Here is a 45,160-nt window from a genome sequence, read left to right as displayed (position 1 = left end):
GGGCAGCAAGGGGGGACGGGGAGCCCACCTCATCACCCCGGGCGACTCGGCGAGGAGCCCGGCCCGTGCTCGGAGATGATCGGCGGGCGCCCGGGGTCAAGAGAATGGGCAGCAGGGGCACGGGGAGCCAACCCCTCACCCCGGCCAACGCCTGGGCCCCCCGGCGCACTGATCCACCCGACCGGGTGTCGGTGGCTGCGGATAGCCTCACTCGCATGTCCGCGACCGAATCGTCTCGCCGCACCGGGCCCTTCCGGGTGGGCGACCAAGTGCAGCTCACCGATCCCAAGGGGCGCCACCACACCATCACCCTCGAGGAGGGCAAGGAGTTCCACACCCACAAGGGATCGTTCAACCACGACCAGCTGATCGGCGCGCCCGAGGGGTCGGTCGTGGTGTCGACCGGCTCGACGGCGTACCTCGCGCTGCGGCCGCTGCTGTCGGACTACGTGCTGTCCATGCCGCGCGGCGCGGCGGTCGTGTACCCCAAGGACGCGGCCCAGATCGTGGCCATGGCCGACATCTTCCCGGGCGCGCGGGTGGTCGAGGCCGGCGTCGGCTCCGGCGCGCTGTCGATGTCGCTGCTGCGGGCCGTCGGCGAGCACGGCATGGTGCACTCGTACGAGCGGCGGGCCGACTTCGCGAAGATCGCCGCTGAGAACGTCGAGCGGTTCTTCGGCGGTGCCCACCCGGCCTGGCGGGTGACCGTCGGCGACCTCGTGGCAGAGCTCGACGACACCGAGGTCGACCGCGTCGTGCTCGACATGCTGGCCCCCTGGGAGTGCGTCGACGCCGCCGGCAAGGTGCTGGTGCCCGGCGGGGTGCTGTGCTGCTACGTCGCCACCACCACCCAGCTGTCGCGCACGGTCGAGACCATCCGCGAGAGCCACCAGTTCACCGAGCCGGTGTCCTGGGAGTCCATGGTGCGCACCTGGCACGTCGAGGGCCTCGCGGTGCGCCCCGACCACCGGATGATCGGCCACACCGGGTTCCTGGTGACGGCGCGCCGCATGGCCCCGGGGGTCACCCCGCCGCTGCGCCGCCGTCGCCCCGCGCCGGGTGCCACCGCCGATGCCACCGCCGATGCCGCTGCCGGCACGGCTCGCGACGCGGGTGGAACCGAGGGTGGAGCGGGAGAGTTGGGGTAAGCAGAAATCCACGCGCGGCGGCACCGGAAGTCAACATCTGGTCACTAGCTGATCTCCTGCATGGCGTTCCGGCCCGGCGACTGTAAGGTCTGGCTATAGACGACCCCCTTACGAGGAGGTGCGAGATGGCGTCGTATGACGATGGTTTCGATCATGGCCGTCGCGGCCCCGGACGCGAGCCGTCCGACATGGCCGGCGAAGTGGCCTTCCTCGAAGCCCGACTGGCATCGGTGAACGCCCAGAACGAGCGGCTGGCGGCCACCCTTCGAGAAGCACGCGACCAGATCGTGGCGCTCAAGGAGGAGATCGACCGGCTGGCGCAGCCGCCGTCCGGTTTCGGCACGTACCTCTCCAAGTACGACGACGGCACCGTCGACGTCTTCACCGGCGGGCGCAAGCTCCGCGTCGCGGTCAGCCCCGACGTCGATTTCGACGAGCTCCGCCCGGGCCAGGAGGTCATGCTCAACGAGGCCCTCAACGTCGTGCGGGCGCTCGAGTACGAGCAGGTCGGCGAGGTCGTCATGCTCAAGGAGCTGCTCGCCGACGGCGAGCGCGCCCTGGTCATCGGCCACACCGACGAAGAGCGCGTGGTGCGCATCGCGTCGCCGCTGCAGGACGCCGGCATGCGGGTCGGCGACTCCCTGCTGCTCGAGCCGCGCGCCGGGTTCGTCTACGAGCGCGTCCCGAAGTCCGAGGTCGAGGAGCTCATCCTCGAAGAGGTTCCGGACATCGACTACTCCGACATCGGCGGCCTGTCCCGGCAGATCGACCAGATCCGCGACGCCGTCGAGCTGCCGTTCCTGCACGCCGACCTGTTCCGCGAGCACGAGCTGCGCCCGCCCAAGGGTGTCCTGCTCTACGGCCCGCCCGGGTGCGGCAAGACGCTCATCGCCAAGGCCGTCGCCAACTCGCTGGCCAAGCAGATCGCGAAGCTCAAGGGCATCTCCGAGCACAAGTCCTACTTCCTCAACATCAAGGGTCCCGAGCTGCTGAACAAGTACGTCGGCGAGACCGAGCGGCACATCCGCCTGGTCTTCCAGCGGGCCCGCGAGAAGGCCAGCGAGGGCACGCCGGTCATCGTGTTCTTCGACGAGATGGACTCCCTGTTCCGCACCCGCGGGTCGGGCGTCTCGTCCGACGTCGAGAACACCATCGTCCCGCAGCTGCTGAGCGAGATCGACGGCGTCGAGAGCCTCGAGAACGTCATCGTCATCGGCGCCTCGAACCGCGAGGACATGATCGACCCGGCCATCCTGCGGCCCGGCCGCCTGGACGTGAAGATCAAGATCGAGCGGCCCGACGCCGAGGCGGCCCGCGACATCTTCAGCAAGTACCTCACGACCACCCTGCCGCTGCACGCCGACGACCTCGCCGAGCACGGCGGCGACGCCGCGGCCACCACCTCGGCCATGATCCAGCGGTCGGTCGAGAAGATGTACTCCGAGACCGAGGAGAACCGCTTCCTCGAGGTCACCTACGCCAACGGCGACAAAGAGGTCCTGTACTTCCGCGACTTCAACTCCGGCGCGATGATCCAGAACATCGTCGACCGCGCGAAGAAGATGGCGATCAAGGACCTCCTCGAGACCGGCTCCAAGGGCCTGCGCGTGCAGCACCTGCTCACCGCGTGCTTCGACGAGTTCAAGGAGAACGAAGACCTCCCCAACACCACCAACCCCGACGACTGGGCCCGCATCTCCGGCAAGAAGGGCGAGCGCATCGTCTACATCCGCACGCTCATCTCCGGCAAGCAGGGCACCGAGGCCGGCCGCTCCATCGACACCGTGGCCAACACCGGCCAGTACCTCTGATCTCAGAGGCCGCCGAGGCGCCGTTCCGCGATCGCGCGGGGCGGCGCCTCCGCCGTTCCGGGCGACTCCGGGCCCACGTAGGGTTCCAGGCATGACCGAGCGGACCATCGGCTGGGGCGTCGTCGCCACCGGCGCCATCGCCCACAACGTCGCCGGCGACCTCCGGCAGCTCGAGAACAGCCGGCTCGCCGCGGTGAGCTCACGCCTGCTGGACCGCGCCGGGACGTTCGCCCGCGAGTTCGGCGACGCCGCCACGACCGCCTACGACGACGTCCGCGCCCTGGTCGACGACCCCGCCGTCGACGTCGTCTACGTCGCCACCCCGCACGCCCAGCACGCCCCCGTCGTCGAGCAGGCCCTCGACGCGGGCAAGGCGGTGCTGTGCGAGAAGGCGTTCACGACGTCGCTGGCCGACACGGCGCGGCTGGCCGAGCTGGCCCGCGAGCGCGGCGTGTTCTGCATGGAGGCCATGTGGACGCGGTTCAACCCGCTCATCGTCCGGCTGCGGCAGCTGGTGGCCGACGGCGCCATCGGCGACGTCCGCGCGGTGACGGCCGACCTGGGCTTCGTCGCTCCTGCCGACCGCACCGACCGGCTCTGGGACCCCGCGCTGGGCGGCGGCGTGCTGCTCGACGTCGGCATCTACCCGGTGGCGTTCGCGCAGATGCTCCTGGGCGCGCCCACGGCGCTCACCGTCACCGGCACCCTCAACGAGCAGGGCGTCGACAGCGAGGCAGGGCTCTTCCTCACCTGGCCCGACGGCGTCCGCGCGCACCTCGACGTCTCGCTGATCTCGCCGATCCCCGGATCCGCGCTGGTCATGGGCACCACGGGGCGCATCGAGGTGCCGCCGCGGTTCCACGCCGCCACCACCATGCGGCTCGTGCACGCCCCGGGGCGCGGCATCGAGGAGTCGCAGACGTTCGAGTGGGAGAAGGAGGGCCGCGGCTACGTGCCCATGCTGCGCGCCGTCGCTCAGGCCGTCCGCGACGGACGCACCGAGTGCCCGGAGATGCCGCTCGCCCACACCGTCGAGATCGCCGACATCCTCGACCAGGCGCTGGCCGGGCTGGGTGTCCGGTATCCGGAGCCGGCGCCGGTCGTGTCGCTGCGCTGAGCCATGGCCGGGTTGCGGGTCGAGCCGCTCACCGAGGCGCTGTGGCCGGCGTTCGAGGACCTCATCGCAGGCGGCGGGGGACCGGCGGCCCGGTGCTGGTGCATGGCCTGGCGGATCGGGCCCGCGTACCGCGGCCGTGAGCCCGCGGCGAACCACGACGACTTCCGGGCGGTGGTCACGGCCGGTCCGCCGCCGGGGTTGCTGGCCCTGACGGGGGACCGGGCGGTCGGCTGGTGCCAGGTGACGCCGCGCGGCGCCGTCCCGGCGCTGGACGGCCCGTGGCGGCTGCGGCGGGTCGACGACGTCCCCGTCTGGGCCATCAGCTGCTTCTACGTCCGCAAGAGCCACCGCCGTCAGGGCGTGGCGTCGGCGCTGGTCGCGGCCGCCGTCGGCCACGCCCGCGCCGCTGGGGCGCCCGCCGTCGAGGCCTACCCGCTCGACGGCGCCGTCTCGCCCAGCTCGACCAGCACCGGCTACGACTCCGCGTTCCGGCGGGCCGGGTTCACCGAGGTCGCGCGGCGCTCGCCCGAACGCCCGATCATGCGGCTGGTGCTGGCCTGACGGTCCGCCGGGCGTGGTCCGCGACGGTTGCTGCCGTAGGCTCGATGCATGAGTGCCCGGCGCATCATGGGAATCGAGACCGAATACGGCATCTCGGTGCCCAGCAACCCTGCCGCCAACTCCATGCTGGCGTCGTCGCAGGTGGTCAACGGCTACGCCGCGCAGCGCGCCCACGCGCGCCGGGCCCGCTGGGACTTCGAAGAGGAGAACCCGCTGCGCGACGCCCGCGGGTTCGAGCTCTCGCGCGGCGGCGCCGACCCCAGCCAGCTCACCGACGAGGAGATCGGGCTGGCCAACCTCATCCTCACCAACGGCGCCCGGCTCTACGTCGACCACGCCCACCCCGAGTACTCCTCGCCCGAGGTCACCTCGCCGCGCGACGCCGTCATCTGGGACAAGGCCGGCGAGGCCATCATGGGCGTCGCGGCCACCTGGGCCGGCCGGCTGCCCGGCGCGCAGCCCATCCAGCTGTACAAGAACAACACCGACAACAAGGGCGCCTCCTACGGCTGCCACGAGAACTACCTGATGAACCGCAGCACGCCGTTCGCCGACATCGTCCGCCACCTCATCCCGTTCTTCGTGTCGCGGCAGGTCGTCTGCGGCGCCGGCCGGGTCGGCATCGGCCAGGACGGCAGCGGGCACGGGTTCCAGCTCTCGCAGCGCGCCGACTACTTCGAGGTCGAGGTCGGCCTCGAGACCACCCTCAAGCGGCCCATCATCAACACCCGCGACGAGCCGCACGCCGACCCCGAGCGCTACCGCCGGCTGCACGTCATCATCGGCGACGCCAACCTCTCCGAGATCTCGACCTATCTCAAGCTCGGCACCACGGCGCTGGTCCTGGCCATGATCGAGGACGGCTTCCTCGGCGGCGACCTCGCGGTGTCGCGGCCGGTCGGCGCGCTGCACGAGGTCTCGCACGACCCCACGCTGTCGCACCTGGTCGAGCTCGCCGACGGCCGCAAGCTGACGGCCGTCCAGCTCCAGACCGAGTACGCCGAGCAGGCCCGCAAGTTCGTCGAGGACCGCTACGGCGCCGACGTCGACCCCGTCACGGCCGACGTCCTGGCCCGGTGGGAGGCCACGCTGCACGCGCTGGCCACCGACCCGATGTCGCTGTCGGACCAGCTGGACTGGGTGGCCAAGCTGTCGCTGCTGCAGCAGTACCGCGACCGCGACGGCATGGACTGGTCGCACCCGAAGCTGCACCTCATCGACCTGCAGTACGCCGACATCCGGCCCGAGCGCGGCCTGTACCGGCGGCTGGTCGCGAAGGGTCGCATGCAGCGCGTCGTCACCGACCAGCAGGTCGACGACGCCGTGCACTACCCGCCCGAGGACACCCGGGCCTACTTCCGCGGCCGCTGCCTCGACAAGTACGCCGAGTCCATCGCGGCGGCCTCGTGGGACTCCGTGATCTTCGACCTGCCCGGCCGCGAGGCGCTGCAGCGGGTGCCCACCCTCGACCCCACCCGCGGCACGAAGGCCCACGTCGGCGACCTGCTCGACCAGTGCGAGACCGCCGGCGACCTGGTCAGCCGCCTCACCTCCCGCTGACGTTCCGGCCCCTTCAATCCCATGATCATGGTCCCTGGCGGCGCCTGAGCGACCGCGGGCGACCATGATCAGCTCGTTCGGCCGGACCGCCGGCGGGGGTTGCGCTGTCGGCGTAAGTGGAAAATCTCTGCCCCGATCCGGTGTCCCCGGGCGGCACGATGTCACCACTCCTGGATAGGGTCGTTCTCAAGGCGACCAGGTGGAGGTTGGCGACATGGCGCGTGAGACAACCGGCGGTCACAAGCAGCCGCGGAAGAACGAGGACGTCGAGGACACCGCGGCGACCGAGTCGAGCGAAGAGCTCAAGGAGCGGCAGGACAAGATCGACGACGACGTCGACTCCATCCTCGACGAGATCGACGAGGTGCTGGAGGAGAACGCCGAGGACTTCGTCCGGTCGTTCGTGCAGAAGGGTGGAGAGTAAGTGGATGTGTCGCGCATCGGCAGCCTGCCGGCGGAGTTCCTGAACCCGGGGACGTCGTCGTTCACCGAGTTCCTGCGGCAGTACTCGCCCGAGCTGCTGCCGGGGAACCGCCTGCCGGCGGGCGCCGAGCTCGGCGGCCTCACGCCGCACGCCACCACACTGGTGGCCACGACATTCCCGGGCGGCGTGGTCATGGCCGGCGACCGGCGGGCCACCATGGGCAACATGATCGCCCAGCGCGACATCCAGAAGGTCTTCCAGGCCGACGAGTTCTCCGCGGTCGGCATGGCCGGCGCGGCCGGCCTGGGCCTCGAGCTGATCCGGTTGTTCCAGCTCGAGCTGGAACATTACGAGAAGATCGAGGGCACCGTGCTCTCCCTCGAGGGCAAGGCGAACCGGCTCTCGCACATGATCCGCGGCAACCTCGGCATGGCCATGCAGGGCCTGGCGGTGGTGCCGCTGTTCGCCGGCTACGACCAGGGCACAGGCCAGGGTCGCATCTTCTCCTACGACGTCACCGGCGGGCGGTACGAGGAGCACCAGTTCTTCTCCGTCGGCTCCGGCTCGATCTTCGCCCGCGGGGCGCTGAAGAAGCTGTACCGCGACGACCTCGTGGTCGACGACGCCATCGCGGTCACCGTCCAGGCGCTGTACGACGCCGCCGACGACGACTCCGCGACCGGCGGGCCCGACCTGCAGCGGCGCATCTACCCCATCGTGGCGGTGGTCGACGAGGCCGGCTACCGGCAGCGCGACGAGCAGGCGGTCGCCCAGATCGTCGAAGAGGTCGTCGCCGGCCGCAACACCCGGCCCGACGGCCCGGTCGCCCCGGTGCGCTGACCCGCAGCCCCCACTCACCACCACAGCCCGCAGGAGAGGACCAGTCGGTGTCGATGCAGTTCGGATACGTCTCGCCCGAGCAGATCATGAAGGACCGGGCCGACTACGCCCGCAAGGGCATCGCCCGCGGCCGGTCGGTCATCGTGATCCAGTACGCGGGTGGCATCCTGTTCGCCGCCGAGAGCCCGTCACCGTCGCTGCACAAGATCAGTGAGATCTACGACCGCATCGCGTTCGCCGCAGTCGGCAAGTACAACGAGTTCGAGAACCTGCGCCAGGCCGGCGTCCGGCTGGCCGACCTGCGCGGCTACTCCTACGACCGCGTCGATGTGTCCGGGCGGGCCCTGGCCAACGTCTACGCGCAGACCCTGGGCACCATCTTCACCCAGGACCCGAAGCCGTACGAGGTCGAGCTGGTGGTGGCCGAGGTCGGCCAGACGCTCGAGAACGACCAGATCTACCGCATCACCTACGACGGCTCGGTGGCCGCCGACAGCGGCTACTCCGTCATGGGCGGGGCCGCCGAGCAGGTCGGCCGCTACGTGGGCGAGCACTTCACGGCCGGTGCGTCGCTCGAGGGCTCGCTGCGGCTGGCCGTCGACGCCCTGGGCCGCGACACCGACGAGCCCCGGCAGCTGGCGCCGTCGTCGCTCGAGGTCGCCGTGCTCGATCGCGAGCGGCCCCGGCGCACGTTCCGGCGGCTCAGCGGGCCGGTCCTGGACTCGTTGCTCGACCGTGGCGGTTCCGAGACCTCCGCACCGGCCGGTCCCGAGGGTTCGGGCGACTAGGCTCGAAGCATGGACCGCCGCATCTTCGGACTCGAGAACGAGTACGGCGTCACGTGCACGTTCCGCGGGCAGCGGCGCCTGTCGCCCGACGAGGTCGCCCGCTACCTGTTCCGCCGGGTCGTCACCTGGGGCCGCAGCAGCAACGTGTTCCTGTCCAACGGGGCGCGCCTGTACCTCGACGTCGGCAGCCATCCCGAGTACGCCACGCCCGAGTGCGACAGCATCATCGACCTCGTCACGCACGACAAGGCGGGCGAGCGCGTCCTCGAAGGGCTGCTGGTCGACGCCGAGAAGCGGCTGGCCGAAGAGGGCATCGCCGGCGACGTCTACCTGTTCAAGAACAACACCGACTCCGCCGGCAACTCCTACGGCTGCCACGAGAACTACCTGGTCGGGCGGCACGGCGAGTTCTCCCGGCTGGCCGACGTCCTCATCCCGTTCCTGGTCACGCGGCAGATCATCTGCGGCGCCGGAAAGGTGCTGCAGACCCCGCGGGGCGCGGTGTTCGCCGTCAGCCAGCGGGCCGAGCACATCTGGGAGGGCGTCTCCAGCGCCACCACGCGCAGCCGCCCCATCATCAACACCCGCGACGAGCCGCACGCCGACGCCGAGCGCTACCGCCGGCTGCACGTCATCGTCGGCGACTCCAACATGAACGAGTGCACCACGCTGCTCAAGGTCGGCGCCACCGACCTGGTGCTGCGCATGATCGAGGCCGGCGTGGGGCTGCGCGACATGACGCTCGAGAACCCCATCCGGGCCATCCGCGAGATCAGCCACGACCTCACCGGCCGCCGCAAGGTCCGGCTGGCCGGGGGGCGCGAGGCGTCGGCGCTGGAGATCCAGGAGGAGTACTTCACCAAGGCCCGCGACTTCGTCGAGCGCCGCGAGCTGGCCACCCCGGCCATCCAGCGGGTGCTCGAGCTGTGGGAGCGGACCATCAAGGCCATCGACTCCGCCGACCTCTCGCTGGTCGAGGGCGAGATCGACTGGGTCACGAAGTACCGGCTCATCGAGCGCTACCGCGCCAAGCACAACATGACGCTCACGCACCCGCGGGTGGCCCAGCTCGACCTCGCCTACCACGACATCCACCGCGGCCGCGGCCTGTACTACCTGCTCGAGAAGCGCGGGCAGGTGCGGCGCGTGGCCCGCGACGTCGAGATCTTCGAGGCCAAGTCCGTGCCGCCGCAGACCACGCGGGCGAAGCTGCGCGGCGAGTTCATCAAGCGAGCCCAGGAGCGCCGCCGCGACTTCACCGTCGACTGGGTGCATCTCAAGCTCAACGACCAGGCGCAGCGGACGGTGCTGTGCAAGGACCCGTTCCGCTCGGTGGACGAGAGGGTGGCCCGGCTCATCGAGGGCATGTGAGCGTAAGCTTCCTGCCGCAGCCCGTTCAGGTACTTCTCAGGTGCAGCGCCTAGGCTTGCCGTTTCGAACGGAACTCCAGACAGCCCGCGAAGAGATGAAGGACTAGTTCACCGTGCGCAGAAGACAGGCTCTGGCCGCTCTGATCGTGTCGTCCGCACTGGCGCTCTCCGCTTGCGGCGGCGACGACGGCGACACCACCGCGTCGACCGATCTGGGCGTCGAGGTCTCCGGCGCGCCGGGCGAGAAGCCGACGCTCACCATCCCCGACGAGGACCCGCCCTCGGATCTGCAGGTCGAGGTGCTCGACGAGGGCGACGGCCGCGAGGTCGGCGAGACCGACGTCGTCGTCGCGAACTACCTGGGCCAGACCTGGGCCCCGCGGCCACCGGCCGAAGAGGCCCCCATGGAGCCGCCGGCCGAGGGCGAGGCCCCGCCGGAGGGCGAGACCCCGCCCCCCGCCGAGACCGAGGCTCCTGCCGAGACCGAGCCGCCCGCCGAGGGCGACGTCGGCGGCACCAGCACACCCGAGGACGAGGCGACCGACGACGCGACGGACGACTCCGGCTCCGGTGAGGACTCCGGCGAGGCCGAGCCCTATGTCTTCGACAACTCCTACGACCGCGGCGCGGCCGCCAGCTTCTCGCTGGACCAGGTCATCGAGGGCTGGAAGGAGGGCCTGGCGGGGCAGACCGTCGGCTCCCGCGTCCTGATGTCGATCCCGCCGGAGCAGGGCTACGGCGCCCAAGAGGGCCACGACCTGCAGAACGACACGCTGGTCTTCGTGGTCGAGATCGTCGACTCCATCGACCCCGCCGCGCACGCGTCCGGTGAGCCCGTCACCGACGTGCCCGAGGGCCTGCCCGCCGTCACCGACGGCGAAGAGGGCGCCGCGCCGACGCTCGACTTCGAGGGCGCGACCCCGCCCGAGACGTCCGACTCCACCCTCGTCATCACCGGCGACGGCGACGAGGTCGGCGAGAACCTCGTGGTCAACATGGTCCAGGCGTCCTATCCCGACGGCGCCGACGTCATCACCACGTGGGACGAGGGCCAGGCGCCCCTGACCCTGGCCGCCGAGCAGCTGGCCGGCATCCCCGGTCTGGCCGACGCGCTCACCGGCGCCACGGTCGGCAGCCGCGTCGTCAGCCGCATCTCGGCCGCCGACAACGCCGCGGCCGACGGCACCGCCGGCACGCCGCTCGTCCTGGTCATCGACGTCATCGGGAGCTACTGATGAGCCTGCAACGCCCCGAGATCGACTTCGTCGGCGGCGAGGCTCCGGCCGACCTGCAGATCACCGACCTCACCGTCGGCGACGGCGACGAGGCCACCCCGGGCGCGACCGTCCTCGTCCACTACGTGGGCGTCGAGTTCGAGTCCGGCGAGGAGTTCGACGCGTCGTGGAACCGCGGCGCGGCCATCGAGTTCCCGTTGCAGGGCCTGATCAAGGGCTGGCAGGACGGCATCCCCGGCATGCGCGTGGGCGGACGCCGTCAGCTCGTCGTCCCGCCGGCGCAGGCCTACGGCCCGGCCGGTGGCGGCCACCGGCTGTCCGGCAAGACGCTGATCTTCGTCATCGACCTGCTCGCCGTGAAGTAGCCGCGCCCGCACAGCGCCGAGGACTCCCGTCACCCCGCCCGGGGTGGCGGGAGTCCTCGCGTTCGCGGCAACCTTTCCGGTCAGGGCGGTGTCAGGAGGGGTGTGCGCAACGACGGATTCGACGAGTTCGTGGCCGGGTGGTCGGCCCGGCTGCTCCGCTCGGCCTACCTGCTGACGGGGGACCGCGGCCTCGCCGAGGACCTGGTCCAGGACGTCTACGAGCGGCTGTACGTGGCCTGGCCACGGGTCGCCGACCCGGCGGCCTACGCGCACCGGGCGCTGACCCGGCAGGCGATCAACCGCTGGCGGCTGCGGTCGCGGCGGCCCCAGGAGTCCGCGTTCGGGCTCGAGCACGACCGGCCGGACCACCGCGCCGACGCCGCCACCGCGTACCACGAGCGCGCCGTCGTCGTGGCGGCGCTGCGGGCGCTGACGGCGCGGCAGCGGACGGTCGTGGTGCTGCGGTTCTTCGCCGACCTCTCCGAGGCCGACGCCGCGGCCGCCATGGGCTGCTCCGTCGGCACCGTGAAGAGCCAGACGGCGCGCGCCCTGGCCCGGCTGCGCACGGTGCTGCCCGCCATCGACGACACCCATCTCACCCCGGAGGCACGGTCATGACCAGCGACGAGAACGCCCTGCGCGCCGCCCTGACGGCCGCGACGAACGGCCTGGACCCCGACGGCGACGTGCTGCGGCGGGCCCGCGACGGCGGCCGGCGGCGGCTGCGCCGGCACCGCGTGCAGGTGGGGGCGGCCTCGGTCCTGACGGCGGCGGCCGTGGCCGGCGGGGTGCTGCCGCTCCTCGGCGGCACCGGCTCGCAGACGACGACGCCGCAGCCCGCCACCATGGCGCCGTCCGACCTGCCGACGGGGGTCGGCGGGGACTGCGAGGACCTGCCCGGGTACGGCTACCGGATCACGCCGGCGGAGCTGCCGGACGAGGTGCGGCTGCTCTGGCCCGACGACGGCCGGCTCGACGTCCGGGAGGCCTGGCCGCGGATGGAGACCGGCCCGTGCGGCGGCGACGGCGAGGTGAGTTTGGCCGACGTGGACGCCGACGGTGTGATCGTGCGGCTGGCCGTCGTGTCCGGCCCGGAGCCGGCCGACGTGGTGCCGGCCGGGACGGCGCCGGGCACGCTGGTGCCCGGGCCGGAGGACGGCGAGGCGGGCCGGCGCGACCTCGCCTGGCTGCTGCCGGACGGCCGGCAGCTGCGGATCGACGCGGACGGCTTCACCCCCGCCGAGCTGGCGGACCTGGCCGCCACGGCCACCGTGGAGGACGGCGTCGTCGATCTGAGCGACTGGCAGGCCGCGATGGGGATCGAGCACGTCGGCGAGCGCGGTCAGGCGCGGTCGACCCTGTACGACTGGACGGTCTCCGGCCCGCAGGGGTCGCTCACCGTCCAGACGGCGGCAGGCGGCATCTACGGCTGGGGGCTGGTCGGCGACCGGCTCGTCGACGTCGCCGGCCGCCCGGCCCTCCTACGCCGCGAGGGCGCTCTGGTGTGGGTCCCGGCGCCTGGCGTGATCGCCACGCTCACCCTCGCCGAGGGCCTCGACCCCCTCGAGATCGCCGCGACCGTCGGCCCGGTGCCGGCCGACGACCAGCGGGTGGTCGACGCCGCCGCCGCCGTTCCGGAGGCCGAGCCGTCCGAGACACCGACCGCGACCCGCTGATCAGCCGTCGTGCTTCAGCAGGTCGCCGGCGTGCTTGCCGGCGGCGGCCGCGGCCAGGAAGTAGGCGGCGTCGTCGTCGAGGCCGCGGCCCATGGTCGACAGGGCCACCGGCGATGTTGCCAGCGCCTCCTCGAGCCCGTCGACGGCCACGGTGACGACGTGGTGGCGGTTGTCGAGCCGGGCCGCCTGCATGCGGACCTTCTCGCCGAACTCGCCGGGCAGGTCCGGCACCACGACATCGGCCGGGGCCAGCGCGACCTTGCCGTACGCCGTCAGGCTGTGGTGCGACACGCCGTGGTGGCGGGCCCGCGGGTCGGCCGAGCTGACCCGCAGTGACGCGACCGGGCGGCCGCCCAGCACGACGGCGGCGTTGACGGCCTCGCCGCAGGCCACGCCGGAGAAGCCCCACTTCGTGCCGGTGCCCAGGTTGCCCGGGCCCTGGGTGACGACGGCGACGTCGGCCTCGAGCACGTGCTTGGCGGCCAGCAGCCCGGTGTGCAGCGTGACGGCCTCGAGGTCGCCGCCGAAGGCCTGACCGACGGTGACCGTGCCGGCCAGCCAGCCGGCCTCGCGCAGCGCCGCCGCGTTCTTGCTGAACCACAGCGGCAGTGCGCCGCCGTCGGTCATGACGTAGGCCACCCGCACCGAGGCCGGGAACTCGGCCGAGGTGGTCAGCCCGGCCAGGATCGCCGGCAGCGCCGAGTGCAGGTCGGCCGTCACGACCGGCATGCCGGCGAGGTCGTCGGCCTCGCGCAGCACCTCGTGCCACTCGGAGTCCTGCTCGTCGACGCCCAGGACGGTGGCCTGCAGCGGCGTGTAGCGGGCCTTGACCAGGTGCCCGGGGCCGGGCGCGGGGTCAGGCGGCAGCTGGTTGGGCACGGCGACGACCAGCGCGAACCCGCCGGTCCCCAGGCCCATGGCCAGCGCCGTGGTGTTGAGCACGACGATCTCGCCCGGGCGGGGCCGGCCGACCAGCTCGTCGTATGCGAGGGCGCGCACCAGCTGCCCGTCGACCTCGACACGCAGCTGCGTGGCTCCGGCCCAGGAGGCGTCTACTGTTTTGACAACACCGTTTCGCCAGCGGATCACGCCTTGAGACTAGCTATTGGCTACTCTCGCGCTGGCAAGGGGATTGGGGGTTGGCGTGTCGCAGGCGGCCAAGAGCGAGCGGCTGATGAATCTGGTCATCTGTCTGCTCGTTGCGCGCGGGTACGTGCCGAAGAGCCGGATCCGCGAGGTCGTGGGCGGCTACGGCGACCAGAGCGACGACGCGTTCGAGCGGATGTTCGAGCGCGACAAGGAGGAGCTGCGCGAGGTCGGCATCCCCATCGAGACCGGCGGCTTCGACCCGCTCGGCGACGAGGAGCCCGGCTACCGCATCCTGCGCCACGAGTTCGAGCTGCCCGAGATCCGGCTCGAGCCCGACGAGGCCGCCGTCGTCGGTCTGGCCGCGCGGGTCTGGCAGCACACCTACCTCTCCGAGGCCTCCAGCAACGCCGTCGTCAAGCTGCAGGCCGTCGGCGTCGAGGCCGACACCCGGTCGCTGGGCGCCGTCGAACCGCGGGTCGGGGGAGAGGAGCCGGCGTTCTGGCCGCTCTGGGAGGCCGTGCGCGACCGCCGCCCGGTCGCCTTCCAGCACCGCAAGAGCTCGACGTCGCAGCCCTTGCAGCGCCATCTGCAGCCGTGGAGCGTGCTGTCCTGGCACGGCCGCTGGTACGTCGTGGGCCACGACACCGACCGCGACGACGCGCGGATGTTCCGCATGTCGCGCATCGTCGGCGACGTCCGGCCCGACGGCGAGCCCGGCAGCTACGAGGTCCCGTCGCCCGAGACCGTGCGCGAGGCCGCCGCCTCGCTGGCGCCGCCGGAGCGCTCGCCGGTCCTGCACGCGATCGTCCGGGTCCGGCACGGCAGCGGGCACGGCCTGCGCCGGCGCGCTACGTTCGTAGCGACCGACGCGATCACCGGATGGGACGAGGTGACGGTGCCCTACACGAGCAACCAGGCACTGGCCGAAGAGCTGGTCAGCCACGGCGCCGACGTCGTCGCGGCCGAGCCGGTCGAGCTGCGCGACGCCGTCGTCGAACGGCTGCGCGCGATCCTGGCGGTGCCGGCGTGACCACTCCGGCGAGGAAGCCGGTGAGGAAGACCGCCGCGAAGAAGACCACCCGGAAGCGGACGGCCGCGAAGACCACCGCGCCGGTGCGCCGGGCCGACAGCGCCCAGGCGCAGGTCACCCGGCTGCTCTCGATGCTGCCGTACCTGCGCTCGCACCCCAGCGCCAGGGTGTCCGAGGTGGCGGCGCTGTTCGGGGTCAGTGAGCGGCAGGTCATCCGCGACCTGCAGGTGCTCTGGTTCTCGGGTCTACCCGGCCTGCAGATGGGCGACTACATCGAGGTCGACATGGAGGCGGTCGAGGGCGAGGGCATCATCAGCGTCTCGAACGCCGACTACCTCGCCCGGCCGCTTCGCCTGCGCACCGACGAGGCCGTCGCGCTCATCGTGGCGCTGCGCACGCTGGCGGCGGTGCCCGGCTCGTTCGAGCGCGGCGCCGTCGAGCGGGCCATCACGAAGCTCGAGAACGCCGCCGGCGAAGCCGCCCAGCAGGCCGCGGCCGTGCAGGTGCAGGTCGACGGCGACGCCGTGGCCGACGTCGCCGCCACCGTCCGCGGCGCGCTGGACAGCAAGAACCGCCTGCACCTGTCCTACTGGGTGCCGGCTCGCGACGAGGCCACCGAGCGCGATGTCGACCCCATGCGGCTGGTCGTGGTCGACGGCCGGCTCTACCTCGAGGGCTGGTGCCACCGTGCCGAGTCGGTGCGGCTGTTCCGCCTCGACCGCGTGCTCGACGTCAAGGAGCTCGACGTCCCGGCCCAGGTGCCCAGCGAGGCACGCCCCCGCGACCTCGACGGCGGCCTGTTCCAGCCGTCTCCCGATGACGAGTTGGTGACATTCGTCCTCACTCCGGCTGGCCGGTGGGTGGCCGACTACTACCCGTACGAGTCCGCTGAGGAGCTGCCCGGCGGCGAGCTGCGGCTGCAGCTGCGCGCCCGCGACCGCGGGTGGGTGCGACGGCTGGCGCTGCGGCTGGGCTCCACCGGGCGCGTCGTGGAGCCCGCCGAGCTGTCCGCCGAGGTCACAGCGGCCGCCCGCGACGCGCTGGCCGCGTACGGGGAGTAGTGTTCGCATCGTGTCCGCCCTCGCCGTCTGGCTGTTCGTCGCCCTCGCCGTCGCGCTGGTCCTCGCCATCGTGCTGGTCGTGCGGGCGGCCTGGGGGCTACTGCGCAAGCTCGGCACGCTGGGCAGGGAGATGAACGCTCTGCAAGACGACCTTGACGAAACCGTAGGATCAAGGTTGAAGTAGTCCCCGGCACGCGATCGGCATGCCAGGCCCGCCGAGCGCGGCGGGTACCATCGACGGGACGTCCCCCGTCAGGAAGAGGTCGACCATGGGTAGCATCGGCACCTGGCAACTCATCATCGTCTTGGCCATCGTGTTCCTGCTGTTCGGGGCCAAGCGGCTGCCGGAGGCCGCTCGTGGGCTGGGTCGTTCGCTGAAGATCTTCAAGTCCGAGACCGAGGGCCTCATCAACAAGGACGACAAGCGCGACGACATCACCGGCGAGGGCTCCGCCCCGCAGGCGCAGCAGCCGGTCCAGCGCGCCGTCGAGCCCACCGCGGCGCCGCAGCAGGCCGCCCCGCAGCAGCCCGCACAACAGCCGGCCGACCCGGCGAACGACCAGCGCCGCGACGCCTGACGTACGTCCGACGTAGACCGACGTGGCCACCGTGATCGGCCGTCGGGGCAAGGGCTCCAAGCCGGAGCGCGACCCCGAGGGCCGCATGACCCTCACCGAGCACCTGCGCGAGCTCCGTAACCGCCTGGTCAAGTCCGCGCTGGCGGTGGTGGCGTTCGGCATTCTCGGATTCGTCTTCCGCGACCAGATCGTCAGCTTCCTGGTCGACCCGTTCCTCGACGCCGCGCGCAACAGCGACCGCGAGGCCGATCTCAACCTGCGCGAGATGATGGACCCGCTCGTCGTCCCGTTGCAGATCGCCATGCTGACCGGCCTGGTCCTCGGCGCACCGGTGTGGATCTACCAGCTCTGGGCGTTCGTCACCCCGGCGCTGTACCGCAACGAGAAGAAGTGGGCGCTCGCCGTCATCGGCACGGCCGTGCCGATGTTCGGCCTCGGCGTGCTGCTGGCCATCTGGCTGATGCCGCGGGCCATGGAGTTCCTGCTCGACTTCACCCCGAGCGACTTCACGAACATCGTCGACTTCCGCAGCTATCTGAGCTTCTCGATCCGGCTGGTGCTGGTCTTCGGCATCGGGTTCCTGCTGCCCATCTTCGTCGTGCTGCTCAACGCCGTCGGCGTGCTGCGGCACGAGACCCTGGGGGCGGCACGGCGCTGGGTCATCGTCGGCATCTTCGCCTTCGGCGCCGTCGCCACCCCCACCGGCGACCCGCTCTCGCTCATGGTCCTGGCCATCCCGATGTGGATCCTGTTCGAGATGGCGGTGCTGGTCTGCCGCGTCATGGACAAGCGCCGCGACCGCGCCGCCGGGTCCGGGCTGTCCGACGACGAGGCCACGCCTGACGACCTGCTCGACGAGCTGGGCCGCGTCGACGACGATGACGACCGCCGCCGGCGATGAGCTCGCACTTCTGATCAACCCGTCGGCCGGCCGTGGGCGTGGCGCCCGGGCCGGCCGGCGTGCCGCCCACCGCCTCGCCGAGGCCGGCCTGGCGGTGCGCACGCTGGCCGGCCGCGACGTCCGGGAAGCGGCCGATCTCGCCCGCGAGAGCGTCGAGGACGGCGTCCGCGCCCTCGTCGTCGTGGGCGGCGACGGCATGGTCCACCTGGGCCTGCAGGCGGTCGCCGGCAGCGGCACACCGTTCGGGGTCGTCCCGGCCGGCACGGGCAACGACCTCGCCCGGGCCTTGGGCCTGCCACTGGGCGACGCCGACGCCGCCGCCGACGTCGTGGCCGCCGGCCACCTGCGCGAGATCGACCTCGGCCGCACCGACGGCCAGTGGTTCGCCGGCGTCGTCGCCGCCGGGTTCGACGCGAAGGTCAACGACCGCGTCAACCGCATGCGCTGGCCCAAGGGGCCGCGCCGCTACGACCTCGCCACCTTCGCCGAGCTGGGCGTCTTCACCCCGATCCCGTACCACCTCGAGCTCGACGGCGAGGTGCTCGACCTCGAGGCGATGCTGGTCGCCGTCGGCAACATCCCGTCCTACGGCGGCGGGCTGCGCATCACGCCCGGCGCGGAGCTCGACGACGGCGTGTTCGACGTCGTGGTGGTGGCGCCGGTGGGCCGGCTGACGCTGGTCCGCGCGTTCCGCCGGGTCAAGCACGGTACCCACACGGTGTACCCGTTCGTGACGGTGCACCGGGCCAGGCAGGTGAAGCTGGACGCACCGGGCATCACCGCGTACGTCGACGGCGAGCGCCTGGGCCCGTTGCCGCGCACCTTCGACGTCGTCCCGCGCGCCCAGCGGGTGTTCGTGCCGGCGGCCGGGATACCGTTGGACCCATGAGTTCGCCGGCGGAACGGTACGCGGCAGCACATCGGCGACAACGCGATCCGTCCCCGCATCTGCGGCGGTTCCAGGCCGACTACGGGTTCGAGTTCGACGACTTCCAGCTGCGCGCCTGCCGCAGTGTCGAGGCCGGCCGCGGTGTGCTGGTCGCGGCGCCCACGGGGGCCGGCAAGACGCTGGTCGGCGAGTTCGCCGTGCACCTGGCGCTCGCCGAGGGCCGCAAGTGCTTCTACACCGCGCCCATCAAGGCGCTGTCGAACCAGAAGTACCACGACCTCGTCGCCCGCCACGGCGAGGCCAAGGTCGGCCTGCTCACCGGCGACAACACCGTCAACGGCGAGGCGCCGGTGGTCGTCATGACCACCGAGGTGCTGCGGAACATGCTCTATGCGGGCTCGCCGACGCTGAACGGGCTGAGCTACGTCGTCATGGACGAGGTGCACTACCTCGCCGACCGGTTCCGCGGCGCCGTCTGGGAGGAAGTGATCATCAACCTCCCGGAGTCGGTGAGCGTCATCTCGCTGTCGGCCACCGTCTCCAACGCCGAGGAGTTCGGCGACTGGCTCACCACCGTCCGCGGCGACACCGACGTCGTCGTCGAGGAGAAGCGGCCGGTACCGCTCTGGCAGCACGTCCTCGTCGGGCCGCGGCTGTACGACCTGTTCGCGCAGGGCGAGGCCGACGGCGAGGGCCGGCGCGTCGTCAGCCCCGAGCTGGTCCGGTCCGCCCGCGACGACGTCCGCAGCTCCCGGCCCGGCGGACGTGCGGGCCGCGGCGGGCGACCGCCACGCCGTCCGCGCGGCACGTACACGCCGGGCCGGGTCGAGGTGCTCGAGAAGCTCGACTCGGCCGGGCTGCTGCCGGCCATCGTGTTCGTGTTCAGCCGGGCCGGTTGCGAGGCCGCGGTGCAGCAGTGCCTGAGCGCCGGCGTCCGGCTCACCTCACCGGACGAGCAGCTCGAGATCCGGCAGCTGATCGAGGAGCGCACCACCGGCATCCCCGACGAGGACCTGCACGTCCTGGGCTTCCACGAGTGGTCCGAGGGGCTGGAGCGGGGCATCGCCGCGCACCACGCGGGCATGCTGCCGACCTTCAAGGAGGTCGTCGAGGAGCTGTTCGTCCGCGGGTTGATCCGCGCCGTCTTCGCCACCGAGACGCTGGCCCTCGGCATCAACATGCCGGCCCGCACCGTCGTGCTCGAGCGGCTGGTCAAGTGGAACGGCGAGACCCACGCCGACGTCACGCCGGGGGAGTACACCCAGCTCACCGGGCGGGCCGGGCGCCGGGGCATCGACATCGAGGGGCACGCCGTCGTGCTGTGGCAGCCCGGGTTCGACCCCACGGCGGTGGCCGGGCTGGCCTCGACGCGGACCTTCCCGCTGCGCTCGTCGTTCCGGCCGTCGTACAACATGGCCGTCAACCTGGTCGACAGCGTCGGGCGCACCGCGTCGCGCGAGATCCTCGAGTCGTCGTTCGCCCAGTTCCAGGCCGACCGCGCCGTCGTCGGCCTGGCTCGGCAGCTGCGCCGCGCCGAAGAGGCGCTCGAGGGCTACCGCGAGGCCATGACCTGCGACAAGGGTGACTTCGAGGAGTACGCCGGGCTTCGGCAGGCGATCAAGGACCGCGAGACCCGGCTGGCCCGCGAGGGCACGGCACAGCGGCGAGCGGCGTCGGCGGCGGCGCTCGAGAAGCTGCGCCCGGGCGACGTCATCCGGGTGCCCACGGGCAAGTTCGCCGGTCTCGCCGTCGTCCTCGACCCCGGCATGCCCGGCGGCGGCCCCCACGGCGGCGACGGCCCGCGCCCGACGGTGCTCACCGAGGGCCGCCAGGTCCGCCGGCTGTCGCTGATCGACTTCCCGAACGCCGTCGAGCCGCTGGCGAAGCTGCGCATCCCGAAGTCGTTCAACCCGCGGGTCCCGGCCTCCCGGCGCGACCTTGCCGCGTCGCTGCGGGCCAAGGCACCCGACGGCGCCGGCAGGCAGTACGAGGGGAAGCGGCGCGGCCGGTCCGCGGCGGCCGACGACGAGGAACTGGCCCGGCTGCGCCGCGAGCTGCGCGACCACCCGTGCCATCGCTGCCCCGACCGCGAGGAGCACGCCCGCTGGTCCGAGCGCTGGCTGCGGCTCAAGCGCGAGGCCGAGCAGCTGCAGCGCCGGGTCGAGTCGCGCACCAACACCGTCGCCCGCCAGTTCGACCGCGTGTGCCGCGTGCTCGAGGACCTCGACTACCTGTCCGGCGACGCCGTCACCCCGCCGGGGCGGCGGCTGGCCCGGCTCTACGGCGAGCTGGACCTGCTGGCCGCCGAGTGCATCCGCCGCGACGTCTGGGCCGGCCTCGACCCTGCCGAGCTGGCCGGCGCCGTCGCCGCCCTCACCTACGAGTCGCGCCAGCCCGACGACGCCGTCCCGCCGCGGCTGCCACCCGGCCCGGTCCGCGACGTGCTGGCCGAGATGGTGCGGTTGTGGGGCGATCTCGACCACGTCGAGTCCACGCACCGGCTCGACTTCCTGCGCGAGCCCGACCTCGGGTTCACCCATGCCGCCTGGCGCTGGGCCAGCGGGCATCGGCTCGACTCCGTGCTGCGCGACGCCGAACTGGCCGCCGGCGACTTCGTGCGCGCGGTGCGCCAGCTGCTCGACCTGCTGGACCAGATCGCCGACGCCGCGTCCGGCACGCCGCTGCGCGAGACGGCGCGGCAGGCGTCGGGGGCCCTGCGGCGCGGCGTGGTCGCGTACGCGACGCTGTCGGCGGAGTGAGGGACGACTGATGCGGCTGCTGGTGCTGGGCGGGTCCGGGTTCGTCGGACGCGCGGTGGTCGACGACGCGGTGTCGCGCGGCTGGGACGTGACGACGTTCAACCGGGGGCTGCGGGTGTCGTCCCGGCCCGACGGTGTCGAGGTGCTGCACGGCGACCGGCTGGATCCGTCGTCGCTGTCGGTGCTGCACGGCGACCGGCTGGATCCGTCGTCGCTGTCGGTGCTGGACGGCGGCCGCGAGTGGGACGCCGTCGTCGACACCTGGTCGGGCATCCCGCGGGCGGTCCGCGACAGCGCCGCCGTGCTGCGCGACCGGGTGGGAGCGTACGCGTACGTGTCCAGCCGGTCGGTGTACGCCCCGCCGGTGCCGCCCGGCGCCGACGAGTCGTGGCCGGCGGTGCAGTCCTCACCGGACGCCGAGGACGGAGACTACGGCCAGCAGAAGGCCGGCGCGGAGCTGGCCGCCCTCGCCGCGTTCGGCGACCGCGCGCTGATCGCCCGCGCCGGCTTGATCCTCGGCCCCTACGAGGACGTCGGCCGGCTGCCGTGGTGGCTGAACCGTGCCGCCCGCGGCGGGCCGATGCTGGCTCCCGGTCCGGCGGATCTGCCGATCCAGTACATCGACGCCCGCGACCTCGCGTCCTGGCTGGTCGATTCCGTGGCCGCCGGCACGGGCGGCGTGTTCAACGCCGTCAGCCGGCCCGGCCACACGACCATGGGCGAGCTGCTGGCGTCGGTCGTGGCGGTGACCGGCGGCAACGCCACGCTGCGCTGGGTCGAGCCGTCGGTGATCCTCGAGGCCGGTGTGGTGCCGTGGAACGACCTGCCGGTCTGGATCCCGCCCGGTCACGAGTTCGAGACGCTCGGCCTGCACACCGCCGACGTGTCGCGTGCCCTGGCGACCGGCCTTCGGGCCCGGCCGGTCGAGGAGACCGTGGCCGACACCTGGGCCTGGCTGGGCTCGATCGGCGGCACCGCGCCGCAGCGCGCCGACCGGCCCGCCGTCGGCCTCGACCCGGAGGTCGAGGCCGCCATCCTGCGCGCGGCCGGAACGCCGGCGTCGTGACCGCCACGCCGGAGGGGGCGGGCGTCAGCTCTGGCTGACGTAGACCCGCGTGACGGTGTCGCCGGGGCCGAAGTCCACGACCAGCAGCTCGAAGTCGATCATCGTCGGCCGGGTCATGTACTCCCAGCTGGTGGCGTCGGCGGCGCCGCCCTCGCCGAGCAGCTGCGCCGTCTCGGCGCGGGTGGCGTCGTCGAGCAGGCCGCAGTCGACGACGATGCCGGCGAGCTCGCCCTTGCGGGCGCCCTGGTCGTCGTCGGTGGCGTCGAGGCCCACCCACTCCTCGGTGTCGAAGTCGCAGCCGGCGACGTCGTCGCCGGAGCCGGAGCAGCCGGCCAGGAGCACGACCAGTGCGGCCGCCGCGACGGTGGTGCGCATGGTGGTGACGCTACCGGCGCCGGGCGAACGGCAGGCGACCGCCGCGCGACCTCAGGCCGGGTCCGGGTTGAACGCGTTGAGCACGCGATTCAGCGAGGAGTCGAGGCCCCACCGGTTCGCCAGCTCGACCAGCGCCTCGGGGTCGGCCGGCGCCTGGGGCAGGGTGTCGTCGTAGTCGGGCAGCGGCACGTCGTGGCGCACCTTGACGACGGTGGGCGCAACGGCGAGGTAATCGCGCGCGTCGGCGATCTTGCGGCGCAGCGTGGGCGACAGCTCCGCCTCGGGGTCGTCGACGGCGGCCAGCAGCCCGTCGATGCTGCCGAACCGGGTGATCAGCGTGCCGGCGGTCTTGTCGCCGACACCGGCCACGCCCGGCAGGCCGTCGCTGGGGTCGCCGCGCAGCGTCGCGAAGTCGGCGTACGAGCGGCCCGGGATGCCGTACTTCGTGGTGACGACGGTCTCGTCGACGACCTCGTGCCGGCCCACGCCGCGGGCGGTGTAGAGGATGCGCACGCCGCGGTCGTCGTCGACCAGCTGGAACAGGTCGCGGTCGCCGGTGACGACGTCGACCGGGCCCTTGTCGCGAGTGGCGAGCGTGCCGATGACGTCGTCGGCCTCGAAGCCCTTGACCCCGATGTGGGCGATGCCCAGTGCCGTCAGCACCTCGAGGATGACCGGGATCTGCGCCTCGAGCGCCGCCGGGACCTCCTCGATGTTGCGGGCCGCGTTGGCCAGCCGGTGCGCCTTGTACGACGGCAGCAGCTCGACCCGGAACGCCGGACGCCAGTCGGCGTCGAGGCAGGCGACCAGCCGGGACGGGCCGCGGTCGGTCGTCAGCCGGGCGATGAAGTCGAGCAGCCCGCGGACGGCATTGACCGGCGTGCCGTCGGGCGCCTTGATGGAGTCGGGCACTCCGAAGAAGGCGCGGAAGTACAGCGAGGCGGTGTCGAGGAGCATCAGGCGGTTCTCGGTCCCGGGCATGCCCGTCAGCGTACTGGCGGGTTAGGGCCGAAGGTCCGTTGACTCACCTGGGCACCGCTCCTACGTTCGCAAGGAGAACGCCGGAGGCGACCGCGCGCGGCGCGGTCCTCACCCGCTTGGAGGTGGGTCGGCGGCGAGTGCGGAGGTCAGCCGGCCGGGCCGCTGACCAGGGTGCCGGTGGCGTACATGCGATGCGACGAGCCGAAGCGCGGCCAGCACGTGGTCAGCGTGATGCGCCGCTCCGTCGGCTCGGTGTCGCGCGGCTCGCCGGGCACGGGGTCGACCACCCACACGTCGCTGATGTCGATCTTGTTGCCGTTGCTGTCGCCGTCGGGGGCGTCGTCGAGCTGGTAGACGTAGGTGCCGTCGGCCATCTCGATCTCGATGGTGTCGCCCACCCGCAGGTCCGGGAAGTCGGCGAACGGCGACAGATGGCCGGAGCGGTGCGCGGCGATGCCGACGTTGCCGACCTCGCCCGGGTTCGCGGTGCCGGGGTAGTGGCCGGGGCCGCGGGCGAGGTCGTCGGCCAGCACGCCCTGGACGACGGTGAACTCCCAGTCGTCGCCGAAGCGGGGGATCCGCAGGATGCCGTAGGCGTCGCCGTCGGCCAGCTCGTCGGGGTCGGGCGGCGGCGTGCCGGGCTCGATCTGCCCCCACTGCTGGCCCAGCTCGTCCTCGAGCGCGTCCTGCGCCTGGGCGGTCTGGATGCCGGTGCCCCAGATGATGTAGACGACGAAGAGCAGGACCAGGGCGCCCGCGGTGAGGAGGAGCTCGCCGATGCCGCCGATGACGGTGGCCCACGCACTGCGGCGCGGCCGGGTGCTGACGCGCTGGGGCGCGTGTCGTGGCATACCACGACCCTAATAGGCGTCCCGCTACAGTCGAACACGTGCTGATCGCCGAGGACCTGCTGCTGCTGAGCTATGACGACGAATCGGGCAGACCGACCTTCGACGGCACGCGCATCGAGTACTCGCTCGCCGGCGCGCTGCTGATCGAGCTGTCGCTGCTCGGCAAGGTCGCCGTCGCCGGGCCGGGCGAGGACGTCAAGCGCGACCGGCTGGTCGTGCGCGACTCCAGCCCCGTCGGCGACGACGTCCTCGACCACGCCCTGGCCGAGCTGGCCGACGACGAGGGCAAGAAGCCGAAGAACGTGCTCGGCCAGTTGCGCAAGGGCACCCGCGACCGCCTGCTGCGCCGGCTCGCCGATCGGGGGCTGCTGCGCGAGGAGTCCGGCAAGGTGCTGGGCATCTTCCCGACCGTCCGCTGGCCGGCCGACGACGCGTCGCACGAGGCCGCCGTGCGGCAGCGGCTGCACGACGTGCTCGTCACCGGGCTCGAGCCCGACCCGCGCACGGCCGCGCTGGCGTCGCTCCTGCTCGCCGTCGACGGCGTCCACAAGGTCGTCCCGTCCGACGACCGGCGAGCGGTCAAGCGGCGGGCCAAGGAAATCTCCGACGGCGCGTGGGCCGCCGACGCCGTCAAGAAGGCGGTCCAGGAGGTCCAGGCCGCGGTCACGGCCGCCATCGTGGCCGGCAGCACCGCCGCGGTGGCGGGCGGCAGCAGCTGACACGTTCGGCCCGGACGCCGCTCGATAGAGTTCGGCAGGTGACCGCCGATCTCGACGACCGTCTCGCCCGTGCCCGCGCCGCCGCGGCCGCCGCGGGCCTCGACGCCCTGCTGATCACGCCCGGCGCCGGGCTGCGCTACCTCACCGGCTACGAGGCCCTGCCGCTGGAGCGGCTGACCTGCCTGGTGCTGCCCGTGGACGGGACGGCGTCGCTGGTGGTGCCCGGACTGGAGGAGCCGGCCTCCGTCGCGTCGGGCGCCGGGAAGCTGGCGCTCGACATCCGCACCTGGCAGGAGACCGACGACGCCGTCGCGCTCGCCGCTGGGCTGCTGCCGGGCGTCCGCCGGGTCGGGCTGGACGACCAGATGTGGGCCGAGAAGGCGCTGCGGTTCCGCGCCGCGATGCCGGACGCCGAGCAGGTGGCCGCCGGCGCCGTCCTGTCCGAACTGCGGATCCGCAAGTCCGAGGCGGAGGTCGAGGCGCTGCGCGAGGCGGCGGCGGCGATCGACCGCGTGCACGCCCGGATGGCCGAGTGGCTGCGTCCCGGCCGCACCGAGGCCGAGGTGGGCCGCGACATCGCCGCCGCCATGGTCGCCGAGGGTCACGTGCGCGCCGACTTCGTGCTCGTCGCGTCCGGGCCGAACACCGCCAGCCCGCACCATGAGAGCAGCGGCCGGGTCATCCAGGCCGGCGACCCCGTCTTCGTCGACATCGGCGGCACGACCGAGGCCGGCTACTGCTCCGACTCCACCCGCACCTATGCCGCCGGCGACCCGGGTGCTGAGTACCGGGCGGCCTACGACGCGCTGCAGGCGGCCCAGGCGGCCGCCGTGGCCCACGTGCGGCCCGGCGTGACGGCGGAGTCGGTCGACGCCGCCGCGCGCTCCGTGCTGACGCAGGCGGGCCTGGGCGAGGCGTTCGTCCACCGCACCGGCCACGGCATCGGCCTCGAGACGCACGAGGAGCCGTACATCGTCGCCGGCAACACGCTGCCGCTCGAGCCGGGCATGGCGTTCTCCGTCGAGCCGGGCTTCTACCTGGCCGGCCGGCACGGGGCGCGCATCGAGGACATCGTGGTGGTGACGGCCGACGGGGTCGAGGCGTTGAACCGGCGTCCGCGCGACCTCGTGATCCTGGATACGTGACATTCTCGACATAGCGCCGAAATCGTTCCGCGCGAGCGTGGTCCTGGCATTCGTCCCGACCACCCTCGAGGAGCGACATGGCGCCCACGCCACCGACCGACGCCGAGCTCGACGTCATGATCCGGGCCCGGCTCGCCGCCGTCGGCATCGACCTGAGCCAGCTGCCGCCCGGCACCGCCGACGACCCGGAGACCGGCGCGCCCGGGCAGGCCGCCGTCCTGTCGTCGCTGCGATCGTTCGTCCGGTCCTCGCTGTCGGAGATCAGCGCGTGGGTGCCGCCGGCGCCGAGCGTCGAGGTCTCGCAGCAGGCGGCCCCGATGCTGTACCCGTCCATCAGCACCGCGTGGCGGGACGCATGAGTGCCCCGCAGGACGTCCACGTCGACCGCCGCTCGTTCCTGGCGCGCATGGCGGTGCTCGGGGCGGGCGCGGCGGTGGCCGGCACCGTCGGGCTGCCGCAGGTGGCCTACTCGGGCCCCGTCGCCACCCGGTCGGGGTCGAGCCCGCACCCGGACGCCTACGCCGAGCCGCGGCCCGAGGCCGTCGCCGACCTCACCGAGCTGACCATCGCCGAGGCGGCCTGGCTGATCCGGGCCGGGCGGCTGCGGCCGGAGGCGCTGGTCGAGGCGCACCTGGAGCGCATCGCCGCGTTCGACGGCACGTACCAGGCGTTCAACCTGGTGCTCGCCGAGCAGGCGACGGCGGCGGCGCGGGCGCTGCGGCGCGGCCGGTACCACGGACCGCTGCACGGGATCCCGCTGGCGATCAAGGACAACTACTACACGGCGGGGGTGGCGACGACGGCCAACTCGTACGTCTTCGCCGACTTCGTGCCGCCGTTCGACGCGACGGCGGTCGCCCGGCTGACCACGGCCGGCGGCATCGTCCTGGGCAAGACCCAGATGGGCCCGCTGGCGACCACCCGCGCGACCACGCCCGACGGCGTCGTGACCACGGTGAACGCGTGGACGCCGTCGAACCCGTCGACCAACCCCGGTGGCTCCTCGACGGGGACGGCGACGGCGGTGGCCGGGCGGCTGGCGGTGTCGGGCATCGGGACCCAGACGGGCGGCTCGATCACGGCGCCGTCGAACGCGCAGAACCTCACCGGCCTCAAGCCGACCATGGGCCGGGCGTCGCTGTACGGGATCGTGCCGCTGACGTACTCGCGCGACCACCCCGGCCCGCTGGCCCGGGACGCCAAGGACGCGGCGATCATGCTGCAGGCCATGGCCGGCGAGGACCCGAACGACCCGCGCACCCAGGGGCTGCCGCCGGTGCCGAACCTGGCGTCCGCGGCGACCCCGGTGTACCGAGGGTCGCGGGTGACGCTGCGGTGGAAGACCCGGATCGGCGTGATCCCGGGCTTCGTGTCCGGGACCAGCTCGACGGCGGCGGCGCGGCGGGCGTTCCTCGACACGCTGGCCGGCGTCGAGGGCTGCACCGTGGTGGACGTGACGCTGCCGGACGAGTGGGGCCTGCTGACCGGCCGGTTCAACGACGTCCGGCTGCCCGAGCGGTCCGAGCCGTTCGTGCCGTACCTGCGCCAGGACCTCAAGCTGTTCGGGGTGTCGCTGACCAGCTGGCTGCAGGGCGCACTGATGGGCGCCGACGAGTACGTGACCGGCCAGCGAGCCAAGCTGGTGCTGCTGGAGCGGGTGCTGTCCGGTCTGTTCGAGCAGTGCGACGTCGTGGTGCAGACGTCGCCGGTGCCGTTCGACATCATCGGGCTGCCCGAGCTGGCGCTGCCGATCGGGTTCTCCGGCGGCCTGCCCATCGGGACCATTCTGGGCGGCCGGCCGTACGCCGAGGACCGGCTGCTCTCGGTGGCGGCGGCCTACCAGGCGCTGACCGACTGGCACTGGCAGCGCCCGGCCGATCCGGTGGCGGCTGGTGCCGGGGCGCGGTCGCTGGCGCCGGCCCGGCCGCGGCTCACCGCCGCTGAGGTGGCCGAGCAGTCGGAGTGAGGTGCGCCGAGTTCGGCGGGGATCGTTGCCCGGGTGGTCTTCTCATCACGGGGCCGGCGCGGAGGTCAGGCGGCGGGCGGGATGTTGTGCGTGTAGCGGAACACGTTGTCGGGGTCCCAGGTGCGCTTGACCTGTTGCAACCGCTCGTACGCGGCGTCGGAGTAGGCGGCCTTCACCACCTCGGGCGTGGAGCCCGGAGCGAGGAAGTTGAGGAACCCGTGCGGCCGGGCGGCGTCGCCCAGTGCGGCGAACCCGTGGTCGAGGCGTTCCTCGACGGCCGCGAGCTGTTCCGGCGTGGCGGCCAGGGCGTGCGCCGCCGCGACGTACGGGGCGTCGCGGTGCGACAGCGGGCTGTCCTGTTCCTTCGCGGCGGCGCCGCCGAGGTGCCGGATCTCGACCCCCGGCACCGGCGAGCCCGGCGCGGCCAGGTCGGTCAGCGCGCCGATGACGTCGTCGCCCAGCTCGGCCAGCGCCGTGCTGCGACCGGCCGACGGCATGGGGTCGGTGGGCTCGCTGCCCGAGAGAGCCGCCTCGAGATAGCCGGTGGTGCGGAACATGTCGGCGATGGGCGCGCCCAGGGCCGAGCGCAGCGCCTCGAGCTCGTCGCCGTGGTCGGCGGCGATGGTGGCCCGCAGCATGACGACGTGCTGGCCACGCAGCGGCTCGGGCACCGTCGGCGCAGGCGGGACCGTCATGACCATGGCCGCCGCGGTGACGTCGTCGGAGACCTGGCCGGTCCAGTCGGCCCAGGTGCGCAGCACGTCGGCGGCCCGCGCGCCGGGATAGATCATCGTGCCGTGGTGCACGGCCGGCACGTGCTGCAGCCGCACCTCGAGCGAGGTGACGACGCCGAAGTTGCCGCCGCCGCCCTTGATCGCCCAGAGCAGGTCGGGGTTCTCGTCGGCGCTCGCCCGCACCAGGGCGCCGTCGGCCGTGACGACGTCGGCCGCCACGATGCTGTCGGCGGCGAAGCCGTAGCGGCGCAGCAGCAGGCCGAGGCCGGCGCCCATGGTGTAGCCGATGGCGCCGACCGTGGGCGCCGTGCCGGACAGGCCGGCCAGCTGGTGCGGATCGGCCGCCTCGAGCACGGCGCGCCAGCGGGTGCCGCCGTCGATGCGGGCGACCTGCCGCTCGGCGTCGACGGCGACCCCGGTGAGCTCGGTGACGTTGACGACGACGCCGTCGTCGTTGCCGCGCACGGCGCCGTGGCCGGAGGACTGCACGGCGAACGGCAGGCCGCGCTCGCGGGCCAGCCGGACCGACGCCTGGACGTCGGCCGCGCTCCGCGCCATGACGACGAGGGCGGGATGCTGGTCGACGAGCAGGTTCCACGGGCGCCGCACGTCGTCGTAGCCGTCGTCGCCGGGAGTGCAGGCCCGGCCGGTGAGCGATGCGCGGAAGCCGTCGAGGTCGTCCATCAAGGTACTCCATCCAGGTGCTGAGATCGGTCGTGCCCGGGCCAAGTCTGCCGGGCGGGTCCGACAACGAGACGGATCCCGGCCCGGGAATGTGACATCAGCTGGTCAGCGCCTCGACGGCGAGGTCGACATCGGCCTGCGTCGTGTACAGGTGGAACGAGGCGCGCAGCCGGCCGCCGCGCACGGCGGCCCGCACCCCGGCCGCGGCCAGCCGTTCCTGCGCCCCGGGCACGTCGACCGAGACGATCGCGGAGTCGCCCGGCGCCAGCCCGAGCCCGTCGAGGAACCGGTTCGCCAGCCCCACGTTCCAGTCGTGCACCGCATCGACCCCCACCGATGCGAGCAGCTCCAGCGCCGGCGCCGCGCCGACCCAGGAGAACCAGGCCGGCGAGAGGTCCAGCCGGCGGGCGTCGCGGGCCAGCCGCAGCGGCGGCCCGTAGTACGACCCGAACGGGTCCTCGCCCGCCCACCATCCGGCCTGCGACGGCACCACCCGCGACCGCAGCTGCGCCGTTGTGACCAGGAACGCCGTGCCTCGCGGCGACAGCTGCCACTTGTATCCGCCCGCGACCAGCGCGTCGTACCGGCGCGCGTCGACCGGCAGCCAGCCGACCGCCTGGGTCGCATCGACGACCGTCGATGCGCCGGCCGCCTGGGCCGCGGCCACGACGGCAGCGGCGTCGGCCACCGCGCCGGAGGCGGACTGCACGAGGCTGAACGCGACGACGTCGACCTCGGGTGTGATCGCGGCCGCGAGCCCGGCAGCCGGCGCCGTCCGCACCACGACGCCGCGGTGCCGTTGTGCCAGCCAGGGGAAGAGCAGCGACGTGAAGTCCTCCTCGGGCGCCAGCACCACGGTTCCGTCCGGCACCGACGCCGCCAGCTGTGCGACCAGCTGCGACACCTGGGCGCCGGTCGTCACGTCCTCCTCGGCGGCGTGCACGAGCCGCGCGAACGCCGTCCGCGCCCGCGCCGTCGACTCGCCCCAGCCCTCCCACGACACCCGCCCGTGCCGCCACTCGTCGAGCGCCGCCTGCAGTTGCGTCCACGCCGTCGACGGGGGCAGGCCGTAGCTGGCGGTGTTCAGCCAGCCGGGGTCGGGGGAGAAGAGAGCGCGCGCCTCGGCCAGGTCCATCCGGTCATCGTGCCACCGGGCGGCCGCGCGCCGTCACGGCAGGTGGGCGGGTCGCCAGTAGAGTGCACCCGTGGAGGACATCGACAGGAAGATCGTGGCGTTGCTGATGCGGGACGGCCGGATGAGCTACACCGACCTCGGCAAGTCCACCGGCCTGTCCACGTCGGCCGTGCACCAGCGGGTCCGCAGGCTCGAGGAGCGCGGCGTCATCCGCGGCTACGCCGTGGTCGTCGACCACGAGGCGGTGGGCCTTCCGCTGACGGCGTTCATCTCGATCAAGCCGATCGATCCCAGCCAGCCCGACGACTCCCCGGACCGGCTGTCGGGCATCCCCGAGATCGAGGCCTGCTACTCCGTCGCCGGCGACGAGAGCTACATCCTCAAGGTCCGGGTCGGGCGCCCCGCCGACCTCGAGGACCTGCTGGCCCGCATCCGCTCGTCGGCGAACGTGACCACCCGCACCACCATCGTGCTGTCCACGCCGTACGAGAACCGTCCCATGACGGCCTGAGTCAGGCCTGGGTCCGGCTCGGCGGCAGGTGGCTGCTGGCGGGTCCGCCGGCCTGCCGACCGACGGACCCTCACCTCACCGGACCGCTGCCCGGCGCGGGACGATCCGCATGACCGCTGTGCCGACGGCCAGGAGGGCGAAGCCCGCCAAGATCACCCAGATCGGGCTCATCCCTGTCTGAGCCAGGCACCCGGCACCGCCGGCGCCCCCGGCGCCCACCACGCACTTGTCGTACATTGTCACCACGTCCTTTCGCGGTTCAGGATCACATCGGCGTAGGCCTTCGCGTGCACGAGCTGAAGGAAGATGTCGTACACCAGCTCGAACATCGTGGAGGCCGCCACCATGTGCCGCCAGCCTCGGTCGCTGACGGTGACGACGCGCTCCAGGATGAAGACGCCCGTGACCGCCATCCAGACCGGCTGGAGGCTCACACCACCGTCGGCTGCGATGGCGACGGCGATGGAAGTCAGGTAGATGAACGTGACCGCGACGCCGGCCATCGTCAGGAGCTGGCGGCCCCAGTAGCGCCACGTCACCGGGGTCACGCCGTACTGGAAGCAGTTCTCCACCGCGCCGCGCTTCCAGCGCAGCCGCTGCTTCCACAGATCGCGCCACGTCGGCATGACCTCGGTCACGAGCGTGCACTCCTTCGGACTGAGCACCTCATAGCCCAGGTGGAGAAGCGCGAACGTCAGCTCGTTGTCCTCGGTCAGGACCGTGGTGTCATAGATGCCACCCCGCCCGTCACCGGCGGGCACCGCGTCGCTCAGCCTCGCCCGGGAGACGTGCTTGAGCGTGCCGGCCCGCATCATCGCAGCGGTACCGGTCACGACCAGGCACTTCCCGCCCAGGCGGCGCACGTCTCTCGCGTACCTGGCGTACTCGTTGCGCTGGAGGTACCCGACCAGCCCGGCACCGGCCTCGCCCTGGAAGACGCCGCCGATGGCGCCGAGCTCGGGACGCGCGTCCATGTGCTCGAGCGCCGCCTCGATGAAGTGCTCACCGAGCTGGCTGTCGGCGTCCTGGACGAGTACGAGGTCGTGATCGCGCAGCCTCGGCAGGATGTCCGCGAGGACCTGGTTGAGTGCGCCCGCCTTCTTGTCGGTGTTCCCCACCGTCACCGCGACCTCGGCACGCCATGCGGCCGCGACCTTCGCCGTGTCGTCGGTGCAGTTGTCGGCGATGACGATGACGCTGTCCGGCCGATGGGTCTGGCGGCTCAGCGCGGCCAATGCCGCACCGATGCCTGCTTCCTCGTTGTGCGCCGGAATGAGCACGGTGATCCGGACATCCGGCACACCGGAATAACGTAGGCCATTGCCCACGAAGATCGAGTCCCCCCGCGAATGCAGGCCGAAGTGCCGTCATGAAATGCACGGCACCTCGGCCCGGTTGCCCCCCTTGCCGCCGGAGTTTCCCGGTGGCCGATGTTGCCCTTTGAGGCTAATCCCGCCGGGCGCCGCGCGCATCTCGAAAGTACCGGCGTTCTCCGCGTCACCGCTGGTCAGAACGCTGGATTGTCACGATGCGTGACGCTGGAGCGCGCCGGCGGCCCGGAGTTCCGTCACCATGGGTGACGACAATGGAGGAAATGTGTCCGGCGTCTCACTGGTCCGCTGGCCCGGCCAGCGGACAAAGCGGACAATACGCCCGTGGCCCGTCGGAATGATCACGTCGAAGTCGGCGTGCGTTCGCTCTGCCACGAATCCATTCCCCGAGATGTTCGCACGTCCCCAGGAATACACGGGCGGAGCGGGATGAGCCTTTACCGGGGTGGAGCGAGGGGCGCGTCAGCTGAAGGCGCTCTGGCCGGTCAGGGCCTGGCCGATGACGAGCTGGTGCACCTCGCTGGTGCCCTCGTAGGTGAGCACCGACTCGAGGTTGTTGGCGTGGCGCAGCACCGGGTACTCCAGCGTGATGCCGTTGGCGCCGAGAATCGTCCGGCACTCGCGGGCGATGGCCAGCGCCTCGCGGACGTTGTTCAGCTTGCCCAGGCTGACCTGCTGCGGCGTGAGCGTGCCGTCGTCCTTCAAGCGCCCCAGGTGCAGCGCGAGCAGGTAGCCCTTCTGCAGCTCCAACGCCATGTCGGCGAGCTTGGCCTGGGTGAGCTGGAACGACGCGAGCGGCTTGTCGAACACCTCGCGCGTCTGCACGTAGGAGAGAGCGGCGGCCAGGCAGTCGCGGGCCGCGCCCAAGGCTCCGAAGACGATGCCGAAGCGGGCCTCGTTGAGGCACGACAGCGGACCCCGAAGGCTCGACACCTCGGGCAGCACGGCCGACGACGGCAGGCGGACGCCCTCGAGCACCAGCTCGCTGGTCACCGACGCCCGCAGCGACAGCTTCTTCCCGATCTTGGGTGCGGTGAACCCCGGCGTCCCCGCCGGCACGAGGAAGCCGCGGACGGCACCGTCGTCGGCACAGCGGGCCCAGACGACGGCGACGTCGGCGACCGAGCCGTTGGTGATCCACATCTTGGTGCCGTCGAGCACCCAGTCGTCGCCGTCGCGGCGGGCGCAGGTGCGCATGCCGGCCGGGTTGGAGCCGAAGTCGGGCTCGGTCAGGCCGAAGCAGCCGATCAGCTCGCCGGCGGCCATGCCGGGCAGCCACTGCTGCTTCTGCTCCTCGGACCCGAACTTCCAGATGGCGAACATCGCCAGCGACCCCTGCACCGACACCAGAGAGCGGACGCCGGAGTCGCCGGCCTCGAGTTCCATGCAGGCCAGGCCGTAGGAGACGGCGTTGGTGCCGGCGCAGCCGTAGCCGGTCAGGTGCATGCCGAGCAGGCCGAGCTTCCCGGCCTCGAGCGCGAGCTCGCGGACGGCCGACGAGGACAGCCCGTCCTCGTACCAGTCCGCGACGGACGGGCGGACGCGGTCGTCGACGAAGTGGGCGACGGCATCGCGCAGGTCGCGCTCCTCCTCGCTGAGCAGGTGCTCGACGCTCAGCAGTTCCAGGGGCGTGGTCATGTCACTCCTTCTCGGCCAGCTCGACGGCGGCCCTCTCGATGTCCTGCTCGCCGAGCAGCACGTGGTTCGCGGCGGTGCCCAGCGGTACGAAGCTGTCGTGGCTGGCGACCCGGGCGATGCGGCCGTCGTAGCCGGCCTCGACCAGCGCCGTGACGACCCCCTCGCCGACGCCGCCGGAGTGGCGGGTCTCGTCGGCCACCAGCACCTTGCCGGTGAGGTTGGCCTCGCGGACGAGGTCCTCGACCGGCAGCGGCGCCAGCCAGCGCAGGTCCAGCACCCGGGCCGCGATGTCGCTCGCGGCCAGCCGCCGCGCCACCCGCAGGCTCATCGGCACGCCGTTGCCGAACGTGACGATGGTGAGATCGGCGGTGTCACTCTCGCGACCGGACCCTCCGGCAGGGCCCGAGCCTTCGCCGTGCACCCTCGCCCGCCCGATCGGCACATGCTCGCCGCCGTCGACCGACAGCCACTCACCGTCGCCGTCGGAGTGCAGGTCGCGGACGTGGTAGAGCGCGATCGGCTCGAGGAACGCCGACACCGTCCCGTCGACGGCAGCAGCGGCGAGGCACGTCCGCAGCATCGCCGCCGCGTCGTCGCCGCGGGACGGGCAGGCGACCACCAGACCGGGAATGTCGCGCAGCACGGCCACGCCGTTGTCGTTGTGGAAGTGCCCGCCGAAGCCGCGCTGGTAGGCGAGACCGGCGACGCGCACCACCAACGGGTTGCGGTACTGCCCGGTGGAGAAGAACGCCAGCGAGGCCGCCTCGCCGCGCAGCTGGTCCTCGGCGTTGTGCAGGTAGGCGAGGTACTGGATCTCGGGGACGGGGAGCAGCCCGGCCAGGCCCGCGCCCAGCCCGAGGCCGAGGATCGACTGCTCGTCCAGCAGCGTGTCGAAGACCCGGGCGCGGCCGTGCGTGCGCGCCAGCCCGCGGGTGACGCCGTAGACGCCGCCCTTGCGCCCGACGTCCTCGCCGAACAGGACGACGCGGCGGTCGCGCTCGAGGGCGGCGGAGAGCGTGGCGTTGATCGACTCGGCGAGGGTGGCCGGCTCGCCGTCGCGCGACTCGTCGTAGAGGCCCCGGGCGGCGACGGCGACGGCATCGGGCGTGCGCGGGGAGAGGGGAGCGACGATCTCCGTGGCGGACCCGAGGGTGCGGGCATCCCGCAACGACTCGGCGACGGTGTCGACCTCGGCCCGCAGCGCGCGGTAGCGGGCCAGCAGCTCATCGGCTGTCGCGGCGCCGGCCGCGACCAGCGCGCGGGCCGTGCCGAGGATCGGGTCGCGGGCGTGGTCGGCGGCCATCTGCGTGGGCGTGCGGTAGCTGATCTCGGCGTCGCTGCCGGCGTGGCCGAGGTAACGGACGGTCTCGAGGTGCAGGAACGCCGGCTTGCGCTCCGACCTGACGTAGCCCACGGCCCGCTTCGCGCCCGTGAGCGCCGTCGCCGGGTCCGAGCCGTCGACCCGGATGTAGGTCAGCCCCGGCCGCGACCCGTACGCCGTCTCGACCCAGCCGGCCGGCGTCGGGACCGAGATGCCGAGGCCGTTGTCCTCGCACACGAACAGCACCGGCACCGGCAGCCCGCGGAACGCCGTGTTCAGCGCGGTGTTGATCGCGCCGACGGCGGTCGAGTGGTTGGCCGACGCGTCGCCGAACGAGCAGACCACCACGGCGTCGGCCGGCCAGGCCGCGGGCACGCCGAGGCGGTGCGCCCGGTGCAGCGCGACGGCCAGCCCGACCGCGCGCGGCAGGTGCGAGGCGATGGTCGACGTCTGCGGGATGATCGACAGCCCCGCGTGGCCGAAGACCTTGTGCCGGCCGCCGGCGATCGGCTCGTCGGCGGCGCCCATGAGGCTCTGCAGCACGTCGCGGACCGGCGTGCTGCCGGGCACCTGGGCCGCCCGGGCGGCATAGAAGCCGCCCGAGCGGTAGTGCAGCAGCGCTGGGTCGCTCGGTCGCAACGCGGTCGCGACCAGCGCGTTCGCCTCGTGTCCGGCCGAGGAGATGGTGTAGAAGCCGCGCCCGGCCGCCTGCAGCTCGCGGGCGACGACGTCGAGGTGCCGGCTGGTCACCTGGGCGTCGAAGACGCCGCGCAGCACCCCCGCGGAACCGGCGGCTGACACCGTTGCCCCCGGAGTCGCCGCGGGCGGCTCGGCGAGCGCCGAGATCGCCGCGACCAGCGACTCGTCGAGCGCGGCGGGCGTGGTCACTGGTCGTCGTCGAGCCGGAAGGCGAGATCCGCGTCGAGGTCGGCGACGTCCATCTGAGCCTTCTGCAGCCGCCCGGAGTAGTCCCAGTTGACCGACTGCCAGCGGGTGAACTGGTCGAGCACCCACATGCCGGACTGCCGCGAGCCGTTGCCGGACTTGCCGTTGCCGCCGAACGGCAGATGCGCCTCGGCGCCGGACGTGGAGTTGTTGATGCTCACCATGCCGGCCGAGATGCCGCGCCGGTACGCGAACGCGTCGGCCGGGTTCGTCGTGTAGATGGAGCTGGACAGCCCGTAGCCCGGCGCGTTGGCGAGGTCGATGGCCTCGTCGAGCGTCGAGTACGAGGTGATGCCGACGATGGGGCCGAACGTCTCCTGGTCGAACAGCTCGTCGCCCGGGCGGACGCCGTCGACGACCACCGGGTGGTAGAAGAGGCCCTTCGTGGGATCGCCGACGAAGCCGGGGCGCGGGTTGCCCTCGGTGATGCGGCCGGTGCGCCCGAGCACGGTGTGCTGCGGCTGCACCCAGCCGAGGAACTTCTCGTACCGCTCGGCGAACTTGGCGTCGAGCAGCGGGCCCATGAGGACGTCCTGGGACGGGTCGCCGACGGCGGCGGAGTCGACCGCGGCGGTGTAGCGGCGCACGAACTCGTCGTGCAGCGACTCGTGCACGATGACCGTGCCCAGCGACGTGCACCGCTGGCCGGCGGTGCCGAAGCCGGAGAACAGCGCGCCCTCGACGGCGAGGTCGAGGTCGGCGCTCGGTGCCACGACGAGCGGGTTCTTGCCGCCCAGCTCGAGGCAGGCGGTCTGCAGGTGCCGGCCGGTGAGCGCGCCGATCTCGCGGCCCACCTCCGACGACCCGGTGAAGCCGACCTTGTCGATGTAGCCGAGCTCGAGCGACTCCTGCAGGCCGGCGTAGGTCTCGGCACCGTCGGCATGCACGAGGTTGAACACGCCGTCGGGCAGCCCGCCGCCCCTGACGAACAGGTCGTGGAAGGCGTTGGAGACGACCGCGGAGTACTCGGCCGGCTTCCACACGATGGTGTTGCCGGTGAGCAGCGCCGGGACGATGTACCAGGACGGCACGGCCACCGGGAAGTTGCCGGCGGTGATGACCGCGACCGTGCCGACCGGGTTGCGGAACGTGAACAGCTGCTTGTCCGGCATCTCGCTGGGCACCGTCTGGCCGTAGAGACGCCGGCCCTCGCCCAGGAAGAAGTCGCAGGTGTCGACGATCTCGCGAACCTCGCCGAGCGCTTCGGCGTAGGGCTTGCCGATCTCGCGCGTGACCAGCCGCGCCAGCGACTCGGCGTTCTCCTCGACCACGCGGCCGATGTGGGCGATGGCCCGCCCTCGCACCGGCGCCGGCACGTCGGCCCACGCCTTCTGCGCGTTGCGGGCGACGACGGCGGCGGCGGTGAAGATGCGGCCCGGGACCAGGCTGACCTCGCCGACGACGTCGTCGAGGTCGGCCGGGTTGAGGCTGGCGATCGTGCGGTCGCCGGGGACGGGACGGCCGTCGACGACGGAGGTGACGGTGCGGGTCACGGTGCGTGTGCTCCTCGGGTGCTCAGACGCGGGCGAACTGACGGGCGACGGCGCGGCCGAGCGCCGCGACGGCGAGGTCGATCTCATCATCGGTCACCGACAGCGCGGGGCGGAAGCGGATCGCCCGTTCGCCGCTGGGCAGCGCGATGACCTGCTCCTTCTCGCGGAGGTCGGACAGGACGGCGTCGCGGGTGGCGCCGTCGGGCAGGTCGCAGGCGAGCATGAGGCCGCGGCCGCGCACGTTGCTGACGGCGCCGGTCTCGGTGGCGACGGCGCGCAGCCCGGCGAGGAACCGCTCGCCCTTGGCGCGGGCGGCCTCGACGAGGCCGTCGCGCTCGATGATCTCGAGCAGGCGGCGCGAGCGGACCATGTCGGCCAGCCCGCCGCCCCAGGTGGAGTTGATGCGGCCGGAGACGGTGAACACGTTGTCGGCGACCTCGTCGACCCGGCCGCCGGCCATGATGCCGCCGACCTGGGTCTTCTTCGAGAACGCGACGACGTCGGGCCGCAGGCCGAGCTGCTGGTAGGCCCAGGCGGACCCCGTGGTGCCGGCGCCGGTCTGGACCTCGTCGACGATGAACAGCGCGTCGTGCTCGTGCACCAGGGCCTGCATGGCCTGCAGGAACTCGGCGCGCATGTGGTTGTCGCCGCCCTCGCCCTGGATCGGCTCGCAGATGAACGCGGCGATGTCGTGCGGGTGTGCCTCGAACGCGGCCCGGGCCTGGTCGAGGGCGTGCCGCTCGGCCTCCTCGACCTCGGCCAGGTGCTCCTCGAGCGGGAACGTGATGGCCGGGACGTCGATGCGCGGCCAGTCGAACTGCGGGAACCGGGCGGTCTTGTTCGGCTCGGTGTTCGTGAGCGACATGGTGTAGCCGCTGCGCCCGTGGAACGCGCGGGTGAGGTGCATGACCCGGGTGCCCAGGCGCGGGTCGCGGCCGTTGGCCTCGTTGTGCCGGCTCTTCCAGTCGAAGGCGACCTTGAGCGCGTTCTCGACGGCCAGCGCGCCGCCCTCGACGAAGAACAGGTGCGGCAGCCGCGGATCGCCGAGCACGCGGACGAACGTCTCGGTGAACTCGGCGAGGTGGATCGAGTAGATGTCGGGGTTCGCCGGCTTGTTCGCGGCGACGCGGCCCAGCAGGTCCATGAACGCGAGGTCGTCGACCAGGCCGGGCGGGTTGCAGCCCAGCGGCGCGGACGCGAAGAAGGTGTACATGTCGAGGTAGCGCTTGCCGTCGCGGGCGTCGACCAGCCAGCTGCCCTGGCTCGCGTCGGTGTCGAGGACCAGCTTGAAGCCGTCGGTCAGCAGGTGCCTGCCCAGCACGGCGTGGACCTCGGCGGCGGTGATGGTGAGCTGTTCGGCCACGATCGGTGAACCTCCTCGAACCGGGAACGGTGACAGAAGACGTCCCTCGTGAGGCTCGCCTTCCTGTAATTCTTGCGTTGTTGGGCGGGTATCGCAAGAAGACATCCCGTCCCGGTCCGGCGCGAATGGGCGCTTCCGGCGCGTTTCAGACGGCGCGCTGCAGCAGGACGGTGTCGAGCCAGCGCCCGTGCTTGTGCCCGACGGCGCTCAGCCGGCCGGCCTCGGTGAAGCCGAGGGAGCGGTGCAGGGCCAGTGACGGGTTCGGTTCGCCCTTCTCGTCGACGACGACGGCGACCAGCTGCCGGACGGCGGTGCGTGTGCAGGCGTCGAGAAGCGCCGTCACCAAGGACCGGCCGAGGCCCCGGCCGGTGTGCGCGGGGGAGAGGTAGACGGTGTTCTCGGCGGTGTGCCGGTAGGCCGGCTTCGGCCGCCAGGGCGCGGCGTAGGCGTAGCCGGCCACCGCGCCGGTGTCCGCTTCCGCCGTGACGAGGAAGGGGAGCCCGTGGTCGTCGAGGTCGGCGAGCTTGCGTGCCCAGTCAGCGACCGTCGGGGGCGTCTCCTCGAACGTGACGACGCTGGTCTCGACGTAGTGGGCGAAGATCGCGGCGACGGCGGGCAGGTCGGCCACCGTCGCCGGGCGGATGACCGGCCGTTCGCTATAGCGAAGCATGCCTCATTATAGTGATTCGTCATGGACCTCGAAGCGCTCGGCCGGCGCATCACCGACGCGCGGCTGCAACGCCGCACGACCATGAAGGCGCTGGCCGAGCGGGCCGGCGTCAGCGCCAGCATGCTCTGGTCGGTCGAGCGCGGCCGCAAGGCGCCCACCGTCGTCGTGCTGGACCGGATCGCCCGGGCGCTGGGCACCCCGCTCGCCGCGCTGCTCGACACCGGCGAGGTAGCGCGGGTGATCGTCCGCCGGGCCGCCGAGCAGGACGTCGCCGAGGCGCCCGACGGCTGGCGGCGCACCATCCTGACGCCGGTGGTGCCGGGGGTGAACTTCGAGTGGGTCCGCACCGAGCTCCCGCCGCACTGCGAGCGCCTCGACTACCCGGGGTGGGCGGCGGGCTCGCACGAGTACGTCGTCGTCGAGACCGGCCGACTGCGGCTGACCCTCCGCGTGGACGACGTGTACGAGCTCACGGCCGGCGACTCGATCTACTTCGCCGCCGACGTCGCGCACGCGTACGCCAACCCCTGGGCCGAGCCGTGCACGTACCACGTGGCCGCGTTGATCATGCGTCCGCGCACGTGACGGCCGCGGCTCACTCCTCGGCCGGGAGCATCCGCACCTCGGCGCCCCCGGCCGCACCGTCGAGCGCGAACGTCAGCAGGTCGCGGCCCTCGGCCTCGACGGCGTCGGTCTCCGCAGCCGACAGCGGGCGGAACGGCGTCACCGTCAGCACCCCGTCCTCGAGCCGCCACCATCCCGCCACCTCGCCGTCGACCAGCAGCGCGTGCGGGACGACGCCGTTGCGGCGGTTCATCCGCTTGCGGCTGACGTCGTCGACGACGCGGGTGCGGTCGGCGTGCGAGCGGAGCACGTTGTCGAAGTCGGGCAGGAACCGGACCGGAGCGGGGGTGTCGGCCGGCGGCCGGGGCGCCCCGGGCAGATCGAACAGCTCGCGGCCGGCCTCGTCGCGGAAGACGCGCAGTGACGGCCGCAGCTCGTCGACCACCGACTTCAGCCGGGTCAGCCCGCACCAGGTCTGCACGTCCATGACCGACGCCGGACCGAACGACCCGAGATAGCGGCGCACGTACTCCGCCGGCGACGGCGCCGGGTCCAGCGGCCGCCCGAGCCAGTCCTCCACCGTCGTCACCCGGGTCTGGCCTCTCTGTCCCCAGACGGCGCGCGGCGGCACCTGCACCAGCCCGAGCAGTGCCCGCGCCACGTACGCGAGGTGGGTCGGCCCGACGCCGGGCCACGACGGCGCCAGCAGCGCGCCCAGCTCGGCCATGGTGCGCGGCTTCTCGTCGAGCAGCGTCCGGGCGGCCGCGGCGACGGCGTCGACGTCGATGCCGGCCAGCGCCTTCGCGTGCTCGGCGTTCGTGCGCAGATCGGTGACGTACAGAGGCTGCACCCACGCCCGCACGCCCACCGCGTCGGGCACCGAGAGCAGGTGGATGGTGCCCCGCTGCGCGGCGACGCGCACCACCGTCCGGTCGACCAGCAGCCGGGCGAGGTCGTCGGGCCGGAACCCGCGCAGCCGGGACCAGAGCTGGTAGTACGGCGAGAACGGCTGCTGAGCCTGCAGCCCCGCCAGGTGCTCGACGGTCTGGAGCACCTGGCGGTCGGCGCGGTCCAGCAGCAGCTGCCGGGCCAGCGTGGCACGGTTCAGCTCGCGCCGGGTGAGCACGTCGGGCATGCGCCCCACCCTCTCGCACCCCGGCGGCGACGTCACTCGGGGGCGGCGGGGACAATCGGCGGGTGACGACGACGCTCTACCGCAACGGCCGCATCCACAGTCCCGCCGACCCGTTCGCGACCGCGATGGTGGTGGTCGACGACACCGTCGCCTGGGTGGGCGCCGAGGGCGCCGCGCAGACACACCTCGACGCGGCCGACGAGGTCGTCGACCTGGAGGACGCGCTGGTCGCCCCCGCGTTCGTCGACGCGCACGTGCACCTGACGGAGACCGGGCTGGCCCACGACGGCCTCGCGCTGGAGGGGCTCGCCAGCCTGACCGCTCTGCTCGACCTGGTCGCGGCGCGGGCGAAGGAACGGCCGAACGAGGTGATCCTGGGCTTCGGCTGGGAGGAGGACGGCTGGCCCGAGCGTCGCGCGCCGCTGCCCGACGAGCTCGACCGCGCGGCCGCAGGCGCCCCCGTCTACCTCGCCCGCCGCGACGTGCACACCGCCGCCGTGTCGAGTGCGCTGCTCAACGCCGACCCGTCCATCGCCCGCGCCGACGGCGCCTCGGGCGGCGTGGTGCGTCGCGACGCACACCACCGCGCCCGGCAGGCCGCCCGGTCCGCCGTCCCCGCCGGTCGGATGGCACGGCTGCGCGAGGACGCGCTGCGGCACGCGGCGTCGCTGGGCATCGGTGCCGTGCACGAGATCGGCGCGCCGCACATCAGCGACCCGTCGGACTTCGCGGCCGTCCTCGCGTTGGGGTCGTCCCCGGAGCTGCCGGACGTCATCGGCTACTGGGGCGCGACGGCGGTCGGCGAGGCCCAGGCGCTGGGCGCGGCCGGCGCCGCGGGGGACCTCAACGTCGACGGCTCGATCGGCTCGCGCAGCGCCCGGCTGTCGGCGCCGTACGCGGACGACCCGTCATCTCGCGGGTTGCTCTATCTCCACCCCGAGACCGCCGCCGAACACGTCATCGCCTGCACGCGGGCCGGCATCCAGGCCGGCTTCCACTGCATCGGCGACGAGGCCGTCCGGGTCGCCGTCGAGGCCGTCGCCGCAGCCGCCGAGGTGTGCGGGCTGGCCGCCGTGGTCGGCTCGCGGCACCGGCTGGAGCACGTCGAGATGATCGACGACCTGCTGATCGCCGAACTGGCGCGGCTCGGGGTGGTGGCGAGCGTGCAACCGGCGTTCGACGCGCTGTGGGGCGGGTCCGACGGGCTGTACGTGGAGCGGCTGGGTCCCGATCGGGGCGTGTCGTTGAACCCGTTCGCCGCCATGGCCCGGGCCGGCGTGCTGCTCGCGTTCGGGTCGGACTCACCGGTGACGCCGCTGGCCGGCTGGGAGACCGTGCGCGCGGCGTCGCAGCACCGCACGCCGTCGCAGCGGCTGAGCGCCCGGGCCGCCTTCACGGCGGCGACCCGAGGCGGCTGGCGGGCGGCGCGCGTGGAGGACGCCGGCGTGCTGGCGCCCGGGATGCGGGCCTCGTTCGCGGTGTGGGAGGTGCCGTACGAGCTGGTCGTCCAGGCGCCGGACTCGCGGGTGGCCGCGTGGTCGACCGATCCGCGGGCCGGTGTGCCGGGGCTGCCCGACCTGTCGCCGGGCGCGCCGCTGCCCCGATGCCTGCGCACCGTGGTCCGGGGGAGGACGGTGTACTCGGCGCAGTCTTGACCTGGCGACAGGAGAGGACCCGCTCGCCCCGTCCGGCCGGAACCGGAGCCGCCGGACGTCATGGGCGTCGCCGGCGGATCGATCGTCGGGCCGATGGTGCCCCTCGTCCTCCTGCTCGTCGTCCCGGCCGGCTTCGTGATCGATCTCGCGACCCGCTGACGATTGATGATCATGGGAGGCGGTTTGTCCGTCTCGGCGATCACGACACGCCGGTGGATGTCAATGTTTTGAGATCGACTTCCGCGGATCCAATCGTGCCTGACCAGCTTCGCAGAGGCGTTTCCGCAGGTCGACCAGCGGCTTGACACCCTGCCTTTGCGTGCAGCAAAGTCACGACAGTCCACCAGCGGACGAAACCGTTCGGGTCGACGGCCCGGGCGGGCGTTGCGAGGAGGGTCGAGGGGCGGTTCCGGTGTCTCACCGGGGCCGGGCATCCTTCGTGAGCCAGGCCCTCGCTCGCATGGCTCGCCCGTATGTCGCTCGCAACGGCACGGGGTGAGACGAGGTCGGGCCCGGCCCGCCCAGTAGACAACGGTCCGCGAGCCGCATCCAGCGGCGTCCGCGGCCCGGTCCGAAGGGCGGAGCCGGGCTGCGTCCTTCGTCACACATCGCTGGATCGCACCGGCCCCGGGCACTCTCTGCCCAGGGTGCACGTTGAACCGTCGCGCGATCGGCATCACACTTGACGGGGCAGCCCGCATCGATGGGTCGCCAACGCCAGCCGCTGGACGTCGGACGGAGCACGACACGTGAGTCACCTGTGGCGATACGCAGGAGCCGCGCTCCTCGGCGCGTCCCTCACCGCCGCGTTCCCGCCGTACGACCTCTGGATCGTCGCGGTACTCGTTCCTGCCGCCTTCGCGCTGCTGGTCCGCGACCAGCCGCTGAAGCGCTCGGCCGTGCTGGGCTACCTGTTCGGCGCCGGGTTCTTCCTGCCGCTGCTGGACTGGACCGGCATGGAGGTCGGGCCGATCCCGTGGATCATCCTGGCCTTGTTCGAGGCGCTGTTCTTCATCCCGCTGGCGCTCGGCGTCACGCTGGTTATGCGGCTGCCCGGCTGGCCGGTGTGGACGGCGGCGGTCTGGGTCGCCGACGAGGCCGTCCGCGGCCGCATCCCGTACGGCGGCTTCACCTGGGGCAAGCTGGCGTTCTCGCAGGCCGACAGCCCCACGCTGGGCCTGGTGTCCTGGTTCGGCTCGCCCGGGCTCTCGTTCGCCATCGCGCTGGCCGGCGGACTGCTGGCCTGGGTCGTCGTCGAGCGGCGGCTCTGGATCCGCGCGGCGGCCGCAGCCGGCGCCATCGCCGTCGTCCTCGTCCCGGCGCTCATCCAGCCCATGGAGCCCGGCGGCGACACCGTCACCGTGGCGATCGTGCAGGGCAACGTGCCCGCCGAGGGGCTGGCCTACAACGACGAGAAGCGCGCCATCACGCGCAACCACGTCGAGGCCACCGAGCGGCTTGCCGAAGACGTCGAGGCCGGCCGGGTCGAGCGACCCGACATCGTCGTGTGGCCCGAGAACTCCTCCGACATCAGCCCCTTCGACGACGCCGACACCCGCCGGGCCATCGACGGCGCCGTGCGCGCCATCGGCGTGCCGACGCTGATCAGCGCCATCGTCCCCACCGAGGACGGCCGCAACGTCCGCAACACCTCGATCCTCTGGGACCCCGCCGAC

42 protein-coding genes (1 of these 42 only partly in view) are annotated in these 45,160 nt (G+C 72.7%); 29 read left to right on the top strand and 13 right to left on the bottom strand.

Translation table 11 applies throughout. From position 1 onward, the window contains the following. Positions 1-215 precede the first annotated feature (215 nt). The 13 genes from E1212_RS09655 (at position 216) to E1212_RS09595 (ending at position 12,895) form a co-directional block, all read left to right on the top strand. Entirely contained in the window at positions 216-1,148 is a 933-nt protein-coding gene (locus E1212_RS09655) for a tRNA (adenine-N1)-methyltransferase (protein ID WP_131981712.1), read from the top strand. Positions 1,149-1,273: 125 nt separating this feature from the next. Then, a complete protein-coding gene (gene arc, locus E1212_RS09650) occupies positions 1,274-2,959 on the top strand; it encodes a proteasome ATPase (protein WP_131981710.1) in 1,686 nt (561 codons plus the stop codon). A 91-nt stretch (positions 2,960-3,050) separates the two neighbouring features. Next, positions 3,051-4,076, top strand: a complete 1,026-nt coding sequence (locus E1212_RS09645; RefSeq protein ID WP_131981708.1) for a Gfo/Idh/MocA family protein — start codon at positions 3,051-3,053, stop codon at positions 4,074-4,076. 3 nt (positions 4,077-4,079) lie between these two features. Next, positions 4,080-4,637 carry a GNAT family N-acetyltransferase gene (locus tag E1212_RS09640; RefSeq protein WP_203416706.1) on the top strand — a complete coding sequence of 186 codons (558 nt, stop codon included), beginning with the start codon at positions 4,080-4,082 and terminating at the stop codon, positions 4,635-4,637. A 48-nt stretch (positions 4,638-4,685) separates the two neighbouring features. Then, the gene (gene dop / locus E1212_RS09635) at positions 4,686-6,197 is read left to right on the top strand and encodes a depupylase/deamidase Dop (protein ID WP_131981706.1); all 1,512 of its coding nucleotides are present in this window, start codon (positions 4,686-4,688) and stop codon (positions 6,195-6,197) included. A gap of 214 nt (positions 6,198-6,411) precedes the next feature. Next, on the top strand, positions 6,412-6,621 hold the full coding sequence (locus E1212_RS09630) for a ubiquitin-like protein Pup (protein ID WP_131981704.1): 210 nt from the start codon (positions 6,412-6,414) through the stop codon (positions 6,619-6,621). Then, positions 6,622-7,461 carry a proteasome subunit beta gene (gene prcB / locus E1212_RS09625; RefSeq protein WP_131981702.1) on the top strand — a complete coding sequence of 280 codons (840 nt, stop codon included), beginning with the start codon at positions 6,622-6,624 and terminating at the stop codon, positions 7,459-7,461. A 53-nt stretch (positions 7,462-7,514) separates the two neighbouring features. Continuing rightward, positions 7,515-8,249, top strand: a complete 735-nt coding sequence (prcA, locus tag E1212_RS09620; protein ID WP_238992296.1) for a proteasome subunit alpha — start codon at positions 7,515-7,517, stop codon at positions 8,247-8,249. A gap of 9 nt (positions 8,250-8,258) precedes the next feature. Continuing rightward, on the top strand, positions 8,259-9,620 hold the full coding sequence (gene pafA, locus E1212_RS09615) for a Pup--protein ligase (RefSeq protein ID WP_131981698.1): 1,362 nt from the start codon (positions 8,259-8,261) through the stop codon (positions 9,618-9,620). Positions 9,621-9,732: 112 nt separating this feature from the next. After that, the gene (locus E1212_RS09610; protein ID WP_238992292.1) at positions 9,733-10,854 is read left to right on the top strand and encodes an FKBP-type peptidyl-prolyl cis-trans isomerase; all 1,122 of its coding nucleotides are present in this window, start codon (positions 9,733-9,735) and stop codon (positions 10,852-10,854) included. Continuing rightward, a complete protein-coding gene (locus tag E1212_RS09605; RefSeq protein ID WP_131981696.1) occupies positions 10,854-11,219 on the top strand; it encodes an FKBP-type peptidyl-prolyl cis-trans isomerase in 366 nt (121 codons plus the stop codon). The genes E1212_RS09610 and E1212_RS09605 overlap by 1 nt, the downstream gene beginning before the upstream one ends. Positions 11,220-11,321: 102 nt before the next feature. Then, positions 11,322-11,837 (top strand): SigE family RNA polymerase sigma factor, encoded by a 516-nt coding sequence (locus E1212_RS09600; RefSeq protein ID WP_131981694.1) that lies wholly within the window; start codon positions 11,322-11,324, stop codon positions 11,835-11,837. Further along, on the top strand, positions 11,834-12,895 hold the full coding sequence (locus tag E1212_RS09595; RefSeq protein WP_131981692.1) for a hypothetical protein: 1,062 nt from the start codon (positions 11,834-11,836) through the stop codon (positions 12,893-12,895). Before E1212_RS09600 ends, E1212_RS09595 begins: the two co-directional genes overlap by 4 nt. Here the strand turns inward: E1212_RS09595 and E1212_RS09590 are convergent, their stop codons facing one another. Further along, on the bottom strand, positions 12,896-13,984 hold the full coding sequence (locus E1212_RS09590; RefSeq protein ID WP_131981690.1) for a DUF3866 family protein: 1,089 nt from the start codon (positions 13,982-13,984) through the stop codon (positions 12,896-12,898). Positions 13,985-14,069: 85 nt separating this feature from the next. Here E1212_RS09590 and E1212_RS09585 point away from each other — a divergent pair, with 85 nt between their 5' ends. The 8 genes from E1212_RS09585 (at position 14,070) to E1212_RS09555 (ending at position 22,268) form a co-directional block, all read left to right on the top strand. Next, positions 14,070-15,014, top strand: coding sequence for a helix-turn-helix transcriptional regulator (locus tag E1212_RS09585; RefSeq protein ID WP_131981688.1), 945 nt, complete (start codon positions 14,070-14,072; stop codon positions 15,012-15,014). A 20-nt stretch (positions 15,015-15,034) separates the two neighbouring features. After that, positions 15,035-16,075 carry a helix-turn-helix transcriptional regulator gene (locus tag E1212_RS09580; RefSeq protein WP_203416705.1) on the top strand — a complete coding sequence of 347 codons (1,041 nt, stop codon included), beginning with the start codon at positions 15,035-15,037 and terminating at the stop codon, positions 16,073-16,075. 10 nt (positions 16,076-16,085) lie between these two features. After that, positions 16,086-16,259 (top strand): hypothetical protein, encoded by a 174-nt coding sequence (locus tag E1212_RS29365; RefSeq protein ID WP_162605400.1) that lies wholly within the window; start codon positions 16,086-16,088, stop codon positions 16,257-16,259. An 85-nt stretch (positions 16,260-16,344) separates the two neighbouring features. Beyond that, the gene (tatA, locus tag E1212_RS09575; RefSeq protein ID WP_131981686.1) at positions 16,345-16,653 is read left to right on the top strand and encodes a Sec-independent protein translocase subunit TatA; all 309 of its coding nucleotides are present in this window, start codon (positions 16,345-16,347) and stop codon (positions 16,651-16,653) included. 31 nt (positions 16,654-16,684) lie between these two features. Further along, positions 16,685-17,554: a twin-arginine translocase subunit TatC gene (tatC, locus tag E1212_RS09570; protein WP_131981684.1), complete on the top strand. Its 870-nt coding sequence runs from the start codon at positions 16,685-16,687 to the stop codon at positions 17,552-17,554. Then, on the top strand, positions 17,532-18,443 hold the full coding sequence (locus tag E1212_RS09565; protein WP_131981682.1) for a diacylglycerol kinase: 912 nt from the start codon (positions 17,532-17,534) through the stop codon (positions 18,441-18,443). Before tatC ends, E1212_RS09565 begins: the two co-directional genes overlap by 23 nt. Further along, complete coding sequence (locus tag E1212_RS09560; RefSeq protein ID WP_131981680.1) at positions 18,440-21,202, top strand: DEAD/DEAH box helicase; 2,763 nt, start codon at positions 18,440-18,442, stop codon at positions 21,200-21,202. Before E1212_RS09565 ends, E1212_RS09560 begins: the two co-directional genes overlap by 4 nt. A gap of 10 nt (positions 21,203-21,212) precedes the next feature. Continuing rightward, positions 21,213-22,268 (top strand): NAD-dependent epimerase/dehydratase family protein, encoded by a 1,056-nt coding sequence (locus E1212_RS09555; protein WP_131981678.1) that lies wholly within the window; start codon positions 21,213-21,215, stop codon positions 22,266-22,268. A gap of 24 nt (positions 22,269-22,292) precedes the next feature. Here the strand turns inward: E1212_RS09555 and E1212_RS09550 are convergent, their stop codons facing one another. The 3 genes from E1212_RS09550 to E1212_RS09540 form a co-directional block, all read right to left on the bottom strand. Then, entirely contained in the window at positions 22,293-22,643 is a 351-nt protein-coding gene (locus E1212_RS09550) for a hypothetical protein (RefSeq protein WP_131981676.1), read from the bottom strand. A gap of 51 nt (positions 22,644-22,694) precedes the next feature. Continuing rightward, a complete protein-coding gene (locus E1212_RS09545) occupies positions 22,695-23,624 on the bottom strand; it encodes a 5'-3' exonuclease (protein ID WP_131981674.1) in 930 nt (309 codons plus the stop codon). A 146-nt stretch (positions 23,625-23,770) separates the two neighbouring features. Further along, on the bottom strand, positions 23,771-24,475 hold the full coding sequence (locus E1212_RS09540; protein ID WP_131981672.1) for a class E sortase: 705 nt from the start codon (positions 24,473-24,475) through the stop codon (positions 23,771-23,773). 38 nt (positions 24,476-24,513) lie between these two features. Here E1212_RS09540 and E1212_RS09535 point away from each other — a divergent pair, with 38 nt between their 5' ends. From E1212_RS09535 to E1212_RS09520, 4 genes are all read left to right on the top strand, one after another. Further along, positions 24,514-25,194, top strand: coding sequence for a GOLPH3/VPS74 family protein (locus E1212_RS09535; protein WP_131981670.1), 681 nt, complete (start codon positions 24,514-24,516; stop codon positions 25,192-25,194). Positions 25,195-25,232: 38 nt separating this feature from the next. Next, positions 25,233-26,339, top strand: coding sequence for a M24 family metallopeptidase (locus E1212_RS09530; RefSeq protein WP_131981668.1), 1,107 nt, complete (start codon positions 25,233-25,235; stop codon positions 26,337-26,339). Positions 26,340-26,416: 77 nt separating this feature from the next. Continuing rightward, positions 26,417-26,698 carry a hypothetical protein gene (locus E1212_RS09525; RefSeq protein WP_131981666.1) on the top strand — a complete coding sequence of 94 codons (282 nt, stop codon included), beginning with the start codon at positions 26,417-26,419 and terminating at the stop codon, positions 26,696-26,698. After that, positions 26,695-28,305, top strand: coding sequence for an amidase (locus E1212_RS09520; protein WP_131981664.1), 1,611 nt, complete (start codon positions 26,695-26,697; stop codon positions 28,303-28,305). The genes E1212_RS09525 and E1212_RS09520 overlap by 4 nt, the downstream gene beginning before the upstream one ends. Before the next feature lie 65 nt (positions 28,306-28,370). Here the strand turns inward: E1212_RS09520 and E1212_RS09515 are convergent, their stop codons facing one another. Further along, positions 28,371-29,723 carry an FAD-binding oxidoreductase gene (locus E1212_RS09515; protein ID WP_131981662.1) on the bottom strand — a complete coding sequence of 451 codons (1,353 nt, stop codon included), beginning with the start codon at positions 29,721-29,723 and terminating at the stop codon, positions 28,371-28,373. A 97-nt stretch (positions 29,724-29,820) separates the two neighbouring features. Further along, on the bottom strand, positions 29,821-30,858 hold the full coding sequence (locus E1212_RS09510) for an aminotransferase class V-fold PLP-dependent enzyme (protein ID WP_131981660.1): 1,038 nt from the start codon (positions 30,856-30,858) through the stop codon (positions 29,821-29,823). A gap of 70 nt (positions 30,859-30,928) precedes the next feature. On the opposite strand from E1212_RS09510, the gene E1212_RS09505 reads away from it, so the two are divergent. Further along, positions 30,929-31,369, top strand: coding sequence for an Lrp/AsnC family transcriptional regulator (locus E1212_RS09505; RefSeq protein ID WP_131981658.1), 441 nt, complete (start codon positions 30,929-30,931; stop codon positions 31,367-31,369). Between the two features lie 239 nt (positions 31,370-31,608). On the opposite strand, the gene E1212_RS09495 is transcribed toward E1212_RS09505, so the two are convergent. From E1212_RS09495 to E1212_RS09470, 6 genes are all read right to left on the bottom strand, one after another. After that, positions 31,609-32,670, bottom strand: a complete 1,062-nt coding sequence (locus E1212_RS09495) for a glycosyltransferase family 2 protein (RefSeq protein WP_203416704.1) — start codon at positions 32,668-32,670, stop codon at positions 31,609-31,611. A 492-nt stretch (positions 32,671-33,162) separates the two neighbouring features. Next, positions 33,163-34,338, bottom strand: coding sequence for an acyl-CoA dehydrogenase family protein (locus E1212_RS09490; RefSeq protein ID WP_131981652.1), 1,176 nt, complete (start codon positions 34,336-34,338; stop codon positions 33,163-33,165). A gap of 1 nt (position 34,339) precedes the next feature. Continuing rightward, positions 34,340-36,547, bottom strand: coding sequence for a thiamine pyrophosphate-dependent enzyme (locus E1212_RS09485; RefSeq protein WP_131981650.1), 2,208 nt, complete (start codon positions 36,545-36,547; stop codon positions 34,340-34,342). Continuing rightward, positions 36,544-38,097, bottom strand: coding sequence for an aldehyde dehydrogenase family protein (locus E1212_RS09480; RefSeq protein ID WP_203416703.1), 1,554 nt, complete (start codon positions 38,095-38,097; stop codon positions 36,544-36,546). Before E1212_RS09480 ends, E1212_RS09485 begins: the two co-directional genes overlap by 4 nt. Before the next feature lie 22 nt (positions 38,098-38,119). Then, positions 38,120-39,565 carry an L-lysine 6-transaminase gene (lat, locus tag E1212_RS09475; protein ID WP_131981648.1) on the bottom strand — a complete coding sequence of 482 codons (1,446 nt, stop codon included), beginning with the start codon at positions 39,563-39,565 and terminating at the stop codon, positions 38,120-38,122. A gap of 40 nt (positions 39,566-39,605) precedes the next feature. Next, positions 39,606-40,130, bottom strand: a complete 525-nt coding sequence (locus tag E1212_RS09470; RefSeq protein WP_131981646.1) for a GNAT family N-acetyltransferase — start codon at positions 40,128-40,130, stop codon at positions 39,606-39,608. Positions 40,131-40,151: 21 nt separating this feature from the next. Here E1212_RS09470 and E1212_RS09465 point away from each other — a divergent pair, with 21 nt between their 5' ends. Continuing rightward, entirely contained in the window at positions 40,152-40,715 is a 564-nt protein-coding gene (locus tag E1212_RS09465; protein ID WP_131981644.1) for a helix-turn-helix domain-containing protein, read from the top strand. Between the two features lie 10 nt (positions 40,716-40,725). Here E1212_RS09465 and E1212_RS09460 read toward each other — a convergent pair whose 3' ends face one another. Then, complete coding sequence (locus E1212_RS09460; protein ID WP_131981642.1) at positions 40,726-41,829, bottom strand: winged helix DNA-binding domain-containing protein; 1,104 nt, start codon at positions 41,827-41,829, stop codon at positions 40,726-40,728. Between the two features lie 62 nt (positions 41,830-41,891). On the opposite strand from E1212_RS09460, the gene E1212_RS09455 reads away from it, so the two are divergent. Then, positions 41,892-43,484 carry an amidohydrolase gene (locus E1212_RS09455; RefSeq protein WP_203416702.1) on the top strand — a complete coding sequence of 531 codons (1,593 nt, stop codon included), beginning with the start codon at positions 41,892-41,894 and terminating at the stop codon, positions 43,482-43,484. Between the two features lie 749 nt (positions 43,485-44,233). Further along, on the top strand, positions 44,234-45,160 hold the 5' portion of the coding sequence (gene lnt, locus E1212_RS09450; RefSeq protein ID WP_131981640.1) for an apolipoprotein N-acyltransferase. The gene runs 615 nt beyond the window's last position; the window shows 927 of its 1,542 coding nt (coding positions 1-927); its start codon is at positions 44,234-44,236; the stop codon falls past the right edge of the window.

It is taken from the genome of Jiangella ureilytica (assembly GCF_004348545.1).
In the GTDB taxonomy this organism is placed as follows: domain Bacteria; phylum Actinomycetota; class Actinomycetes; order Jiangellales; family Jiangellaceae; genus Jiangella; species Jiangella ureilytica.
The sequence above is the reverse complement of the archived record's forward strand: the minus strand, read 5'-3'. Positions and strand labels throughout refer to the sequence as shown.

Coding starts and splice junctions, on each gene's coding strand:
- E1212_RS09655 (WP_131981712.1), top strand. CDS start 216: ATGTCCGCGACCGAATCGTCTCGCCGCACCGGGCCCTTCCGGGTGGGC.
- arc (WP_131981710.1), top strand. CDS start 1,274: ATGGCGTCGTATGACGATGGTTTCGATCATGGCCGTCGCGGCCCCGGA.
- E1212_RS09645 (WP_131981708.1), top strand. CDS start 3,051: ATGACCGAGCGGACCATCGGCTGGGGCGTCGTCGCCACCGGCGCCATC.
- E1212_RS09640 (WP_203416706.1), top strand. CDS start 4,080: ATGGCCGGGTTGCGGGTCGAGCCGCTCACCGAGGCGCTGTGGCCGGCG.
- dop (WP_131981706.1), top strand. CDS start 4,686: ATGAGTGCCCGGCGCATCATGGGAATCGAGACCGAATACGGCATCTCG.
- E1212_RS09630 (WP_131981704.1), top strand. CDS start 6,412: ATGGCGCGTGAGACAACCGGCGGTCACAAGCAGCCGCGGAAGAACGAG.
- prcA (WP_238992296.1), top strand. CDS start 7,515: ATGCAGTTCGGATACGTCTCGCCCGAGCAGATCATGAAGGACCGGGCC.
- pafA (WP_131981698.1), top strand. CDS start 8,259: ATGGACCGCCGCATCTTCGGACTCGAGAACGAGTACGGCGTCACGTGC.
- E1212_RS09605 (WP_131981696.1), top strand. CDS start 10,854: ATGAGCCTGCAACGCCCCGAGATCGACTTCGTCGGCGGCGAGGCTCCG.
- E1212_RS09595 (WP_131981692.1), top strand. CDS start 11,834: ATGACCAGCGACGAGAACGCCCTGCGCGCCGCCCTGACGGCCGCGACG.
- E1212_RS09585 (WP_131981688.1), top strand. CDS start 14,070: ATGAATCTGGTCATCTGTCTGCTCGTTGCGCGCGGGTACGTGCCGAAG.
- tatA (WP_131981686.1), top strand. CDS start 16,345: ATGGGTAGCATCGGCACCTGGCAACTCATCATCGTCTTGGCCATCGTG.
- E1212_RS09565 (WP_131981682.1), top strand. CDS start 17,532: ATGACGACCGCCGCCGGCGATGAGCTCGCACTTCTGATCAACCCGTCG.
- E1212_RS09560 (WP_131981680.1), top strand. CDS start 18,440: ATGAGTTCGCCGGCGGAACGGTACGCGGCAGCACATCGGCGACAACGC.
- E1212_RS09555 (WP_131981678.1), top strand. CDS start 21,213: ATGCGGCTGCTGGTGCTGGGCGGGTCCGGGTTCGTCGGACGCGCGGTG.
- E1212_RS09550 (WP_131981676.1), bottom strand. CDS start 22,643: ATGCGCACCACCGTCGCGGCGGCCGCACTGGTCGTGCTCCTGGCCGGC.
- E1212_RS09545 (WP_131981674.1), bottom strand. CDS start 23,624: ATGCCCGGGACCGAGAACCGCCTGATGCTCCTCGACACCGCCTCGCTG.
- E1212_RS09540 (WP_131981672.1), bottom strand. CDS start 24,475: ATGCCACGACACGCGCCCCAGCGCGTCAGCACCCGGCCGCGCCGCAGT.
- E1212_RS09525 (WP_131981666.1), top strand. CDS start 26,417: ATGGCGCCCACGCCACCGACCGACGCCGAGCTCGACGTCATGATCCGG.
- E1212_RS09520 (WP_131981664.1), top strand. CDS start 26,695: ATGAGTGCCCCGCAGGACGTCCACGTCGACCGCCGCTCGTTCCTGGCG.
- E1212_RS09515 (WP_131981662.1), bottom strand. CDS start 29,723: ATGGACGACCTCGACGGCTTCCGCGCATCGCTCACCGGCCGGGCCTGC.
- E1212_RS09510 (WP_131981660.1), bottom strand. CDS start 30,858: ATGGACCTGGCCGAGGCGCGCGCTCTCTTCTCCCCCGACCCCGGCTGG.
- E1212_RS09490 (WP_131981652.1), bottom strand. CDS start 34,338: ATGACCACGCCCCTGGAACTGCTGAGCGTCGAGCACCTGCTCAGCGAG.
- lat (WP_131981648.1), bottom strand. CDS start 39,565: ATGTCTTCTTGCGATACCCGCCCAACAACGCAAGAATTACAGGAAGGC.
- E1212_RS09470 (WP_131981646.1), bottom strand. CDS start 40,130: ATGCTTCGCTATAGCGAACGGCCGGTCATCCGCCCGGCGACGGTGGCC.
- E1212_RS09465 (WP_131981644.1), top strand. CDS start 40,152: ATGGACCTCGAAGCGCTCGGCCGGCGCATCACCGACGCGCGGCTGCAA.
- E1212_RS09460 (WP_131981642.1), bottom strand. CDS start 41,829: ATGCCCGACGTGCTCACCCGGCGCGAGCTGAACCGTGCCACGCTGGCC.